Annotated in this window: 42 protein-coding genes and 1 pseudogene (1 of these 43 running past the window's edge); 27 read left to right on the top strand and 16 right to left on the bottom strand. The window is 50.3% G+C overall.

Features of this window, described 5'->3' with window-relative positions:
- From LC073_RS18180 to LC073_RS18150, 7 genes are all read left to right on the top strand, one after another.
- Positions 1–1,194: the 3' portion of a glutamate decarboxylase gene (locus LC073_RS18180; RefSeq protein ID WP_226648742.1), read on the top strand. The gene continues 180 nt to the left of window position 1, outside the view; only the last 1,194 of its 1,374 coding nucleotides appear in the window; the start codon falls outside the window, past its left edge; its stop codon occupies positions 1,192–1,194.
- A gap of 115 nt (positions 1,195–1,309) precedes the next feature.
- Positions 1,310–2,212: an SMP-30/gluconolactonase/LRE family protein gene (locus tag LC073_RS18175; RefSeq protein ID WP_226648741.1), complete on the top strand. Its 903-nt coding sequence runs from the start codon at positions 1,310–1,312 to the stop codon at positions 2,210–2,212.
- Positions 2,213–2,889: 677 nt separating this feature from the next.
- Positions 2,890–10,113 carry an FG-GAP-like repeat-containing protein gene (locus LC073_RS18170; RefSeq protein ID WP_226648740.1) on the top strand — a complete coding sequence of 2,408 codons (7,224 nt, stop codon included), beginning with the start codon at positions 2,890–2,892 and terminating at the stop codon, positions 10,111–10,113.
- A complete protein-coding gene (locus tag LC073_RS18165) occupies positions 10,110–10,400 on the top strand; it encodes a hypothetical protein (RefSeq protein WP_226648739.1) in 291 nt (96 codons plus the stop codon). Before LC073_RS18170 ends, LC073_RS18165 begins: the two co-directional genes overlap by 4 nt.
- A gap of 221 nt (positions 10,401–10,621) precedes the next feature.
- Positions 10,622–10,927 carry a hypothetical protein gene (locus LC073_RS18160; protein ID WP_226648738.1) on the top strand — a complete coding sequence of 102 codons (306 nt, stop codon included), beginning with the start codon at positions 10,622–10,624 and terminating at the stop codon, positions 10,925–10,927.
- Between the two features lie 855 nt (positions 10,928–11,782).
- The gene (locus tag LC073_RS18155; RefSeq protein ID WP_226648737.1) at positions 11,783–12,115 is read left to right on the top strand and encodes a hypothetical protein; all 333 of its coding nucleotides are present in this window, start codon (positions 11,783–11,785) and stop codon (positions 12,113–12,115) included.
- Positions 12,116–12,296: 181 nt separating this feature from the next.
- The gene (locus LC073_RS18150) at positions 12,297–12,629 is read left to right on the top strand and encodes a hypothetical protein (RefSeq protein WP_226648736.1); all 333 of its coding nucleotides are present in this window, start codon (positions 12,297–12,299) and stop codon (positions 12,627–12,629) included.
- Positions 12,630–12,934: 305 nt separating this feature from the next.
- Here the strand turns inward: LC073_RS18150 and LC073_RS18145 are convergent, their stop codons facing one another.
- On the bottom strand, positions 12,935–13,489 hold the full coding sequence (locus LC073_RS18145; protein WP_226648735.1) for a BON domain-containing protein: 555 nt from the start codon (positions 13,487–13,489) through the stop codon (positions 12,935–12,937).
- Positions 13,490–14,003: 514 nt separating this feature from the next.
- Positions 14,004–15,020 (bottom strand): AraC family transcriptional regulator, encoded by a 1,017-nt coding sequence (locus LC073_RS18140; protein WP_226648734.1) that lies wholly within the window; start codon positions 15,018–15,020, stop codon positions 14,004–14,006.
- A gap of 118 nt (positions 15,021–15,138) precedes the next feature.
- Between LC073_RS18140 and LC073_RS18135 the strand changes: the two genes are divergently transcribed.
- The 5 genes and pseudogenes from LC073_RS18135 to LC073_RS18115 all read left to right on the top strand — a co-directional run bounded on the left by LC073_RS18135 (position 15,139) and on the right by LC073_RS18115 (position 19,521).
- Positions 15,139–16,482 (top strand): flavin-containing monooxygenase, encoded by a 1,344-nt coding sequence (locus LC073_RS18135; protein ID WP_226648733.1) that lies wholly within the window; start codon positions 15,139–15,141, stop codon positions 16,480–16,482.
- A gap of 13 nt (positions 16,483–16,495) precedes the next feature.
- Positions 16,496–17,464: an NAD-dependent epimerase/dehydratase family protein gene (locus LC073_RS18130; protein ID WP_226648732.1), complete on the top strand. Its 969-nt coding sequence runs from the start codon at positions 16,496–16,498 to the stop codon at positions 17,462–17,464.
- Positions 17,465–17,647: a hypothetical protein gene (locus LC073_RS18125; RefSeq protein WP_226648731.1), complete on the top strand. Its 183-nt coding sequence runs from the start codon at positions 17,465–17,467 to the stop codon at positions 17,645–17,647.
- An 18-nt stretch (positions 17,648–17,665) separates the two neighbouring features.
- A pseudogene (locus tag LC073_RS18120) lies at positions 17,666–18,298 on the top strand (SDR family NAD(P)-dependent oxidoreductase); the annotation flags it as partial.
- Between the two features lie 755 nt (positions 18,299–19,053).
- Positions 19,054–19,521 carry a hypothetical protein gene (locus LC073_RS18115; RefSeq protein ID WP_226648729.1) on the top strand — a complete coding sequence of 156 codons (468 nt, stop codon included), beginning with the start codon at positions 19,054–19,056 and terminating at the stop codon, positions 19,519–19,521.
- A gap of 756 nt (positions 19,522–20,277) precedes the next feature.
- Here the strand turns inward: LC073_RS18115 and LC073_RS18110 are convergent.
- The 4 genes from LC073_RS18110 to LC073_RS18095 all read right to left on the bottom strand — a co-directional run bounded on the left by LC073_RS18110 (position 20,278) and on the right by LC073_RS18095 (position 26,609).
- Positions 20,278–21,663, bottom strand: a complete 1,386-nt coding sequence (locus LC073_RS18110) for an L-serine ammonia-lyase (protein ID WP_226648728.1) — start codon at positions 21,661–21,663, stop codon at positions 20,278–20,280.
- Between the two features lie 187 nt (positions 21,664–21,850).
- Entirely contained in the window at positions 21,851–22,828 is a 978-nt protein-coding gene (cmoB, locus tag LC073_RS18105; protein WP_226648727.1) for a tRNA 5-methoxyuridine(34)/uridine 5-oxyacetic acid(34) synthase CmoB, read from the bottom strand.
- A gap of 6 nt (positions 22,829–22,834) precedes the next feature.
- Positions 22,835–23,578: a carboxy-S-adenosyl-L-methionine synthase CmoA gene (gene cmoA, locus LC073_RS18100; RefSeq protein ID WP_226648726.1), complete on the bottom strand. Its 744-nt coding sequence runs from the start codon at positions 23,576–23,578 to the stop codon at positions 22,835–22,837.
- Positions 23,579–23,699: 121 nt separating this feature from the next.
- Positions 23,700–26,609 (bottom strand): insulinase family protein, encoded by a 2,910-nt coding sequence (locus LC073_RS18095; protein ID WP_226648725.1) that lies wholly within the window; start codon positions 26,607–26,609, stop codon positions 23,700–23,702.
- A 175-nt stretch (positions 26,610–26,784) separates the two neighbouring features.
- On the opposite strand from LC073_RS18095, the gene LC073_RS18090 reads away from it, so the two are divergent.
- From LC073_RS18090 to LC073_RS18080, 3 genes are read left to right on the top strand one after another with little or no spacing between them, the layout of a single operon-like run.
- Complete coding sequence (locus LC073_RS18090; protein WP_226648724.1) at positions 26,785–27,513, top strand: DUF599 domain-containing protein; 729 nt, start codon at positions 26,785–26,787, stop codon at positions 27,511–27,513.
- Entirely contained in the window at positions 27,503–27,832 is a 330-nt protein-coding gene (locus tag LC073_RS18085; RefSeq protein ID WP_226648723.1) for a nucleotide pyrophosphohydrolase, read from the top strand. Before LC073_RS18090 ends, LC073_RS18085 begins: the two co-directional genes overlap by 11 nt.
- Complete coding sequence (locus tag LC073_RS18080) at positions 27,829–28,626, top strand: methyltransferase (RefSeq protein WP_226648722.1); 798 nt, start codon at positions 27,829–27,831, stop codon at positions 28,624–28,626. The genes LC073_RS18085 and LC073_RS18080 overlap by 4 nt, the downstream gene beginning before the upstream one ends.
- 28 nt (positions 28,627–28,654) lie before the next feature.
- Here LC073_RS18080 and LC073_RS18075 read toward each other — a convergent pair whose 3' ends face one another.
- Positions 28,655–29,182, bottom strand: coding sequence for a molecular chaperone DnaJ (locus LC073_RS18075; protein WP_226648721.1), 528 nt, complete (start codon positions 29,180–29,182; stop codon positions 28,655–28,657).
- A 174-nt stretch (positions 29,183–29,356) separates the two neighbouring features.
- On the opposite strand from LC073_RS18075, the gene msrA reads away from it, so the two are divergent.
- Positions 29,357–29,980, top strand: a complete 624-nt coding sequence (msrA, locus tag LC073_RS18070; protein ID WP_226648720.1) for a peptide-methionine (S)-S-oxide reductase MsrA — start codon at positions 29,357–29,359, stop codon at positions 29,978–29,980.
- 73 nt (positions 29,981–30,053) lie between these two features.
- Here msrA and LC073_RS18065 read toward each other — a convergent pair whose 3' ends face one another.
- The 3 genes from LC073_RS18065 to LC073_RS18055 are packed head-to-tail and all read right to left on the bottom strand — an operon-like array spanning position 30,054 to position 33,329.
- Complete coding sequence (locus LC073_RS18065) at positions 30,054–30,884, bottom strand: sulfurtransferase (protein WP_226648719.1); 831 nt, start codon at positions 30,882–30,884, stop codon at positions 30,054–30,056.
- A 44-nt stretch (positions 30,885–30,928) separates the two neighbouring features.
- Positions 30,929–32,587 carry an alpha/beta fold hydrolase gene (locus tag LC073_RS18060; protein ID WP_226648718.1) on the bottom strand — a complete coding sequence of 553 codons (1,659 nt, stop codon included), beginning with the start codon at positions 32,585–32,587 and terminating at the stop codon, positions 30,929–30,931.
- Positions 32,588–32,639: 52 nt separating this feature from the next.
- Complete coding sequence (locus LC073_RS18055; protein WP_226648717.1) at positions 32,640–33,329, bottom strand: trimeric intracellular cation channel family protein; 690 nt, start codon at positions 33,327–33,329, stop codon at positions 32,640–32,642.
- Between the two features lie 277 nt (positions 33,330–33,606).
- Between LC073_RS18055 and LC073_RS18050 the strand changes: the two genes are divergently transcribed.
- Positions 33,607–34,488: a DMT family transporter gene (locus LC073_RS18050; protein WP_226648716.1), complete on the top strand. Its 882-nt coding sequence runs from the start codon at positions 33,607–33,609 to the stop codon at positions 34,486–34,488.
- A gap of 87 nt (positions 34,489–34,575) precedes the next feature.
- Here the strand turns inward: LC073_RS18050 and LC073_RS18045 are convergent, their stop codons facing one another.
- Entirely contained in the window at positions 34,576–35,760 is a 1,185-nt protein-coding gene (locus LC073_RS18045) for an acyl-CoA dehydrogenase (protein ID WP_226648715.1), read from the bottom strand.
- A 314-nt stretch (positions 35,761–36,074) separates the two neighbouring features.
- Between LC073_RS18045 and LC073_RS18040 the strand changes: the two genes are divergently transcribed.
- From LC073_RS18040 to LC073_RS18030, 3 genes are read left to right on the top strand one after another with little or no spacing between them, the layout of a single operon-like run.
- Positions 36,075–37,511 (top strand): efflux transporter outer membrane subunit, encoded by a 1,437-nt coding sequence (locus tag LC073_RS18040; RefSeq protein WP_226648714.1) that lies wholly within the window; start codon positions 36,075–36,077, stop codon positions 37,509–37,511.
- Positions 37,511–38,749 (top strand): efflux RND transporter periplasmic adaptor subunit, encoded by a 1,239-nt coding sequence (locus LC073_RS18035; protein ID WP_226648713.1) that lies wholly within the window; start codon positions 37,511–37,513, stop codon positions 38,747–38,749. The genes LC073_RS18040 and LC073_RS18035 overlap by 1 nt, the downstream gene beginning before the upstream one ends.
- The gene (locus LC073_RS18030) at positions 38,742–41,891 is read left to right on the top strand and encodes an efflux RND transporter permease subunit (protein ID WP_226648712.1); all 3,150 of its coding nucleotides are present in this window, start codon (positions 38,742–38,744) and stop codon (positions 41,889–41,891) included. Before LC073_RS18035 ends, LC073_RS18030 begins: the two co-directional genes overlap by 8 nt.
- On the opposite strand, the gene LC073_RS18025 is transcribed toward LC073_RS18030, so the two are convergent.
- The 3 genes from LC073_RS18025 to phhA all read right to left on the bottom strand — a co-directional run bounded on the left by LC073_RS18025 (position 41,888) and on the right by phhA (position 44,718).
- A complete protein-coding gene (locus tag LC073_RS18025; RefSeq protein WP_226648711.1) occupies positions 41,888–43,057 on the bottom strand; it encodes a cation:proton antiporter in 1,170 nt (389 codons plus the stop codon). The two genes, LC073_RS18030 and LC073_RS18025, sit on opposite strands and share 4 nt — an antisense overlap.
- Before the next feature lie 66 nt (positions 43,058–43,123).
- Positions 43,124–43,600 (bottom strand): Lrp/AsnC family transcriptional regulator, encoded by a 477-nt coding sequence (locus tag LC073_RS18020; RefSeq protein WP_226648710.1) that lies wholly within the window; start codon positions 43,598–43,600, stop codon positions 43,124–43,126.
- 311 nt (positions 43,601–43,911) lie between these two features.
- Entirely contained in the window at positions 43,912–44,718 is an 807-nt protein-coding gene (gene phhA / locus LC073_RS18015; RefSeq protein WP_226648709.1) for a phenylalanine 4-monooxygenase, read from the bottom strand.
- Positions 44,719–44,913: 195 nt separating this feature from the next.
- Between phhA and LC073_RS21845 the strand changes: the two genes are divergently transcribed.
- Positions 44,914–46,338, top strand: a complete 1,425-nt coding sequence (locus tag LC073_RS21845; RefSeq protein ID WP_226648708.1) for a TyrR/PhhR family helix-turn-helix DNA-binding protein — start codon at positions 44,914–44,916, stop codon at positions 46,336–46,338.
- 6 nt (positions 46,339–46,344) lie between these two features.
- Here LC073_RS21845 and LC073_RS18005 read toward each other — a convergent pair whose 3' ends face one another.
- Positions 46,345–46,662, bottom strand: a complete 318-nt coding sequence (locus LC073_RS18005) for a DUF962 domain-containing protein (RefSeq protein WP_226648707.1) — start codon at positions 46,660–46,662, stop codon at positions 46,345–46,347.
- 142 nt (positions 46,663–46,804) lie between these two features.
- Between LC073_RS18005 and LC073_RS18000 the strand changes: the two genes are divergently transcribed.
- Together LC073_RS18000 and LC073_RS17995 are read left to right on the top strand one after the other, a co-directional pair.
- Entirely contained in the window at positions 46,805–48,028 is a 1,224-nt protein-coding gene (locus LC073_RS18000; RefSeq protein WP_226648706.1) for a CaiB/BaiF CoA transferase family protein, read from the top strand.
- Positions 48,029–48,238: 210 nt separating this feature from the next.
- A complete protein-coding gene (locus LC073_RS17995) occupies positions 48,239–48,604 on the top strand; it encodes a VOC family protein (RefSeq protein WP_226648705.1) in 366 nt (121 codons plus the stop codon).
- A 310-nt stretch (positions 48,605–48,914) separates the two neighbouring features.
- Here LC073_RS17995 and LC073_RS17990 read toward each other — a convergent pair whose 3' ends face one another.
- Positions 48,915–49,739 carry a hypothetical protein gene (locus LC073_RS17990; protein WP_226648704.1) on the bottom strand — a complete coding sequence of 275 codons (825 nt, stop codon included), beginning with the start codon at positions 49,737–49,739 and terminating at the stop codon, positions 48,915–48,917.
- Positions 49,740–50,523: 784 nt separating this feature from the next.
- On the opposite strand from LC073_RS17990, the gene LC073_RS17985 reads away from it, so the two are divergent.
- The 4 genes from LC073_RS17985 (at position 50,524) to LC073_RS17970 (ending at position 57,476) form a co-directional block, all read left to right on the top strand.
- Positions 50,524–51,921 carry a tryptophanase gene (locus LC073_RS17985; protein WP_264190684.1) on the top strand — a complete coding sequence of 466 codons (1,398 nt, stop codon included), beginning with the start codon at positions 50,524–50,526 and terminating at the stop codon, positions 51,919–51,921.
- Between the two features lie 366 nt (positions 51,922–52,287).
- Entirely contained in the window at positions 52,288–52,962 is a 675-nt protein-coding gene (locus LC073_RS17980; protein WP_226648702.1) for a TetR/AcrR family transcriptional regulator, read from the top strand.
- A 24-nt stretch (positions 52,963–52,986) separates the two neighbouring features.
- Positions 52,987–54,348, top strand: coding sequence for an efflux RND transporter periplasmic adaptor subunit (locus tag LC073_RS17975; protein ID WP_226648701.1), 1,362 nt, complete (start codon positions 52,987–52,989; stop codon positions 54,346–54,348).
- A complete protein-coding gene (locus tag LC073_RS17970; protein ID WP_226648700.1) occupies positions 54,345–57,476 on the top strand; it encodes an efflux RND transporter permease subunit in 3,132 nt (1,043 codons plus the stop codon). The genes LC073_RS17975 and LC073_RS17970 overlap by 4 nt, the downstream gene beginning before the upstream one ends.
- Positions 57,477–57,671: the final 195 nt, after the last annotated feature.

The following is a 57,671-nucleotide window of genomic DNA, read 5'->3' as shown; positions in this document are numbered from 1 at the left end:
CCAGAAGCTTTCGATGTAGCCAAGAATCACTACTTGAAGAACTATATCGACCACGATATGTACCCACAGTTATTCGCCATGGAAGCGCGTATGGTGCGATGGCTGCATGAACTGTGGAATGGGCCCAAAGGTGTGGAGCCTTATGGTGCAGCCACCATTGGTTCTTCTGAGGCCTGTATGCTGGCGGGCTTAGCTCACAAATGGAATTGGCGCAAACAGAGGGAGAAAGCTGGTAAGAATACATCCAGACCAAACCTGGTTACCGGAGCCAATGTTCAAATCGTTTGGGAAAAGTTTATGCGCTACTTCGATGTGGAACCGCGTATAGCTCCCCTAAAGCCTGGGCACTATCGCTTTAACAGCGAACATCTGGATGAGTTGGTTGATGAAAATACCATCGCCGTGGTGGCGATTGCCGGGCAGACTTTTACCGGGGAAGATGATTCCTTTCGTGCAATTCATAACTGGCTGGATCGCCACCAGGAGAAAACCGGCCATGACATTCCCATGCATATTGATGGTGCTTCTGGGGGATTTGTAAATCCATTTTTATATCCAAACTATCACTGGGATTTTCGACTGCCACGGGTGAAATCCATTAATGCCTCGGGGCATAAATTTGGTTTGGTACCGCCGGGGTTGGGCTGGGTAATTTTCCGTGAGCGGTCAGTCTTCGATGAAGATTTAATGTTCTATGTCAATTATCTGGGCGGTGAAATGCCCACGGCCACATTAAATTTCAGTAGAAATGCGTCACCTGTTGCTTATCAATATTACAATTTTATTCGTCTGGGCTTTAAGGGATATAGAGATATTATGTCGCACACTCTGTCTAATGCTCAGACTTTACGCAGTAGGTTGGTGGATAGCGGTTACTTCGAGATTATGAACAAAACCCAGCGTATTCCTGTGGTCGCAATGACCTTGAATGATAAAATTACTAATTTTAATGAATACGATATATCTGACAAGGTACGTGAACGGGGTTGGGTGTTGTCGGCCTATTCAATGCCTCCCAATGCTCAATCGGTAAATTCCTTGCGTATCGTGGTGCGCCCACATTTAAACCTGAATGCTATCAATGGCCTGGCTGATGACATTATTCACGCGTGTGAATGGTTGGAGCAACATGGTGGAAATGCTACACCTCCAAAACTGCATGATCCCCATAAGGTGGCAACGAGTAAGTGTTAATTGCTGGAGGACTATCGACAATGATTAATCGATTGCTCTATTAATGCGAGTTAATCATTAGAGTAAAGCTCTTTAATTCGAGTTGCTACGTAGATTGAATTGTACGGTGAATTCTATGGAAAGGCGCATACTTTACAGTGATTTGCAGGAACCGGAAGGACCAGTCTGTTTACCTGACGGACAAGTATATATTGCCGAAATGTCGAATGCGCGCAATTGTGTGAGCCGTATTGATAAACATGGGCGATATCAACTGGTAGGGCATCCAGGTTGGCGTCCCAACGGCATGGCAATCGATGGTGATGGCAATCTGTGGATAGCCGGAGGAGGGGGTAAAAAATTGGTGCGTATGAAGCCCGATGGTAAGGTGCTTAATATTTATGAAGGGCCTAAGGATCGTCCCTATCTTTGGCCAAATGATTTAGCGTTTGGAAAAAATGGCTTGCTCTATATGACTGATTCTGGCATTGATCCAGATAAGTTTGTCGAGGGGCAGGTAGTTCGTGCTGACTTCAGGCAATGTCAATATGACGGAAGGGTATTTGAAATTGACCCCCGTAATGGCCACATCCTAAGGCTAATAGACGCCGGTTTGTCTTTCGCAAATGGAATCGCATTTGATGTCGATAAACGGCTATATGTAAGCGAAACTGTAACAGGAAATATTTATCGATATGATCTCACCTCTCAAGTACCCATTGAAGCCGAGCTTTTTGGCAATGTCATCTTGGGATCTCCTGATGGTTTTAGTGGGCCAGATGGAATGGCTTTTGGTGATGATGGCCGTCTTTACTGTGCCGTATTTGGCCAGGGTAATGTGAGCGTTCTCGATTGTGATGGCAAGATAGTCGAGCGCATAACTACCTGCGGGATGCGCCCAACTAATATCGCATTTTGTGAGGATGATAAGGGTGGGGCGGTGGTGACGGTTTTGGATGCTGGCTGCCTGGAATGGTTAAATCTCAAATGTCGTGGTAGGGACCTATATCGTCCTAAGGTGACAGTCTTACGTGGGTGATAAATCAGATATATCACTAGATACTGGTTCCCCTCAGCTAATATGACTAGCTTTAGTGTTTAAGTTTTCATTTAAGCATGATGGCTGGTGGCCCTCCTATCTCCGCTTTAGCTGAATAACCTTTTGTTTAGTTAATTCTCGTAAAATTTTCCTCAATAAACTCTCTTCCTTTAACTTTAATTGGGAGATTGTTTTCTGTTAGTTCTTGAGATTAGTTTTTATTGTTCCTTTGTTCGGTGTAGGTGGTTTAGGTTTTCGTAGTGAAGGTGATCTAAAGATAGTGGGTGATGGAGTGCTTAATTGAGTCACAAAAAATTTGAACTTTTCTTTCACATTTCAATACCTGATTTTTAGGATTATTTTCTTTTTATAAAATTTATATTGTTACTATTAACCCCTTTATTATATTTAAATAAAATAATTTACCTTTCTTTCTCGACTAGCTAGTCTAAATAAATTTATTTGCGAACTTTTGGTTTGTTTGAAAAACATACGACTATTATACTCCGCGTCTTTCTTGGGCGTGGTGTATTTCATGGGGAATACTGCGTTCTGAGATTGACTGCTCATGAAGATTGAACTGAAAAAAAATACTTCTGAAGCATTTTAATAAGGTATAAATTTCCATTTTCTTGCCTTAAAAGATTGACCCTGTTGATATCTTTATAGAGATAGTTATGCGCGTTTCTTATTTCTTCTTGTTGGTGCTTTGTGCCACTTTTTCTTCTGCAGTGGCTGCTACTTCGGGAATACAAAAAAATGGGTATACCATTTATCAAGGAGATATCAACGATGATGGGCGTGAAGATCTTTACTTCGAGTATAACCGCCCAATTATACTTATCCATGGAGACATAATTACTCCCCTGGTAATGCCGCAGCTTCCAAACTTTGTTTTGTACTTAAGAAAAGACAAGGAGAGTTATGAAGATCCTGTGGAAGAGACCCTAACCGAACTAGAAATTGCAAACCTTGAGCGATTAGAAGAAAACCTTTCGCTGTTGGGTGATTTTAATGGTGACGGTGCAACAGATTTACTCCTTCTTGCCTCCATGCCCCTGGTTATTCATGCTCAGGGAAATGGCTTGCCAGCGCTTGTTCAAACTCTCTCTACCGATAATAGTGATGACACAATTGCTTATGCTGCAGCAATCCTCGCCAGTGTGGGAGTCGACTCTGTGGTGGTGCAGGATAAGAATGATGATGGGAAGGACGATATCACTGCGGGGGATTTTGTTTTCCATGCAGATGAGTCCGGTGCTTTTGGTGAATATTCCACCCCTGCCAATATCCAATCGCCTAATATGGCGGGGGCCTCTGGTGGTCAATTCCGTGTTAATGAATCCGGCGCGGCAACCTACTCCTTCCCAATAGCCACTGCCGCAGGTACAGCGGGAGTTGTACCCGAGATTTCACTGAACTATAGCAGTAGTGGTGGCAATGGCCTGGTTGGTAAAGGCTGGGCTATTGGTGGTCTTTCTGGAATTTCCCGTTGTCGCCAGACATTGTCAATTGACGGTAATGTTGGTCCTATTAACTGGACCGAGTCAGATAGATTTTGCCTGGATGGGCAGCGCTTAATACAAGTGAGCGGCTCTCAATATGGCGCTGTGGGTGCGGTATACAAAACTGAGATGGATTCTTTTGCCACTGTCACTTCAATAGGTGGCAGTCTTGGCAAGCCGTCGTATTTTAAGGTGGAGCGTAAGGATGGATCAGTTAGTTACTACGGTAATAGTAGTGACTCCAAGCAACTTGCAGGTAGCAATGTACTCACTTGGGCCCAAAATCGTTTTGAGGATAGCGTCGGTAACCCTATCGAATTCTTGTATGAGGGCGATTCGGAGTCGGGACATCGTGTACGGTCTATCCGTTATGCTTATGGTTCGGGTTCCTATGAAGCGGAAGTGGCATTTTTCTATGAAGATCGCCCGGAGCACCTTCGGGGCTATACCGCAGGCTATGAACTCAAAACCACTAAGCGCTTGGAAAAAATTACCTCCAGATCCAATGGCAAAGTGATTCGCGAGTACAACCTGGGATATAACCCAGTCCTGCCCTTCATTCCCAGGGAAGAATATAATGATAGAACTTCCTTACTGACCTCATTGCAGGAGTGTGTAGGTTCTAGTTGTCTCCCTGCGATCAGTTTCGAATGGCTACAGGCGCCGTGGCACCAATATGGAAGTAAGTCTGAAGCTATTGATTTCTCTCCTACTAAGCACCGTTTTCTATCTGATTATAAATACGCAGATTTTAATGGCGATGGCAAGCAAGATATCGTCTGGATCGAAGGGTACGCGGATGATGGGAGCGATACGGATATTCGCGTTAAATATGCGATTTCCTATGGTTCAGTATTTATAAAGCAGGACTTCATTGGCGGCGTTTTTACCTCCGAATACTTTACCGGCGCCAATGTTGATTCAGGGTTCTCTATAAGGGTATTGGATTATAATGGTGACGGTCGCCATGATCTGGCGATATATAATCCTCGTTCTAATTATGGTTTCCCTGCTGGATATTGGCTGGTCTTCCTGAGTCGATACGACAGCGGCAATAAAAGCTGGAGGCTGAATTCCGTACCGATTAATACCGGCAGATCAAATAAAGATGCCATATTTGCCGATTTTAACGGCGATGGTCTGGCTGATTATATCTCCGTTAGTTATAGCAGCAGTTCTGGAGCGAAAGTAGGCGTTCGACTGTTGGAGCCTTCAGGAGAGGAAGATGCTTCATCTTATCGTTATTACAAGTTCAGTGATGAATACACCAGTTATCCTCTGAATATTTCTGGCGCTGCCAGCATGAAGGCTAGCGGCCGCGTACCAGATACCCTGGGGGACTTTAATGGCGATGGCGCCATGGATATCCTGGTGGCAACTTCTGCTGGATTTGAAGCCGCAGTATTTGATCAAGAGGCAAAGGAATTCCGCTCTATTGGTGTATTCTCGACGACAAATACTTCAAAAAGCCCCATTGCGATCGATATTAATGGCGACGGTCTCACGGATGTTGCCTACCCTGGAAACTCAGGGAGTTTTTATAGCAAGCTCAGCACTGGGACAGGCTTTACCGATCTGGGGCTCCTCGGTGGTAGTAAAGGGTCTTTTGTCGACTTGAATAATGATGGTTACCAGGATTTTGTCTGGCCGGTTTCTGCTCCCTACAATGATGTTGTAGTTCGCTTCTTTGATCAAAATACCGGTAATTTTATTGACTATGCTGATCGCAGAATTTTTGATCATCTCTTTCCTTGTTCGGGCAGCTCTACAGATTGTGGCGATATAACTGCTAATGATATGGTGTGGTTTGCGGACACGAATGGCGATGGAGAGGCCGATTATCACCGCTATGATGCCTCTAGCGGTAAAGTGTATACCCGCCTGGATAATAACCGCGATTCGCAATATAAGAATATTCCGCGCAATGTTATTAATAAGATCGATAATGGCCTTGGTAATGTTACCAATATCAGTTATCAGAACATGCGACGCGATGAGCTCTATTCCCGTCTGGATATGGAAACGGAAGGTAGTAGTAAAGCTTTCTATACCGCACTGAATGGCGATTGGGACCTGCCTGCGGATAGCCACACTTTAGGTAAAGATAAGCCGGTATTGGATATCCTTAGCCCTATGTACCTGGTTGCTAAGGTGGAGAGTTCTGCCCCCGCCGCCGCTGCATCACCGGGTTCTGTAGACCAATCCGCCTTTAGTTCTGTGTCCTACCACTACCATCAGATGAAACTCCAGGCTGCCGGCCGGGGTATGCTGGGTTTCCAGAAAATCAGCAACACTGATGATCAGACCGGGGTGGTAACAGAAACCACTTACCGCCAGGACTTCCCCTTTGTGGGCATGCCGTTAAAGACCGAAACTCGTACAGCCGAAGGGCAGCTACTCAGCCGGGCGACCAACAATTGGCGTTTACAGGGATGGAATGGTAGCGGGAAACCTCTGCCACCTTACCAACCCTATATTTACGAAGCGGTGGAAGAAACTTATGACTTAAAGGATGCGGGTAGTACACAGGGAGAATTGCTGCAAAGCGTTACCACCACAAACAGTTACGATGCCTATGGCAATGCGCTAAGTATTGATGTTGTCACAAAAGAGGGTGTCTCCGGCGAGGAGTTTGTCAAGAAAATTCAAAATACTTATGGCAGCACCGTTTGGGAAAAAGAAAAAGGCCGCCTCACTTCTACAAAAGTGACTAGTACCCGACCCGGTATGTCCAGCCATATCAGGGAATCAGCCTTTACTTATTATTCATCAGGCGTACATAAAGGTCTTTTGAAAAGCGAGGTTATTGAGCCCAATAGGCCAGAGTACAAACAGACCATCGACTACGAGTATGACGATTTTGGCAATGTTGTTAAGAAGACGGTAACGGCTCCCGGCGAAACCGCGCGCAGTGCAAGAACGGTGTATGACCTTTCCGGCCGCTATGTGTTTGAAAGCTACAATGCCCTCGACCACCTAACCGAAAGGGTAGTTTCCCGCAATCACTTTGGCGCTCCGTTGGAAGTTAAAGGGATGAATGGGCTGGAAACCGTGTTTGCCTACGATAAGTTTGGCCGTGAAACCGTCAGCCAGAGCAATACCGGTGCAGATAAACTGACAGATTATGAGCGTTGTGTAATCGGCTGCCCGGCCGGTGCACAATATATGGTGACTACTCACAGCAGTACCGGTAGCTGGAGTAGGGAATACTTCGACGTACTTGGGCGTTCTATAAGAACTGAAACCAAGGGCTTCAACAGTAAAATCTATACCGATAAAGAATACGATAACCTGGGCCGGGTGAAGTTTGCCAGTGAGCCTTATTTCTCTGGTGATACCCGCCTATGGTCTGAAATGGAGTACGACCTGCTCGGTCGCCCGAGCCGAGTGACTGCGCCAGATGACTCTGTGTCCAGCATGACTTATAGCGGCTTTAAGACCATCACCACCAATGATAAGGGCCAGCAAAAAACGGAGATTAAAAATGTTGCTGGCGAGTTGGTTGAAGTTATCGATGCTATCGATGGTCGACTGACTTATGAATACGACAGCCAGGGCAATTTGCATAAAGCCAAATCCTGGGGCAAGGCGAATACTGCCGGTGCACATATCGATGAGGGCGACGGCCTCAGCTATCCCATTGTGGTCACGATCGAATACGACGACTTGGGCCGAAAAGTCCGTATGGACGACCCGGATAAGGGAGAGTGGCACTACGAATATACTGGCTTCGGCGAACTGAAAAAGCAAACCAGCGCGAATGGTCATACCGTAGAGTTAACCTATGATCTATTGGGTCGACAGTCCACTCGCATTGAAAAGCTCAAGGGTTCCTCTAAACCCTCTAGCGATGTCTCCTGGTTGTATGACAGTGCCACCAATGGATTAGGGCAGGTAGAGATGGTCATGGACAGCGTCTCTGGCTATCAGGCTGTGTATCAGTACGACCAGGTTGGCCGAAACCATATCCAGGCGGTAGATGTTGATGGGGCCGGTGCGCAACCCTCCTACGTCACCACCACGGTATTTGATGGGCATGGCCGTGTTGAATACAGCTACGACGCGCTGGATAGCATGCTCGATGGGGGTAAATCAGGGACTCAGAATTTCTACAATGCCTATGGATATCTCTACAAGGTGGTAGACCTGGCCACTGGAGACCTGATTCAGGAAGTGAAAGCCCAGACCGCTCGTGGACAGCTGAAAGAACAACTGTTAGGTAACGGCGCAACCACCAGCTACAGCTACGAGGCTGATACCGGTCGTCTGACAAACCAGACCTCTACGGTATTGGGAACCTTTGGTATTCAAAACATCAGCTACCAGTGGGATACCCTCGGTAACCTCACCAGCCGTCACAACCAAAGTGGAAGCAAGGATCTGCGTGAGAGCTTCTGCTATGACAAACTCAACCGTCTGATCAAAACCCATGTGGGTAGTAGCAACTTCAGCTGTAGTGGCCTCAGCGCCTCCGAACAGGACATCCGCTATAACGCTATCGGCAATATCATTTATAAAGCCGGCGTGGGAGAGTATGTCTACGGCGAAAATGGCGCTGGCCCCCATGCGGTAACAACCGCTGGAAGCGTTAGTTATAACTATGACCTCAACGGCAATATGACTTCGGATGGTTTCGACGGTGGCCGTACCATCAGCTACACCACCTTCGATAAAGCCTCCGTAATCAAGAAGGGAAATAACACCACTGAGTTCCTCTATGATCCCAGCCATAGCCGCTACTACCGCAAGGACACCAATAGTAGTAACGGGGAAGTGACAGAAACCTGGTATATCGGCGGTATCGAGCGTATCCAGAAGTCCAGCAAGCCCAATGAGATCGAGTGGAAGCGTCACCTGGTGGGCACAGCAGTCTATACCGTAAAAACCGACAAGGAATTCAAGGTACTCTCGATCGATAAGCTGTTCCTCTACAAGGACCACCTGGGTTCCATGGACCTGATTACCGATAAAGCCGGTAAGGTGGTGCAGGAAATGTCCTTCGATGCCTGGGGGCAGCGCCGCAACAGCGCCAACTGGAATGCGTTATCCCTGACTGCACTTTCAAATTTCGATCACAGCCGTACCACCCGTGGTTACACCGGCCATGAAATGCTGGATGAGGTGGGGCTGATTCATATGAATGGCCGTATCTATGAACCGCGTCTGGGGCGCTTTATGCAGGCGGACCCATTTATCCAGGCGGCTGCCGATACGCAGATGTACAACCGCTATAGCTATGTGCGGAATAATCCGCTGAATGCTAGTGATCCTAGTGGCTACTTCAGTCTTCGTAAGTTACTTAGTCCGATGCAAATGGTTTTCAAAGCCATTGGACCTCAGTGGAGTGGCATTTTGAATGCAGTAGCCTCTATGGCTTGTGGTCCCTATGCGCCTCTTTGTGCTGCAGCAGGTGCATATGATATGACAATGGCCTTTGGAGGCTCTTATAGCGATGCTTTTAAAAGTGCTGTTATAGCTGGTGTGTCTAGTTTTGCTTTCCAAAAAATCGGGGATTTTTTCTCGAATTGTTCATCCTGTGCCGCAACATCAGGAAGTGGAGCTTTCGGTACCGATTTAACCTATCAAGCGTTTGCTGCCAAAGTTGCTGCTAATGCAATTACGGGAGGGGTTATGTCAGTTCTACAAGGTGGTAAGTTTGGTCATGGTTTTGTTTCAGCTGGAGTATCTACTGCTGCTGGCCCACTAGTAGGGAATATTGGTAGTGGTGCAGGGCAATTTGTTGTTGGTACAGTAGTCGGAGGCACAGTCACCAGATTAACAGGAGGTAAGTTTGCAAATGGAGCGGTGACTGCGGCGTTTGTGTTTGCTGTGAGTTCGATGGGTGGCGGTGGCGATGAGATTGTTACCACAGGAGATGGCAGTGGTAAGAGTAATGGGGTTGTCGCGAAACCCGTATTTTTTGATGAGAACGGAGATCCTCTCAGCCTACACTTGTCATTAGATGAAGCTTTACAAGCTGGAGAAACGGCAGCACAAAATGCCCGGTTAGCTGCCGGAACAGATCACGAATATGGAGTCGCTACAATTCTTGGGCATGTGAATGGTGATGGTGTTCAAACCTTTTACAACAGCGCTCCGGTTACGAGTTATACCAATCAAAGTATTACGTGGAATACAACGGGCTTGAAAGGCTTGGTTGCTTTAAACCACTACCATCCAAATAATCTTGGCTTTTCAGGTAGGGATAAGCAAACTTATCGTCTCTATCGAGGAAATAGAGAACATTTTAGAGGTGTGTTTATGTTCGATGATAAAGGCAATCATATGTATGGCCCTCGATCTCCTGGTTTCTTTGGAAGTAGGGCTCATAGTTGTGGTGATTCGTCAGCCACAAGCTGGAGTTGCCCGGTAATGGGAGAGGGCTGGAAAAGATGAAGTTTTTAATTACTGCTATGTGTTTTTTATTTACAGGTTGTGCTGTGAATGAATCTAGCTCTTGTGCCTTTGATTTGAAATCGAATGGTTGGAGTCGAGTAGTAAAGGGAGTTAATCCAAAAATCCAACCGGTCTTGGATTCTCCCAACTGGTATGTAAATTCTGCTGGTGATTATTTGATTTGTTTCGAGGTGACTTCAGATGGAGAGTGCAATGGTATATATGAGCAGTTTATCAAACAGCAAAACGGTGATTTTGTTAATGAAGAAATTGTTTGTATGGAATAGTTAGCTTTATGGCTGCAAGTCAAGGAATAAATGGGGTCAGAGTAACGTATTGGCGCTATATGGTTCTTTGTGAGAAGGATGGGGCTGGGAGTAAGTGGCCGGTACGGATTTGGCTTTCGAGAATATCTTTTTGGCTAAGTGCGGCTGGGTTAGAAGCAAGGTAAGATCTGTCTTATTTGCTTTGAATGATTTATTGTTTTTATGGTTTTTCAGAGGTTGATATGAAAAAAGCATTCATTTTTTTGATCGTTTCTTTTCTTTCTGCGGGGACGTTTGCTGCTACCACAAATATTGGATTGGTGGAAAGGATTTATCCTAGTGGAACTTCGGTAAAGTTCCGTTTGAAAAATGATCCTTGCAATGTAAATTCTAAAGGTGAGTATTACGAATTTGAGCTTGATACGGATGTTAAAAAAGCTTGGTTTACCATATTGCTGGCTGCGGCGAATTCTGGAAAGGAAGTTTCGGTGCGAGTTGAGGCTTGCGAAGGGGGAGTTAAGACAGTTGTTTACATTTTTATGGATTAATAATGGAACCTAAGATTGTCGAATTTTTAGCAGTTTCTGTTCTTTTCTATCTGTGAAGATCAAGCTAAGGTTTCTTTTTTTGGGGTAATTGCCAATGCATCTAAGCTGGTTTTACCCTGGCGCTTTCGTTCTAGCTGAAAGCGCAGAGTATTTGGGAGTAAGGCATAATACTATTTTGCTGCTGAGGTTGCAGGGTTGATCGCATTTGGAGGTGATATTTTCTCGCTGATGCGGTCGGGTTGATATTCCTTAATTACTCTCGTTTTTGTGGTCGCTTTGTTGAAAGTTTTTTTGTGGGTTGATATGAAAAAGATATTGATTTTTTTGATCTTTTCCTTGCTTGCGTGCAAGTCCTTTGCGGAGCTGAATGTCGGTTCAGTGGGAAGGATTTTCCCCTATAGGCAATCTGTTAGTTTTCGTTTGGAAGATGATCCGTGTATAAATATTTCAAACAATGGCTATTATACGTTTTATCTTGACTCGGAGGTAAAAAAAGCTTGGTTTTCAATGTTACTTGCCGCATCAACTACGGGAAAAAAAGTTTCAGTAAAGGTTCCGAGCTGTGAAGAAAAGATCATAACTGTCAGTTATATTTATCAAGATTTCTGATTTTTTAGATTCTTACAATTTATCGGTTCTATAGGAAAATTAAGATATTGGCGCTATTTTCAGGCCAAGAATGAAGATGTTGCAAAGTGCCCCTTAAATGAACTCTTATTTATATGGGTGAGTAGCTTTTGTGGTGAGTCGGGCGTCTATAAAAATGCTTACTATCTGTACTCTCCTTTTCACGATATGTTGATTTAGATGTAATAATTAGTATTGGCTTCTATTGGTTCCTTTAGGGTATTTAAAATGAGTAAGTTAAAAAGGCGTTTGTTTTTCTGGGTGCTTTTGTTGAGTGGTTCTGTGTCGGCGTCTGAAGGTCCTTTTACTTCTGATGGTGCCCCTTGGGTACGGTTATCATCCAGTGGAAGTATGACAATTTATCGTATGCCTGATCCGGTTAATTGTTATCAGAATAAAATCAATGTGAGCAATTCGGAAGATCCAGATATGATGGAGATGGCATTTTCTTTAGTGACTGCTGCACAAATGTCTGGGAAGAAGATTAATGTTTGGATAGATCGCTATGACTCAACAATACCGCAACGTTGTAATCTGGTCTTCATCGAAATTGATCAGTGATCCTGCTATAGCTGATAGGTTTGTAACAATGTAAATTTAGACATTATATGAAAAGTGCCAATAAAAATGTCCCAAGAAAAGGTGCTATTTTTTAGGGTCGATCCATCCTTGTTTTCGCAGTCATTAAATACAAAGTTATCTGCTTCACTCTCTGCGGATATTCTTCTATCAAGAGGTGTAAATGAAAAGGTTAAATGAACTTTTGGTTTCTGGGTTGTTTTTTTTAAGCATATCTGTGTCGGCATCAGAAGGGCCTTTTGCTTCTGATGGCGCCCCCTGGGTTCGGGTGTCATCCAGTGGGGGGGGTTCGATTTATAGTATGCCTGATTCGGCTAACTGCTATGGCAACAAAATCGGTTTGGACGCGTCAGTAGATTCGGATGTCAAGAAAATGGTTATGTCTTTAGTGACTGCTGCACAATTATCTGAAAAGAGGATTAATGTGTGGGTGGATCGTTATGATTCCACTACGCCACAACGCTGTAAACTCGCAATTATAGAAATTGAACAATAAGCTCTATATCTCCAATGGATCGATATTAGGAATTTTATTTGAGCTTTGGCGGGCACTATACTAGGTGTCGGATTGGAAGGTTTAAGGATACTGTTGGTGCAATAATATGCCCTTCATGGTAGCGCTCCCTGCAGTCGCTAGGAGATGCTCGGAGTTTGAGAGTTTATATCCGGGTAGAAAAGGGGCTAGGTTAAAGAGTTTTGACGAGTGCTACCTTTGGTGTCATCAATAATAGTTCAGGTAACCAGCAATCGGGTAAATAGTGGTTCAGGAAAAAGGGGCCATAATAGCCCCATATGAATCTACTACTTAACAACGGTCAGATTATTCACAACTTTCTTTACATCTTCAGTATTTTCCGCAATCGCTTGAGCGAGATCTTTCTGGGCGCTGGATTTTACTGACCCTTTCAAGGTGATAGTTCCACCTTGGGCTGAGACGTCAATTTTGGTTCCGGGGATCTCCTGATCAAGCAATAGCCGGGTTTTAACGACGGTTGCTATCTTGGCGTCTGTATACTCACTAGAGATGGTGTCACTAATACTCTTTTTGTTGGTAACGGTGAGTTCGTTTTTGACGTTCTTGACACCTTTTATCCCTGAAACCAATTCCCCAGCCAGGCGCTTGTCAATTTCGCTATCTACCTCACCCGATAGGGTCACAATGCCATTGTTAACTTTGGTGTCAATAGTAAAGCTGTTTAAATTTTTGTTTAGTAGGAGCACAGTCTCTGCTTTTCCATCCAGCCATATATCATTCATAGCCGAGTTCTTCTGGCTGGGTTTTTCCTCGGCTATTGCTACCGATGAAACGAGCATGGCTATTGCCATGGAGCTTAGGGTTTTTTTGATAAGGCTCATAGTTCTTCCTTGGTTTTGGGTTGCTTAATTTGCTTATATTATGAATTTTTTAGAGATTCCTGATTCTTGGATTTTTTTTGGCTGAGTTATAAATAATCCAAGGTAATCAGTGTGCTGGTTAGAATAAATAACCTTTCTTAAGGTGGTGGTTGCATGGAGTCCGGGTTAAATATTTACCTGTTTTTAGAGTTGAAATCTAGTGTGATGAAATGTGCTCGCATACGCCAAGTAATCGATATCAAAATTTTAACCTGTGAGCCATATAGTGGGAGATTGTAGTTTTGTCAAATGTCCGGCGTAACGCTCATTGAGTCATGCTCGATTTTTTGCTATTAGAATATTTTTTGATTTAAGATCTATTGGTTCAACCATATACCGGTGTCCATTTTTAATTTTATTAAAGATTCGGGCTCTCCAAATAAAAATTATGAGATTGCTATGCAATTAATGATTGTATGAAATTTTGAGTTGATTAATAAAAAGAAGTTAACTGAACAATATTAACGAATCGTTGTTAGCTTAGGTGGCTATTTAAAGTTTTTTTCCGGCGCCTATCAAATAAGCTTGGAGAGATACCCTCCCAGCGTTTAAATGCCTTACCAAATGCACTTTCATCAGAGTATCCTAGCGCAATGGCGATATCAGCATTGGACTTTTCGCCTTGAGTCAACCACTGCCTTGCATAGTAACTACGCACTTCTTCTTGGATTGTGCGAAAATTGGTGTGTTCATCTTGCAATTTGCGTCCTAAATGCCTAGTACTAAGGCAGAGATGCTTGGCAACTTGCTCTCGTGTTAAGTGGGGGGTTTGTTGAAGTAACAGCGTGACTTTCCTGTGAAAGCCTTTTTTCTCGAGCCCTTGCAAAAGGGCATCAGCTTTCGGTTTTAAACAGCTTACAACGTCTTTATCTGCCGCAATCAGAGGAATTGCCAAGTCTTTAACAGGGAATTGGATTGCCGAAACTTTAGTATTGAACTGCACCGGTATTGCCAGGAGTTTCTGATACTGCTGTTGGATAGCAAGGCTGGGAGCAGGGTATGAGAGAAGCAATTTGCAGCCCTGAAACTTCCCACCAGTTAAAGTCTGGGTTTGAGCGATACAGGCAGCAAGTATCGTTTCTACGCGAGTTTGTGCAAAGTTGAGAAAGTTTGGATGATAGCAGAGGCTTACGGAAAATGTATCGCGGTGCACCTCAAAGTAACCGCCTTCTCCCAGCAGCGGGTGGTAGCTAATCAACTGATCTATTGTTGCCTGGAGATCTTTCTGGGTCATTAGCAAGTGGCCGACCAGTCCAATGTGGTTGGCTTGCATGGCGAGCCCTAGTTTTATTCCCAACAGCGGTTCGGGATAGCTGTCGATGATCGCCTTCCAAAGTTGTTCTTGTTGGTAAATTGGGACGCGTTCTTGCCGACTTATTTGAGACAGCACTTTGCTTGCGCTCTTTGGAATGGGCAGGCCCAAGCTGGCCAAGGCTTCCAGTAAAGCCTTTGAGTAGCTGAGATTCACACTTCTGGAGTCGGTAAAATCCATTAAGGATGTCCCAAATTAACCAGTTTCTGCCCGATAATGACAATCTGCGTTTGATTTGTCACGGTATATTGCTTCTGTCTTAGCTTCGAATTGAATGGCTATGGAAAAAGGGAGTGCCATGAAACCTTACGCGGTTATAGGTGCTGGCCCTATGGGCCTTTGTACAGTAAGAAATCTACTTAAGATTGGTATCCCCTGTATCGGTTTTGAAGTACATAGCGATGTGGGCGGGCTATGGGATATCGATAGCCTAACTAGCACCATGTATGAATCGGCACATCTCATCTCCTCTAAAAGGATGACCGAGTTTACCGACTTCCCGATGGATGAGAGTGTCGCTGAATATCCAAGTCATCGAGACATGGGTGAGTATTTTCGGTCCTATGCAAGAGAATTTGGTCTTTACGGCCACTATGAGTTCGAAACGGAAGTTGTGCAATGTGTGCGTAGCGGAGATGGCTGGCTAGTAACTACCCGCCGGAATTGGCAGGAAAAAACACGGGAGTTTAGTGGCTTACTAATTGCCAGTGGTACATTACATTATCCTAATCAACCGGAATTACCAGGCCAATTTACAGGGGAATTAATACATTCCGCTCAGTACCGGTCCCCGGAGATCTTTGCCGGAAAAAGAGTCCTTTTGATTGGTTGTGGCAATAGCGGAGCAGATATTGCCGTGGATGCGGTACACCGGGCGAGAAGTGTCGATATCAGTCTGCGCCGTGGATATCACTTCCTGCCCAAGTATATTTCTGGTCGACCTATTGATCAGCTGGGTGGCAAAATCAAGTTACCTCTATCCTTCAAGCGACGCCTAACTAAGACTCTGATTCGGCTCTCATTAGGGAGTCCATCTCAATACGGGTTGCCTGAGCCCGAATATCGACTTTTTGAATCCCATCCAGTAGTAAATTCTTTATTGTTGCACCACATTGGCCATGGGGATATTAACCCAAGGCCAGCGATTCAATCGGTCGATGGGCATAAAGTGCATTTTTCAGATGGGGAATGTGAAGAGTATGACCTGATCGTGCAGGCCACTGGATATAAGCTGCACTATCCATTCGTAGATAAAGCAGAGTTAAATTGGAACGGCTATGCGCCGAGCCTGTACCTGAACATATTCCCCCCGAAATCAGACAACCTTTTTATGATGGGCATGATCGAGGCGGCTGGTTTGGGGTGGGAGGGGCGCAATATGCAAGCGGAGCTTGTAGCCCTTTATATTCACCAGTTAATGGCTGGAGCGCCATCTGCCAATCGTTTCAGGAAGGTTATTCAGCAGAAATCGGCAAAACGTATAGACGGCGGCATGCGATATCTTGACCTCGAGCGCATGGCGTATTACGTACACAAAGACTCTTATGTAAAGGTTATTCAAAAGCATAAAGCCGACCTACTAAAAGACCTGTCACCTCGAGCCTTGACCTATCAGGCTGACGGAATACAAGCAACTTCTTGAAAGGGTCTTTAGAATGAAACTGCGGGTTTTGATTACAGGTGCGGCTGGTTATATCGGAAACCAACTTGGTGAGTATTTGAGCAAGACCTTATCCGTAACTGGGATCGATATTCACACGAAAACCGCAAGCTTTCCAATCCTTGTTAAGGATATCTGTGATAAGGACCTTGGGAAAATAATGCAGGCGGAATCTATTACTCATGTGATTCACTTAGCATCGGTAATGGTCGCAGGGCGCGATCATACTGCTGAGTATCGTGTCGATGTAAGGGGTACAAGAAATGTACTCGAAGCCTGTCTCTACGCAGGAGTTGAGCATATTACTGTGGCAAGCAGTGGCGCCGCCTATGGTTATTATCCCGATAACCCACCAAAACTCGAAGAGCACCATCCTCTGCGCGGTAATCCTGAATTTGGTTATTCCAATAACAAGCGCAAAATTGAGGAGCTGTTGGCTGAATATCGCGAACGGTACCCTTATCTTAAGCAGCTGGTATTTCGCGTTTCCTCTATATTGGGCGAAAAAACTAATAACAAAATCAGCGCACTGTTTAAACGAAAAGTACTTTTGGACCCGGGTGGTCATAATTCACCTTTTGTCTTTATCTGGGACCAGGATGTGATTCGTGCGTTAGCCCTTGGCGTGAGCACTGGGGCTTACGGCAGATTCAATTTAGCCGGTGATGGCAGTCTTACCCCAAAGGAAATAGCACAGATTCTGTCCAAGCCACTGATAAGGCCACCAGTCTGGATGCTAAAAGGGGTACTTCGGTTAGGTTATAGTCTCCATCTAACGGATACCCACCCAGATCATGTGGCCTTTTTGCAATACAGGCCGGTTCTGGATAACCGCTTATTGAAAGAAGAATTGGGATTTATTCCAGAGAAGTCATCCAAGGAAGTCTTTTATTTGTTTGCAGAAAAAGCACTCGGAATAAGACCGCCCTCCAGCAAACTACCACTGTCAGTGGGGGAGAGCTAGATGGCTACTATTAAAGCAGATAAATCACAGAAAACCTTTGTGATAACCGGTGCTGCCGGAGGCCTGGGCTGGGCGATTACCGAATGTCTATCAAGAAAATACACTGCGAAATTTCTTCTGGTGGATGTTTCCACTGAAAAACTCCGTCAAAGAGAGATACAACTCAGAGGGCGCGGTATTTGAGCCAGAACATATACCGTTGATCTAGCCAATAGCTTGGCATTGGCGGAATTGGTTCAAACCTTACGGAATGAGTATCCAAGAGTTGATCTGCTAATAAACAACGCTGGTATTACCCACCGAAGCCTCTCAACACAAACGTCTAGCTGGGTAATCCACAAGGTGATGGCGGTCAATTACCATGCACCGGTAGAACTTACTCAGGGCTTGCTTGCAGAGCTGAAAGCGGCCTCTGGCTGTGTGGTAAATATCAGTTCAATGGCTGGGTGGATGCCGGTTTTGGGACGTGCGGGCTATTGCGCAGCCAAAAGTGCGCTGCACCAGTATTTTGAGGTGTTTCGTGAAGAGGTGAGGAACGAGGGGGTTAGCGTATTAATGGTTTACCCGAGCTTCCTGGCCACAACAATTGAGCAAAATGCTTTAGCCGGCGACGGCGGGAGAGCTAAACACCAAAGGAGTACAGTGGGAGTAGTGCGTAGCCCTGAGTGGATGGCCAATGAAATTGTAGTGGCTTGGGAGCAGGGTAGGGAGCGCTGGTTTCCGAAAGATTTAAGTCTAATTGGATCTTTTTTATACAGGCTGGCTCCGGCGATCTTTCTTAAGCAGCTTAGAAAGAGTTTTCAGGTTGAGTTGGCCTTATCGCCAGAGGCCTAAATTATTGGGTGCTCCAATCAGCAGAATTCTTAATTTGGGGCTCCGAAAGGCTAGCGAGTCTTGCAGCTGCATCAAAAACCTTTAAGGAATTGAGGGAAGGTAAGTTTGGATACATGTACAACCCTTTCTTAGAGGTGAGATAAATTAATCTCTAAATAATGATATCTCATTTGTCAAGAATGCTTGCAGACCGTACTATCGTTGGACCTAATGATGAACTATGTGAAGTCTATTGAATGAAAATCCTTCTTTGTTGTGGTCAAGTGTCTTTGACTTGTAGCTGCAAAATAACCCTAGGTTTAGTGCGCTGATTGAGGATTTCGCAAATTATATAAAGGGTGACCTGGAATTTAATGGATTTGGTGAAATAGAATACCTTAATGCCAAGTGTTAATTTGGTCGCGATGTAGCATTTGATAGGCCTACAGTTGAGATTTTAGTTATTGATTATCCAAGGGATAGAGCTGGAACTTGTAGTTATATACATTTGATTGATACAGATTTACAGGCTGGCAACACGAGTGGTCAAAAATATACATTCAATGAACTTACTTCTAAGCGTCACCTAAGAGATTACCAAGAACGCTGGACAAGTGACTGTTTTTTAATCTACTACCAATACTCCCTAAAAGATAATGCCTCGCTATTCTGGATTTTTGGCTAGATGGGCACAGTAGGTTTTCCCATACCGAAAGACTCAAATTGAAAGGCATTATTGAGGTTTATGAAAATAGTGATGCATTCAGGCGAGTTATATGATGACTAAGCCTCATTGGTTTTCTGGTGATGATCCCGGTCAGGCATCAAATATCCATCTTGTTGTCACAATAAAAAAGGGTGAAACTGTTATTTACGACGTTGTTTACTGGCGTCATGCGAGACATTTGGATGTTTACAATTGGGTAGATTTAGATGTGAATCTCAATCCAATAGTTGGATATATCCCTTTGACGGACCTCGTAGGTTGGTGTACAGGATCGGATGATTATCCACATTTGGCCGATAGTGGCAATCGTACTTTTTTGAGCTGGACGTATGGAGAATCAAGCGATCCAGATCAGCGTTATATCGTTTCTCTTGCCTCACAATATGATGTTCAGCAATGTATTGAGGGTGATTGGATTTTTCCTACGAAAAAAGAAGCTAACTACGGCTTCGATAAATACATACCATTAGATCAGTTTTTTGCCAACGTCGCTCGCTATTTCCCTTTTTCTGGGTGAATAGTTTAATTATTTAAATGGTGTGAAAATTGAGACTGTATTTAGAATGTTATAAGTTAAAGCTAAAAAATTATTTCTTGGAAAATTTGAGAGCAAAAATTTCGCACGCATGTGCCTAAATCTTGCTGGATTAATGAGTGAAATTTAAGCTTGGGTTGACAGGGCTCCATTCAAAAAGGTGAAGATGTCAGCTCAAGTTCGACCTTCTTCTGACATTCTGGTGATATCTTTATTTACCTGGGCCCCTTTGTTGGTGCTTAAATTCTGTTACTTGCATATAAGATTTGGTCGGTCATTATCTGCGATGACATCATCATGATCACTACCTATTCTTTTTTTGACTTTCCTAAGTGTAAGTGCGTTAGCTTGAAAACTGGTGGTAGAATAAGGCATTGATATTTATTCATTTATTTATTTCTCTTCCAATTGGATACATAATGCTTTTGGCTGTTGCCCACAATTTAGAATTCAACTGTTCAAGCGGCCGAAATATAATTTCTGTAGTCGATAAAGGTGGCGGTTCTAAAATAATTAACAGTCATCTGCGGGAGTGAGAGAGGAAGTGCGTATATTAATTACTTGCTACCCCTTTCTTATGAGGAGCAGTAAGTGCAATGTTGATTAGGTATGGATTGCTTGGATTTGTTCAGATGAGAGCATTAAAAAGTTCGATGCAAACAAAATTCATCAATAAAAGTAGGTTACAAGGATAGGAAAGCCAGCCGGGGCCATATCTAGCCCCAGCAATAAAACCCATCAGCAGTTAACGGCGTTCACCGCCAGTCCACCCAGAGAGGTTTCTTTATATTTACTCTGCATATCGATACCAGTCTGGCGCATGGTTTCGATCACGCTATCCAACGGTACGATATGGGCGCCGTCACCGCGTAGGGCCAGGCGTGCGCCGTTGATGGCTTTTACTGCGCCCATGGTATTGCGCTCGATACAGGGGACTTGCACCAGACCACCTATAGGATCGCAGGTGAGGCCCAGGTTGTGTTCCATTCCGATCTCGGCGGCATTCTCGATTTGCTGGTTGCTGCCGCCTTCCACGGCGGCCAGGCCCGCGGAGGCCATGGAGCAGGCAACGCCGATCTCGCCCTGGCAGCCCACTTCGGCGGCGGAGATAGAGGCATTTTTCTTAAACAGCATGCCGATGGCGCCGGCGGTGAGCAGGAATTTTACTACCTGATCTTTGAGTTCGCCGTGTACTTCTGGGTCGTGTACAAACTCCACGTAATAGGCGATAACCGCGGGAATAACACCGGCGGCACCGTTGGTGGGGGCGGTAACAATGCGGCCGCGCGCGGCATTCTCTTCGTTAACGGCGAGGGCGAACAGGCTCACCCAGTCGAGGATGGCGAGGCCGCGATTGCGCTCCTCAGCGGTTTGTTTACTCAACTCGCGGTAGAGCTCGGCGGCACGGCGACGTACTTTCAGGCCGCCGGGCAGAATACCTTTTTGCTGGCAGCCCCGCTTGATGGAGGCTTCCATGACTTTCCAGATATTCCACAGCCGGTCTTTGACTTCCTGCTCGCTGCGAAATGCTTTTTCGTTTTCCATCGCCAGTTCGGCGATGGTCCAGCCGTGCCGGTCGCAAATCTTCATCAGCTGTTCGGCGCTGCTGAAATCATAGGGGAGCAGGGTGGCAATCTCCTCCTTGTGGGCGAAGTCTTCCTCTGAGAGAACAAAGCCACCGCCGATGGAAAAATAACTGCGCTCGAACAGCAGTTCCTCCCCGCAATAGGCCTGGCAGGTCATACCGTTGGAGTGTTGGGGAAGAAATTCTTCCATATGGAAGAGTAGGTCCCGATCGCGAACAAACTCTATTTTATGGTCACCATTGAGGGTCAGCGCTTGTTCGCTGTGGATGACGTCCATTTTCTCGTCGATGCTATCGACGTCGATGGTATCGGGGGAGTGGCCCAGCAGTCCCATCAATACTGCCATATCGGTGCCGTGGCCGACACCGGTCAGGGCCAGGGAGCCATAAAGGTGTATTTGTACGCGGTCGGTTTTTGCGAGCTGCTCGCGGTCGCGCAGGTCCTGAACAAACTGGCGTGCGGCGACCATTGGGCCCACTGTATGGGAGCTTGAGGGGCCGACACCAATCTTGAACAGTTCAAATACGCTAATACTCATATAAATTCTCTGCGCTGGACCGCACACAGTTGCGGCCCTCCCTTAAGGATATAGTTGCACCATTTAGGGGCGCACTTTGCCCTACAAGGCGCAACAATCAAGATGGCAGCTGCTATTCCGTACAAAATTCTATTTGTTGCGGGTTTTGCGGAATTTATGAGTTCCCTATCACCGGCTGTGATACAAGCTACGGCGCTTCCGCGACCAAAACAGCGCGTTTGGGCGCGGGGTGACCTTCTACGGTTTTGTCCGGCGATTGCGGATCGAGAAAGTCGGCCAGGGATTCAAAATGCATCCAGTCGGTTCGCCGCTGCTCCTCCAGGGTGGTGGTATTCAAGTCTACTGTCCTGGGGTTGCAAAAACCGCATTTGCGCAGCCAACTTTCCAATGTGGCACAGCTGGGGAAGAACCACACATTACGCATTTTGGCGTAGCGATCTTCCGGCACCAGGCAATCCCCGAGCCCACCATCAATCACCAGGGTCTCCAGCACTAGCTGGCCTCCGGGGCGCAGGGTCTCACGCAGCTCGCGCAGGTGATCCATTGGCGAGCGGCGGTGGTAGAGTACGCCCATGGAGAAGGTGGTATCGAAGGCGCGCAGATTTGCGGGCAGGGCCTCGATGCCGAGTGGCAGCAGGTCTGCTGGCTGGTCCTCGCCGAGATATTTTTTCAAGGCGTAAAACTGCGCGACGAATTTAGCTGAGGGGTCGATGCCGATCACCCGCCTGGCGCCGGCACCAAGGGAGCGCCAGCAGTGATAACCGTTGCCGCAACCCACATCCAGCACCAGCCTGTTTTCCATAGGTGCCAGGTGTGGCAGCACCCGGTCCCATTTCCAGTCGGAGCGCCATTCGGTATCGATAGGCAGGCCGAAAACCTCCCAGGGGCCTTTGCGCCAGGGGTGCAGTTTTCTCAGTTCCTGTTCCAGTAGTTGCAATTGCTCCGGCGAGGCATCACTGGCTTTGCCGATGCGCACACTATTGCCGAGCTCGATACTGGAAGGGTCGATATCCGGTAAGGCTTCTACAGCCGCGCGCCAGTCGGGCAGGTCGCCCCAGCGATGCGGGCTGAGATTCTCAGCTATTTGTTGAGGCAGCTGGGCCAGCCAGCCACGCAGTTCCGGGATATGTTGCAGGCCTTGGTAGAGTTGGGTGTAGTCAATCACGGGTACTTACTTATCGGGGCTGCCTTTGATGGCAATCAGGGAAGCAAAGTTAAAACACTGGAACCAGACATCCACGCTGGTGAAGCCGACTGTCTTCAGGCGCGTGCGGTGGGTGTCCAGAGTCTCAGGAATCAATACGTTTTCTAAAGCCGAACGCTTTTGTGCAATTTCAAGCGCGCTGTAGCCATTGGCGGCCTTGAAAGAGTGATGTAACTCAATCATCAGTTCATTGTGGGCTTTATCGGCGAAATCCACCTTCTCGGAAATAATCAGGATGCCACCGGGGCGTAGCCCCAGGTGGATTTTGCGCAAGATTTCCTCGCGCTCCTCGACGGGAATAAATTGCAGGGTGAAGTTCAGCACCACAACAGAGGCGTTTTCGATCGCCACGTTTTGCAGGTTGTCGCAGATGAGTTGCACGGGCACTTCGCCGCTGTCCGCTTCGAGTACGGTGCGTGCCTGGGCTACCATCGCTTCGGAATTATCTATGGCAATGATTTCGCAGTCTGCCGCAGGAATGCGGTGGCGCATGGCCAGGGTTGCGGCACACAGTGAGCTGCCCAGGTCATAGCAACGGCTGCCGGCCTGGGCATAGCGTTCTGCGAGGGTACCGATCATGGCCACGATGGTGGTGTAGCCGGGCACGGAGCGCTTGATCATGTCCGGGAAGACTTGCACCACCTGCCGATCAAATTCAAAACCGGCCACCTGGCCCAGTGGGCTTGCGTAGATATTATCTTGTTTGCTCATCAGGACATCGCTTAGGGATCACGGCAACGATCCGAGAGAAATCATTACCGCCGAGTACATATTGTCTGCAAATGGGAAAAACCGGCGCCCCGGCAGATACCGCTGCCGGGGCAAGGCTCGATTAGAGTTTTTCTTCTTGCAGGTTGAGCTTGGCTGCCGCTTCACTGCCCTGAGGACCGGTGACAATAGCGGTGCTGGCCTTGGACGGCTCCAGGTAGGTTGCACCAACGCGCTGCAGGTCTTGCAGGGTAACTTCGGTTACCCGCTTGCGGAACTGCTGGCGTACTTCGTGGGTGCGCCCATAGAGGCCGGAGTGGAAATTCTTTTTGGCCTCACCGGCGGGGGAGCCGGGTTTATCCAGGCCGCCAATCACACCAAGGATCGCTTCCTCCACTTGCTCTTCTTTGTGCTTACCTTCGGCCAGCCACTGTAGAGAGGCATCGAAGTCCTCCAGGGTTTCGCCCATGCGCGGGTCTCGGTAGGAGTAGAAGCGGAATACCCCGATATTGCTGTCGTGTCCGGCACCGCCGCCGTAAGCGCCGCCCTGTTCGCGGATAGTGCGATGCAGGAAGCCGTTACGCAGGAAACCGCTCAGCACGGAGAGCGACGCGGCGTCTGGGTGCGACATGGGTACGGTGGCGTAGGCCTTGGAGCAGAAATTTACCTGGCTATTGGCGACCCAGAGTTCCTGTATCTGTTTGCGCTCAAAGGGCGCGTCCGGGTTGGCCGCAGTCGTGCTGGGTGTAGAAGCGAGGGGTGCCAGCGCCTGGCTGAAATCTGCCAGTTTTTCCTCTTCGCCGATCAATAGGAACTGGCGTGGGGCGGCGAGAATTTTGTCGTGGATCGCCTGGAAATGTGCGGATAGCTTTTGCAGGCCATCTTTCTCGTCGAGCCCTTTTACTAGGGTTCTCAGGTTGCGTAGGCCGAGCAGGCCGCCGCTGGCGTGGCTTTCCCATGCTGCTCGATTGTAGCCGGCACTCGCTGCCGCCATGGCGAGGGCGTGACCGTTGCCGACAACGCCCTGTTCACGGCGCGCCAAGGTTTGAAGCAACAGCTCTTTGATGCGGGCGTGCTCATCGAAACGCACCTGTGCCATGGTAGCCTGCATCAGCTCAGTGAGCTCGCCCTGGTTCCGAGAGAGTGCCTTGCCGGAAAGAATAAAGTGGCCAGACAGATGATCCAGGTTGTCGATGGCGGTGCGGCTGCTGGTAAAACCATGCAGGGCACCGGCTACGCGGGTCTGCCACTGCTGAACTTCCAGGTAGTCTTTATCGGCGAGGCCAACCTCACTCAGCACCTGGCAGTAGTACGGCAGTAGAGCTTTTTCCTCCTCGCTGAATTCCGGCAGGGCGCAAACCATCTGCTGGTAAACCAGACCGTTGGTGCCGGCGCTGTAGCGGGTAAGCTTTTGTTCTCCGATCTCAGTGGTTTCGCCTTCGACATCGGGCATTTCCGCGGGAATATCCTCTACACCTACTTTGGGCAGGATGGAGGCATCATCCTCGCGGTTTTGGCGATCCGCCAGGGCCTTGGCGGTTTCAATAATCTGCGCTTTTTCCTGCTCGTTGAGGCGCGCCTTGATCTGCGCTAACTGCTCCTTTTCTGCCTGCTCTTTGCGCTCGGCCAGTTTGTCATCCGGGCTCATTACCAGGCGCACGCGGTGCTGGTTTTCCAGCAGCAGCTCACGCGCTTTATTGGCGATAAACATCGGGTCCTTGATCTGTTCGCGCAATTTTTCCAGGGTGGCGTCGATATTCAACAGGCCAACCGCATCGCCGCGGTGGGTGGCGCCGGTGAGTGCGGTGAGGATCAGCTGCAGCCCGTAGGGGTAGCCGTCGCCACCAATCTCGCGCTGTTGAAGTTCTAACTGATGCAGGCTGGCGGCCACCTGCTCGTAGGGAATGCCTTTCTCGGCGACTTCTTCCAGTACGGCGAGCACTTGTTTTTCCAGCTCGTCGGCGCGCTCGCGCTCGCTGCCTTCAATGCCGCAGACAAACACCAACTCCCGCTGGGAATCGTCCAGTCCCACCAGAGGGGAGGGGGAGGTGCCGAGATCGGTGGTCTCTAATAACTTCATCAGCGGGGAGGCGCTGTTATCCAGCAGCACACCGGCGAGCAGGTGTGCCGTGAGGGCTTCTTCGAGATCGGTAACGTCACCCAACAACCAGCTCAAAACAATATGGGTTTTTCCTTCCAGAGGCTCGCCGGTAAGCGGGTAGTGCTCTTCCACCTTGAGTGGAGCGTAGTAGCGATCTTCGCGGCCCACCTCGATTGTCTTGTCCAGCTTCTCAAATTTGTGCAGCGCTTTTTCTTCAAAAGCAGCCTGGTGTTCTGCGGCGGGAATATCGCCGAAGGTCATAAAGATTGCGTTGCTGGGGTGGTAGTGACTGCGGTAGAAATCCACTAACTCTTGGTAGCTGAGTTTGGGAATATCTGTGGGTTCGCCACCGGAGTTGAAGTGGTAAGTCGTGGTGGGGAACAGGTATTTGCTCAGGGTGTGCCAAAGCTGCGAGCTGACCGAGCTCATGGCGCCTTTCATCTCATTGAACACTACGCCTTTGTATACCAGCTCACTGCTGGTATTTTCGGTTTCGGCAAATTCCAGGCGGTGTCCTTCCTGGGCAAAATCCAGCGGGTCCAATGTGGCGAAAAATACCGCATCCAGGTAAACATCGAGAAGGTTATTGAAATCCTTGCGGTTCTGGCTGGCGAAGGGGTAGGCGGTCCAGTCCGAACTGGTGAAGGCATTCATAAAGGTGTTGAGTGAACGCCGAATCATCATAAAGAAAGGGTCGCGCACCGGGTATTTGTCACTGCCACACAGTGCGGTGTGCTCGAGGATATGGGCCACACCAGTGGAATCGTGGGGCACAGTGCGCAGTGCCACCAGGAAAACATTTTCCGCATTGTCTGCGGCAATGTGCAGGTGTTGGGCACCGGTGGTGGTGTGGCGGTATTCCTCGACACGTACGCCGAGGGAATCGATTTCTGCGCTGGTAACCAGTTCAAATGCAGGATGTGAGTTGTTCAAAAGACAGCTCCCTGGAGTTATAGGAAATTTTCTGGCCGGCCTCTGCCGCCGGCGAAAGGGCGCTATTCTACCGCTTGCACACACCGGAAAGACAGTGTTGACAAGGATGTCAGCAAGGCGAAGACTTCACCTACTGAAGCCCCGGCATAAATGTAGACGAACAGGGAGATAGAGGTTGTCCTGGTTGGATATTGCCAGCGTCACTGGCTTTTTTATCACATGGGTGGGTTACACCATATTCGCGCGTAAGAAAGCCAAAGAGACTTGGTGTCTCACATCTTCATTACAGTGGTACCGAGTGGAGTGGATGCTGCGCATGCTCGATAGAGATATGCGTATGGCGGATACCGCGATCCTCAGTAACCTGGAGCGGGTGATTGGTTTTTTTGCTTCCACCAGCATCCTGATTTTGGCGGGCTTGGTAACGGCGCTAACCGCGAACAAAGCGGCTATTGAAGTACTCACCAGTTTGCCATTCGCCGAGCCCACCTCGGTTGAGCAGTTTGAAATCAAGGTGATGCTGCTTATCCTGATTTTTATTTTCGCCTTTTTCAATTTTACCTGGTCTTTGCGCCAGTACTCCTTTGCCAATGTGCTGATTGGGGCTGCGCCTCCGCCGGAAGCGGGTGAGTTGTCCGAGGCCGAGCGCCGCCGCTTTGCTATCAGTATCGCTAAAGTGATCGATCACGCCGGGCATAGTTACAACTACGGCCTGCGTTCCTATTACTTTTCCATGTCGGTACTGGGTTGGTTTATCCATCCGCTGCTGTTTATCGCCGGTTACCTTTTTGTGGTTTGTGTTTTGTACCGGCGGGAGTTTATGTCCCGCGCACTCAATTCGATTTTGGCGGCACGGGAAGGTGGCCTAGAGCGCCAGCAGAGGAAGAAGTTTAGTGAAAAATAGTGAAATTCTGGTGGCCTTTGACAAAGTGGCCAAACTGCAGGGCTGGCAGCAGTTGCATACCGCAAAGAACCTGGCAATGGCGCTCTCGGTAGAAGTGGCCGAGCTTAATCGGCATTTTCAATGGCGTGAAGACGGTGAAATCCACTCGCTGATGCAGAGTGAACATGCTGAAGAGGTTGCTGCAGAGCTGGCGGATGTCCAGATGTATCTGTGTAAGTTGGCGGAAGTGCAGGGGGTAGATATGGAAGTGGCGCTGCGAAATAAAATCGCGGAAAACGAGCGCCGCGCTACCGAAGTTGAGGATGGTGGTGCCCCATGAGTGATGCGCGTTACAACGATAGAAATTTTGACGACCTGGCACATCGATTTCGCGATCGAATTTACGGTGGACTCAAGGGTGATATCCGCCTGGCGGTGTTGAATCGTGATCTGGCTGCGATCGTCAGCCGGGAATCGCGCACTTTGAAAATTGTGGATGCCGGTGGTGGCCAGGGGCACTTTGCTATGGACTTGGCGGCGGCGGGGCACCGGGTATATCTGGCAGATATTTCGGCGCAAATGCTGGAGCATGCCGCAGTAGAGGTGGAGGCAAGACATTTGCAAAAGCGGGTAACCCTTTTGCATAAACCCCTACAGGCGCTGGCACAGATGAAAGCACTGCAGGGAGCGGACTTGGTAATCTGTCACGCGGTGCTTGAGTGGCTGGAGGAGCCGCGCCTGGCCTTGCAGCAGCTGCACCGTTTGCTTAAACCAGGTGGCTACCTGTCTCTTACGTTTTACAATCGGCGTGCACTGGAGTTTCGCTTGTTGCAGCGCGGCAGCTTTCGTCAGTTGGAACGTAACATCGATGAAGATTACTGGGGTGGGCACCCCGGTAGCCTGACACCGCAAAACCCACTGCTACTGGAGTGGGTGAGTGGTTGGCTGCAAGAGGCGGGTTTTGAAGTGACCTGTCATAGCGGTATCCGTTGCTTCCATGATTTTATGACCCCCTCTATACGCGACAAACTGCCCGCCGCGGCAATCGTACAAAAAGAACTCGAGTATTCTCAAACTGACCCCTATCGTCAGATGGCACGTTATATTCACCTCCTCTGTCGAGTGCCTGAATAACATACTGCTTTGATCAAAGGTGATGCGCTTAGAGCGTGCGAAGCAGCAGCTCCTTGGCGGCATTCACCCGTGAGGCCAGGTAGTCGTTGCCACCGCGATCAGGGTGCAATTTTTGGATGAGCTTGCGGTGGGCACCGATAATTTCGTCCCGCCCGGCGTTGGCGCCGACGCCCAAAATCCGCCGTGCTTCATGCTCGCTTAGTGGGGGTTCCTGGTCGGCCTGGGTTGTCTTATGCTCCTGCCGGGTTTCCTGTTCCTGCTGTTGATTTGGATTTTGCCGGTTGCGCGCGTAACGCTCAAACAGGGGGGCCAGCCAGGGCATCAGGCGAGTGAGTTGATTGAGCAGGCGCCCCAGTACCGGCAGAATCAGTAAAACTGTGGCGCCGACCCAATGTAGCCGTCCACTGATAGCCAACAGCACGACAACCGCCGCCGCTCCCATTAGGGTGATAAAGAAAATTTGCTTGCGTTTATCGCCCTTTGAGCTGGATTTGATTTTCTGCCAGGCATACCAGACGCCGATCACGATAAGTAGTAGAAGAATTAAACGTGCCAATGGCGGCTCCTTGGATTCTGCACTTGCTAAGTTTGTGCCCAGGGCTTAAATATCTTTCCGATCCCATGGATTGTCAGGTTACCATGGCTCGCCTCAAGCCCTTCCAAACTCTGGGCGGTTTGGTGGCTTGTAGCTATCCTGTTTGAAGAAAATTTCAGCACTTGAGATAACAGTATGCAATACGACAAATTCCAGATTCCGGACGCGGATCAGATTTTGCCCGGCCGACCACAGCCGATGGAAATCACCGGTGTTCATTATGTCAATGGCAATCCAATTCAGGAGCCATTTCCTGAGGACATGGAGGTCGCATTTTTTGGCATGGGCTGCTTCTGGGGTGCGGAGCGACTTTTTTGGGAAATTGATGGAGTCTATGCCACTGCGGTGGGCTACACCGATGGCGCCACAGAAAACCCAAATTACGATGAGGTGTGCAGTGGCCGCACAGGACATGCCGAAGTAGTTAAGGTGGTATTTGACCCGAAGAAGGTCAGTTATGCAGAGTTACTGAAAACTTTTTGGGATATGCATGACCCCACCCAGGGTATGCGCCAGGGTAATGATATTGGCTCCCAGTACCGCTCCTGTATTTTCTGTACTCATGAAGGACAGAAGAGAGAAGCTGAAGCTAGCAGGGAGGCTATACAAGCAGCTCTCAATGAGAAGCAGCGCGGTGAGGTGACTACCGAAATTAGCATGGCCCAGCCATTTTATTACGCCGAGGAATACCACCAGCAGTATATGGCGAAAAATAAAGAAGCCATTTGCCCGATACTGCGTAATCCCATGCACGATTAAGCCGCTCGGCTGACCCGCGGGGGCGGTAATCACTGCTCCCTCAATACTCCCTGTCTAAATTTTTCCTGGTCTTTTATTCGCTTTGTCGTTGATGTGCGCACCAATCGCTCCAGCTCCCAGGGTAGAGCAGGGAGTCCCGGCGCCCGGCCAGTTGTTGAGCAAAGTAGTTTACACAAGCTGTTACTCCCGAGCCGCAGTAATTCAGAATGGGTCGCCCATCTGAGTGGGAATCCCATATGGCTTGGAGCTCTGCAGGCGACTTCACTTTGCCTATATCGTCAGTCATTTCTGGCCAGGGTTGGTTAATAGCGCTGGGGATATGGCCAGCGATGGGATCTATGGGTTCGTGTTTGCCGGCAAAGCGATCTTTATCTCGCGCGTCTACCAGTTGCCAAGGCGCTTCGTCCAGAGAGGCTTTAATTGCCTCGTAGTGCACCAGCAGATTGTTCTTTGGTTCTGCACTGAAATTACCTTCCCCAGCGGTTTCTGGCTCACTGCTCTCTAAGGCCTGGCCGGCATCGAGCCATGCCCTCAGGCCTCCATTGAGAACCTGGATATTTGTATGGCCGAAAAAGAAAAACAAGAACCAGGCACGCGCAGCAAAGCCCAGGCGATTATCGTCGTAGACAACCACCCGTGTATCAGTGTTGATGCCCAACTTGCGGGCGAATTGCTGGAACTGGGCGCTGCTGGGCATGGGATGGCGTCCGCCAAACTGATCTTTGGGGGCGGACAGATCCCGATGCAGGCTGGCGTAATAGGCTCCGGGGATATGCCCGGCCGCATAGGCTTGGGCTCCGCTTTCCTTGTCGGTGAGGTCATAGCGGCAGTCAAGGATTACCACCTTCTCGCCGGCAATCTGTTTTTTGAGTTCTTCCACCTCAATGAGGGATGTGCTGTACATGCTGTCCACGTTGATTCCTGCTGTCATCCAATGATATGAGCGATTCAGGGCCCGCTCTCCGTAGCTGGGACGCCGGTGGAAGGGGGTTCTGCTTCACCGTCCTGGCTCTGCTCCTCCTGTTCCTTCCGCTCCTCCTGCTCTTCCTGAATCTGGTCGGCTAGCTCCTGTTTACGACAGTTTTTGGTGGGTTCTGTCTGGTCGTTTTCCGGGTTGTCGAGAAAGCGCGCCGCCGCTTTTTCTGCGCAGCTGCTGGCAGAAATAATATCGTGAGCCAATTGAGGAAATAGCAGCCATTGATGATTGGGTAGTGCTTTGCGTGCCATGTCCACATCTTCTGCGGATAAAACCGGATCGAGCCCACCGTGTAACACCATAACCGGCGCGGGAGTGGCGATGGGCTGGGATTCCAGCAGTGGCGCGGCGGGGATTGCCCAGATACGGCATTGCAGCTGCAAAAGATTGAGGTCTGAACGTACAGCACCGCCGAGTATACCCGTGCCCTCAGCGCTTTCGCGGGCTTGGTCGAAATCGACAAAGGGCGCTTCCTCATAGCAGAAATGGCTGACACCGGCGGCGTCGCCAAAGTAGGGGTCCAGTACGATCTCCATAAAGTGTCCAATGGCTTTTTGCGCGGGCTCCAGGCCCTCATCGCCACTGTTTTCCAGTCCTTCAATTAGCTTTGGCAATTCACTGTAGAAATTCTCGTTATACAGAGCCTGGAACAACACCCTTAGCAGGCGTTGACCTGTGAGCACAAACGGGTAGGGCTGATTCGAATAGCGGTGCTTGGCAGAAACAGTGCGCGGTTTCTCATCGAGGGTTTGCACCAGGTTCTCCAGGCGCCGGCGCAGATCCGGGTAGCGGCTGTTGCATTTTGTATCTTCAATACAATGCTTGAGGCCGCGCTCGTAAGCCGCCAGTGAATCCTGTGCAAGCTGTTGGGTATAGGTGATATTCGGGAAGACGGCGCTGTTGAGCACCAGGGCGCGGGTTGAATCGGGGAAATCCCGCGCATAGGTGAGGGCGTAGCGGGAAGAGTAGGATACGCCGTAGAGGTCGAGCTTATCGATTTTCAACAGCTTGCGCAGTTCATCCACATCCCGAGCAATCACTGAGCTGTTGTACTGCGCCATATCCGCGCCCTTGCTTAGACGGCTGTAGCAGCGTTCCATACTGAAAGCGAAAACACGCGCTTCCTCTTCCGGGGAGAGGTTGCGTTGGAAAGCCGTCTGCGCGTCCTCGATAAACTCGTTGCAGGTGAGGCGCGGTCGCGCCATGCCGGTGCCGCGCGGATCGATCACAATCAAATCGCGTCCATCCTCAATGGTCATCGCGGCGTAGTTCAACCACAACCAGTCGCTGGCGTTTTCAGGTTCCAGACCCATGCTGGCGCCAGGGCCACCGGCCCCAAGGTGTAGCAGCGGTACCTTGTTTGTTGCGGGATGATTGGCACGAAAGCGAATCACCGGGAAGCGGATTTTTCGCCTGGTGGGATGGGCGTAATCCTCCGGCACTTCCATCATATAGCACTGGGTGGCGGGCCAACTGTCGTCGGTTTTAAACCAGCAAGACCTAGGGTATAGGTGGGTATAGCTCCTGGGCTTTTTCACTTCGGGGGCTGCCCCCTGCTCAGTCCGATCACAGGCGCTCACCAGCAGGCCGATGAATATGATGCAAGCGGTCAGTGGGCGGAAATTTCGCACTAAGTGTCTTCCTGTGGGCAGAAAAAGTTCTGGGTTCTGTGGGTTATGCCGCTCAATGGTTGCCGAATCGCGCAATGGGGGCGGAGAGGTTCCACCTCAGAGCCGCCAGGCGGATTGTCAAGGTAACCAGCACGGCTAAAGCAACCACCAAATCCCCCGGCAATTTGCCACTGGCATCGAGGGCAACCAGTACGGCGGCGCCAGTGAGTGCCGCGGTTGCATAGATTTCCCGGCGCAGAAGCAGTGGGATATCGCCGGAGAGTACATCGCGAATTACCCCCCCGAAAGTGCCGGTCATCATTCCCATTACGATGGCAATAGTGGCGGAGTAACCCAGCTCTAATCCCTTCTGAGTGCCGATCACCACAAATACCGCGAGGCCGATGGCGTCCGCTATCATCAGTAGGCGCATGGGCACTTGTAAATAGCGTATCAGGTAAAAACTGACTACACCGGTGGTGACAGCGATCCACAAATAGTAGGTGTCTTGCAGCCAAAATACGGGAATATTGAGGATGATGTCCCGAATGGTGCCCCCTCCCGTGGAGGTGACACAGGCGAGTACTACTGCGCCGAATAAATCCATTTGCTTGTGGCCTGCAGCGAGTACACCACTAAAGGCAAAGACTGCAATACCGATCAAATCGAACCAATGCAGCAGCTCATCCATATCATCGTTACATCCAGAGATTGGCGGGCAGGGGAGAATAGCACTTCTATTTGCGCAAAGGGAGTCGGCCACTTAACCGCCATAAAAAAGTGTGAGGCCGTACAATCGGTGGACTAATTATGACGACGGGTGATAGGAGCAAACCTCTTTGGCGCTTTGAGAAAAAAGCGCTACCCAGATGTTTTCAGGCTAGAGCAATTTAAGAATACCTGAACAGTGTCGTTTAAAAGGGTTATTTGGGCCTTTAAGAATTCTTCGGGCTTGCCAACGGTATTGATTGGGCGCTGTTAACTTAAAGGGATCGATGGTGGTAAGGGAGAAGGGAACCGAGGAGGAAAAAAAACTCACCATGCCAATTCATAGCATTCTGAAAGCACTGGTTTGTGTATTTATTATTGGCATGGCCTATCCGATCGTTAAGTTGGCACTCAATGATATTCCTCCTTTGATGCTCACGGCTATGAGATATGCCTTGGCGTCCGTTCCGTTTGTGTGGTTTTTCCCTTTTCCGAAAACCTCGGTATTTAATGTTGTCCTGATCGGCGTATTTCTGCAGTTTCTCACTACAGGGCTGGTTTACTTGGCTTTGCGCGCCGATGTACAAGCGGGAATTGCCTCACTGTTGGTGCAGTCACAAGTGATTTTTACCCTAATACTCAGTTTCTGTTTTTTTGCGGAAAAAATAAGTTGGCAACAGTTTGTGGGCCTGTTGATAGCGGCCGCTGGCTTTACATTGTTTTTCCTTGATGCAGGTCGGGGAGGGGCTACAACTCAAAAAGGATTTTTACTCTTGATGGGCTCGGGGATGGCTTGGGCCACAGCTAATATGGCCTTGAAAAGGTTGCGGGGGGTTAACTTGTTCCACCTGTTGGTCTGGGCATCACTGGTCCCGCCAATTCCTCTATTCGTATTGTCCTATCACTTGGAAACCCGAAGGCCCATTCAGGATTTACTGGAGGCTTCGCCACAAGCCTGGGTCGCGATCCTATATCAGAGCTTATTCCTTACTCTGCTCGCTTATGTTTTGTGGGGAGATTTGATTAGACGTTACTCGGCCGCTTATGTCGCTCCCTTTGGGCTGCTGATCCCGGTATTTGGATTGATGGGTTCCCGGGTGCTGCTTGGAGAGTCTATGGATGCGATGGAGTGGGGGGCATCTCTATTGGTTTTTATTGGGATTGCTTCCTGCGTGATCAATGTGAAGATGATAGAGACACAAGCCAAGCATTAGCCGTTCGCTAAAAGGGAGAGAGGTTTACTCAGAGGGGGCAGGGCGCTTACCCGCGGGCAGATGCCGCGAGTAGCGCCCAATGAGGCGTTAAACGAACGCCTGTAGACCGGTCTGGGCACGGCCAAGGATCAGGGCGTGCACGTCATGGGTGCCCTCATAGGTGTTCACCGCTTCCAGGTTCATCACGTGGCGGATCACGTGGAACTCGTCGGAGATACCGTTACCGCCATGCATATCGCGGGAAACGCGGGCGATATCCAGAGCCTTACCGCAGTTGTTGCGTTTCACCAGGGAGATCATGGTGGGGTCGAACTGCTTGTTCTCATCCATGATGCGACCAACGCGCAGAGAGGCCTGCAGACCCAAGGTGATTTCGGTTTGCATGTCGGCCAGCTTCTTCTGGAACAGCTGGGTTTGGGCCAGTGGGCGATTGAACTGCTTGCGGTCCAGGCCGTACTGGCGCGCCGCGTGCCAGCAGAACTCACCGGCACCCATGGCGCCCCAGGAAATGCCGTAGCGGGCGCGGTTCAAGCAGCCGAAGGGGCCGCGCAGTCCGCCGATTTCCGGGAATTTGTTCTCTTCGGGAACGAAGACATTGTCCATCACAATCTCACCAGTGATGGAGGCGCGCAGGGAGAACTTGCCCTCGATCTTCGGTGCGGTCAGACCTTCCATACCCTTCTCGAGGACGAAGCCGCGAATGATGTCGTCATCGTCTTTGGCCCAAACCACGAAGACATCGGCGATGGGGCTGTTGGTGATCCACATCTTGGCGCCGCTGATGCGGTAGCCGCCGTCCACTTTCTTGGCGCGGGTCTTCATGCCGCCGGGATCGGAGCCTGCATCCGGCTCGGTCAGGCCGAAACAGCCAACCCACTCACCACTGGCCAGCTTGGGCAGGTATTTTTGCTTCTGCTCTTCGCTGCCGTAGGCGTAGATGGGGTGCATCACTAGGCTGGATTGCACACTCATGGCGGAGCGGTAGCCAGAGTCTACGCGCTCGACTTCACGGGCGACCAGACCGTAGGAGACGTAGTTGAGGCCGGCACAGCCATAGCCTTCGATGGTGGAACCCAGCAGGCCCAGTTCACCCATTTCGCTCATGATTTCACGGTCGAAGATCTCGTGGCGGTTGGCCTCCAAGACCCTCGGCATCAGCTTGTTCTGGCAGTATTCGCGCGCGGCATCGCGCACCATACGCTCTTCGTCGGTCAACTGCTGGTCCAGCAGCAGGATATCGTCCCAGTGGGCGAGTGGCTGATGTTTACTCATGGCTAGTCTCTTCTACTTCTTCCGTTATTAATCGGCACCAAAGTTTGTCGCCAGTCCGGCAAAAAACTGACGGATTCTGACAGGGGCATTGGCAATTGCCCCGCGGCAAATCCCGGTGACCATTCAGTTTATTGTGGCGCATCATACCTAAGTAGCCGCGCCGGGGCACTCCTATCGACAGCAAAATTTAGGCTGGCTTGGGTATGGCTGTGTAAACAAGGGTAAAACGCCTTGCGGGCTATTTTGGTCGGAAGATAATGGACGCAATAATTCTCTGTTTTTCCTGTTTTTAAATACTTTTCCGGTGATTTTCCTTGGGCTTTTACCGTGTTTTGGCAATTTGTGTTCCACTGTTGGCCAGTTGCTCCTCTCAGCCGCTCGAGACTATTGCGCCGCAGGATATTTTGTCCCTGCCGCAGACATTTAGTGCCTCGGGTGCTGTGGCAGCCGATGTCCGCTGGTGGCATGGGTTTGAAGATCCCCAACTCGACCAGCTGGTTGAGCTGGCCCTGCAGGACAATCCGGATCTGCACGCCAGTTACTGGCGTTTGCGCCAGGCTTCAGCAGTAGCCCGTGGGGCCCGCTCGGGTCTATGGCCTAGTCTGACTGCTCAAATCGAAAATACCGAGCAGCGTTACTCCTCTGGAGAATTTACCGACCCTTCCAACGAGGGCAATAGTTGGAGCACCCGAATTGCCGCCAGTTATGAACTGGATCTCTGGGGGCGCGTGCGCGCCGGAGCCAGTGCGGCCGAAGCGGGATTCCAGGCCCAGCAACAAAATCTTCAAATTGCCTCCCTGAGCCTTGCCGCAGAGGTGTCCTCAACCTGGTTGCAGTTGCGTGAACAGTGGGGTCAGTGCGATTTGCTTCAAGAGCAGCTGGAAACCAACCGCAAATCTCTGCAGGTACTGGAATCGCGCTTTGCTCGCGGTGTTAGCGTTGCTGCCGATGTATTGCAGCAACGCCAGCTGGTACAGCGATCTGAACAGGAGTTGGAGCAAGCCGGTGCAGACATTGAGATACTCGAGGTGCAACTGGCCACCTTGCTGGGTATCAACCCAAGCCAGCTGGATGGATATATTCACAAAGTTGCCAGTCTACCTATTCTGCCTGCCCTGCCTGATACCGGCATTCCCTCGCAACTATTGCTGCGGCGCCCGGATGTTCGGGAAGCTCAGCGCAAGTTGGTGCAGGACTACCATTTGGCCAATCAAGCCTGGGCGGACCGTTTGCCGGTACTGAGTCTCTCCGCAGTGGCCAGTAACGGTACCAGTCTGATTAGTGACATTACCGAGAATTGGCTGCTCGCTATCGCCGCTTCCCTGGAAGGGGTGATTTTCGATGGCGGTGCTCTCAGTTCGGCACGGCAACAGCAGGATGCGGCCTTACAGGAGCGCTGGGCGGTATATCGCGAAACGGTGAATCAAGCGCTGTCAGAAGTTGAGCAGGCTTTGATCCGTGAGCGCGCCTTGAGGCAGGAACTCGAACACCTGCGTGAACGGGAGCGTTTATCCGATCTGATTGTCCAGCGGCGCAACCGGGCCTATATCCGCGGCGCCGTCGATTTTCTCAACCTGCTGACGGCCACTACCGAGCAGCAGAGCCTGGCTCGCGAGGTGTTGTCAGCCGAGCGTCAGCTGCTGCAAAACCGAGTCACTTTATATCGCGCGCTTTCCGGGGGGGTGCCCCAGGAAGATCTGCCTGCACCGGAGCCCGCAGACCTGGAGCTGTACCTGGAGGGAAATAGTTGATGTCGAAGAAGTTCAATCCGCGCTTGCTTATACCCGTAGTCCTGTTGGCTTTGGCGGCTGTGATCACCGCCTGGATGATGCGGGAGAAACCCACAGTCTCCCGTGGAGAGCGCAAGGTGCCACCGCCGGCCGTGGATGTGGCCGTGGCAGAACAGGGAAATTTCCCCATTACCCTAAGTGCCCTAGGGAAAGTGACTGCGCGCGAATTGGCGGAGGTAGAGCCCCTGGTCGATGGGCAGGTGGAGTGGCTCGATTACGACCTGGGGCCCGGTGCAGTTCTGCCCAAGGGCAAGGTGTTGTTGCGTATTGATTCCGAACCCTACCAATTGGCTCTGAAATCTGCCCAGAGCGCCCTGGCCGGGCGCCGTGCGGAATTGCAGCAGGAGTTGGGCCAACAGCAGGTGGCCCAGGAAGAATACGAACTGCTCGGCACCGCCCTCGGCGATGCCGATCGCGCACTGGTGTTGCGTGAACCCCAGAAGGCTGCGGCCGAGGCCGCGGTACAGGCGGCAGAAGCCGAGGTGGCTTTGGCACAGCGCAATCTGCGCCTCACAGAAGTGCGAGCCCCCTTTGACGCTCTCGTAGTGGAGCGTAATGTGGATGTGGGGGATCGCGTATCCCCCGGCGTCAATCTCTACAGTTTGGCCAGCGCCAGCCGTTTCCAGATAGCTGTTGAGGTTCCCGCCAGTCAGTTACACCGGTTAAACAGCGGTGATGTGGAAGTGCGTATTTTTGGCAGCCAGTGGCCCGCCGGCAGTTACCGCCAGGGAGAGTTTGTGCGGGTGATACCGGTATTGGAGGAGCAGGGGCGCCTGGCGCGAGTGTTGGTTGAACTGGATGACCCTCTTTCTGTTTTGGATCCCTCTCAACCACAGCTTCTACTGAACGATCTGGCACGGGTGGAAATCGTCTCCCAGGGTAAGGAGGCGTTGGTGCGGATTCCGCTCACCGCCTTGCAGGATGACAGCCAGGTCTGGGTGGTGCGTGACAACCGCACCAGTATCCAGCCGGTTGAAGTCGCTTATACCAGCGGCGACTTCGCTGTGCTCGACAGGGGCCTTAGCGGTGGGGAAACCTTGGTAACGACTCGCCTGATCACCGTCACTGAAGGCATGCCAGTAAGGATTGCCGGAGATCCCCGCCCAGGTAAAGGCCTGCCCGCCGATGCCGCTGCCTCAGCGAATGACGGTGCAGTGCCTGGGCTTAGGCGCCAGGAAGCTGGGGGTGCCAATGACTGAGCTGAAAAGAACTGACGCGGATATAGATACCCGCCGTGGCGCCATCGCCTGGATGGCGCGCAACCATGTAACCGCCAATCTGTTAATGCTCGTCCTGATTGTGGGCGGACTCATTTTTTCCCTGGTGGTGAAGAAAGAGGTCTTTCCAGAATTCAGCTTGGATATGGTGACCGTTTCCATCTCCTATCCCGGTGCCAGCCCGGAAGAGGTGGAGCGCGGCGTGTTGGTGGCCGCGGAGCAGGCGGTACAGGGCATTGTGGGCATCAAGGAGATGCGCGGTGTGGCTAATGAAGGTAGCGCCTCCCTGATTTTAGAGTTGGAGGGCGATGCGGATGCCAATCTGGTCTTTCAGAATATTCAGCAAGCCATCGATTCAGTAACTACCTTCCCCAGTGATATCGAACGTCCGCAAGTGAGCTTGGCCGAGCGCAAGCGCGATGTTCTGGACCTTGTTCTGCACGGCAATCTCGATGATCGCAGCTTGCGCGCTCTGGCTATGCAGGTATACGACAAGCTGGAGGCGCACAGCGGTATCACCCAGTTGGAGGCGGAGGGAATTCGCGATCTGGAAGTGGCGGTGGAGATACGCCGCGATGATTTGCGGCGCTATGGCCTCACCCTGTCGGAAGTCGCTCAGGTGGTAAAAAATGCGGCGGTGGATATTCCTTCCGGCAGTGTTAAATCCAATGCCGGTGAAATCCTGGTACGGGTAACCGAGCGCCGTGATTGGGCGCGAGAGTTCGGCAATGTGGTCGTAACCCGCGGCAGTGGTGGTGGTCCGGTTTATCTGCGCGATATTGCTAACATCAGTGATGCCCTTGAAGACGAAGCGCGCAATATGGTGTTTAACGGAGAGCCCGCCGTCAGCATCAAGATTTACCGCGTGGGTGAGCAGACGCCCATGAGTGTCAGTGAGGCGGCGCGGGAGGTCATTGATGAGGTCAGAACCAGCCTGCCACCGGGGGTGACGCTGACCATTCGCGATGACGACTCGGAAATTTTCAAAGAGCGCCTCACCCTGCTACTGAAAAACGGTTTTATTGGTCTGATTCTGGTATTTGTAGTGCTTGGCGCCTTCCTGGAATTGCGCTTGGCATTTTGGGTCACCCTGGGCATCCCCACCAGTTTTCTCGGTTCGCTGCTGTTCCTGCCTGGGCTGGATATATCCATCAGTATGGTGAGTATGTTCGCCTTTATCATCGCCCTGGGCATAGTGGTGGATGATGCGATTATCGCCGGGGAAAATATTCACGAATGGCGCCAGAAGGGTTACAGCAACCTGGAGGCTGCTATTGCCGGTGCGCGCCAGGTGGCGGTGCCGCTCACTTTTGCCATCCTCACCAATATCGTTGCCTTTATTCCCCTGATGGAATTGCCCGGCTTTATGGGCAAGATTTTCGGCGTTGTTCCTTTTGTAGTGGGTTCCGTATTTATTATTTCCTGGGTCGAGGCACTGTTTATTTTACCGGCGCACCTGGCTCATTCCCGCCGGGGTTATAAAAGCCGGTGGGCCCGCCGTTTTGCCGCCCGGCAAAAATTGTTGGCGCGCGGCCTGGACCGCTTTGTACAACGACGCTTCCGGCCCTTTTTGGATTTTTGTGTGGCGCATCGCTACAGCACGATTGCCGTCGCCATTGCCATTTTGTTGGTGGTGGGGGGCTATGCAGCCAGTGGGCGTATGGGCTTTACCCTGATGCCGCGAGTGGAGCGGGATTCAGGCCGTTTTGCGGTGACTTTCCCCACTGGTACCCCTCAACAGCAGTTGGAAAAAGCCAGGGCGCAGATTATTGATGCAGCCGATAGGGTGCTCGAACAATACGACCGGAATCGGGTTTTCCTCGGTAGCCGTGGAATGATTGGGGATGATGCGATTCAGGTGGATGCCTATTTTGTTGCAGCGGATCAGCGCAGCTTTTCCACCGGCGAGTTTGTGCGTGAGTGGCGAAGGGAGGTTGGACCTATAGCCGGTTCTCTCAGTGCAATTACGGCATCCGATCGCGGTGGGCCCGGCGCCGGTTCCTCCTTGACGGTGGAGCTGCGTCATACCGATACGGACACACTGGAACAGGCCGCGGTACGCCTGGCCAGTGAGTTGGAGAAATTCCCCAATGTGAGCGATATCGACGCGGGTATTTCGCTCGGCAAAACCCAGCTCGATTTAACCCTGACGGAAACTGCCAAAAGTTTAGGTGTTTCCGCAGAGGAAATCGGCCGTCAACTAAGGGCCTCCCTTTATGGTGCCGAAGCTTTGCGCCAGCAGCGCGGGCGTGACCAGGTGAAGGTGATGGTGCGCCTGCCGGAGAGTGAGCGAGTGACGATGGACGATGTACAAAATATGATGATCCGCGCCGGCAACGGCCAGTGGCTGCCGCTCCTTGACCTTGTCGAGATCGACCAGGGGCGCGCTTATGCCAAGATCAATCGCCGCGAGGGGCGCCGGGTGACCACGGTTACCGCCAATGTGGAGCCCAGCGATCAGGCCGCCCTGGTCATTAACGAGTTGAATCTCAGCGTGATCCCTCAACTGAAAGCAGAATTTCCCGGCCTCGGCATTTCCTATGAGGGGCGCCAGGCGGATGAGCGGGAGGGGTTAGCCTCACTGGGCATGACTTTTATGCTGGCTATGGCAGTACTCTATCTACTGCTGGCGATTCCGCTTAAAAGTTATATGCAACCACTCATAGTGATGATTGCCATTCCCTTTGGTGTGATTGGCGCATTGCTCGGCCACCTGGGTATGGGGTATGGCCTCAGCATGGTGAGCCTGTTGGGTATTGTGGCGCTTGCTGGGGTGGTTATTAACGATACCCTGGTAATGATCGAATACAGCAACCGCTTGCGCAGTGAAGGGATCGACCTGGAGAGCGCCATCAAGGGTGCAGCGGTACGCCGCTTCCGTCCGATTGTGCTGACCACAGTAACCACATTCTGTGGCCTGATGCCGATGATCTTTGAAACCTCGGTGCAGGCACGCTTTATGATCCCGATGGCAATTTCCCTCGGCTACGGCATTCTTGCGGCCACGGCAATCTCGCTATTGCTGGTGCCCTGCCTGTACCTGACATTTGGAAAAGATATTCCGCAGTTGTTGGAACGGGCTAAAGCTGTATTGAAATCCCTCGGTCGAACTGCGCAGGTTTAATCCCTGCGCAGTTCGTCCTTGGTGGCGATGGGGTTGGGAAAATTCATCACCACGATATAAGAGGACACCAGGAATGTCAGGATTGCGGTGGCCTGTATTAAGTGCGAAGCCTCGCTGCTTATCAGGTTCTGGCTGAAGGCGAGTAGGGCGATTAGCAGGGAGAATTCACTGATTTGTCCCAGACGGAAGCCGATATCCCAGGCTAATATCTTGAGCTCGCTTTGGCTGCCGAGCAGGTAGCGGAATACCACCGGCTTGGCAAACAGCACTATTGCAGCGGTTACCAGGGCTGGGACCAGGATTTCCGGCAGCATCGACAATTTGAACTGGGCACCGAGGCTAAAGAAAAACAGGATCAAAAAGAAGTCCCGCAGGGGTTTCAGGTTGAGGGCTATGTACTGCGATATACGGCTGGCGGCGAGCGTGATACCGGCGATAAAAGCGCCGATTTCCCGCGACAGTCCCAGCGTCTCGGCCAGCTCCGCCATGCCCATACACCATCCCAGCGCCATCAGAAATACATACTCGTGGAAGCGGTCGAAGCGGCTGAACAACGGCAGCAGCAGGTATTTCACCATCAGCCAGGCAAAAGCCAACAACAAGGGTAGGGCTCCGAAAGAGATTGCTACCTGTCCCAGATGCATATCTCCACTACTGTCACTGAGTAGAATCATCAGACAGACGATGGCGACAAAATCCTGAAACAGCAACAGGCCTACCATCAACTCACCCAGCTTTTTGTGGTGTAGCACCGTGGTGGGCAGCAGCTTGATGCCGATAATGGTACTGGAGAACATCAGGGCCATGCCAATAATCCAACTCTCCATGGTGGTAAAGCCAAACAGCTGACCAATGGAAAATCCGATACCCAGGAAAACGGCACAACTGATAATGCCGACAAAAGTAGCCTTGCGCAGCACCGAGACCAGTGCCTGGGGTTGCATATCCAGCCCTAACAGAAACAGCAGGAAAATAATGCCCACGTTGGACATGTCCGAGAGTAGGCGCAGGTTGTCGATGACCGCAAGCCCGGATGGTCCCAGCAATACACCCAGGGCGATATAGGCTACCAGTAGAGGTTGACGACCGAAGAGCGCCAGAGTGGCGACTATTGCGGCGCCACTAAAAATAAGAAAGAAAGATTGGAAGAGAGAGCTGTCCGCCACAGGTCATCCTTGAGAGTGTGCGAGATCTCATCATTATCCACAGATGGACGGACAGCTAAACCCTTATCACTCCTGGTTTCCTGAGGGGATGGGCAGCTCAGTGGTGCTTTTGATCTGCTCCAGGGCGAAATTCGAAATGATATCGCTAATGCCCACGTGCCTAATTAATTCCTTGTAGAAACGGTCATAGGCAGAAATATCGCTTACCACCACTCGTAACAAGTAGTCGTAGTCCCCAGCCATGCGGTAGCAGTCAACCACTTCAGGCAGCTGCGCCACATGTTTGGAGAAGGCTTCGGCCCATTCTGGAGTGTGCTGATCGGTTTTTACCTGGGCGAAAACCGAAACTGGCAGGCCCAGAATTTCCGCATTGAGCAGGGCGACTTTACGGCGGATGATGCCGCTTTTTTCCAGCTTCTGCACCCGGCGCCAGCAGGGGGTTTTAGTGAGTCCCACACGCTCCGCCAGCTCCTCAATAGAAAGGCTGACGTCCGATTGCAGAATAGCGAGCAGGTGTCTATCAATCGCGTCAAGTGAGGACATAGTGCTACAGCGCTCCCCGTAACCTAGGGCTGTGTGTCCCTGCGTTGAAGTTCAAGCCCTCACTGGCATTGCCCCGGCGGTGGTTTGATGTTCTGGGTGGCTGGAAGGCTGGCAGGTAGTTTGCCTCTTCCTTTTCCACCTGACGTAACGATAGGCTCAGGGGAATTGCGCCGGTAGTGGAATTTTCCCCAAGTGCAACATCGAAGAGAGCAGTTTGTGCAAATGGGTGGGGTCGGGCGGGTGCTCGGTTGGGATTAAAAAGTGGGCAGGTGAGAGAGCCGAGTGCTGAGGCAGCACCCGGCAGTTACGGTTTAGGCGGCGTTCTTCGGTGGGAAGCGGGGCTCGAAAAGGCCCAGTTCGATAGCCTCACGTACCTTGGCCATCAGGTCTATTTCGGTGAGCTCCTGCAGCTGCTGCAAATCGCTCAACACATAGTAAATAGGCTGCACAATATCGATTCGATAGGGCGTACGCAGTGCGTCGATAGCGCTGAAGTCGTAGCGCTCAGGTTCATGACTGAGTGCATAGAGGGTTTCCTTCGGGGAGGAAAGAATACCGCCGCCGTAAATACGCAGGCCGTCCTCGGTATTGAGCAGGCCAAACTCCACGGTGAACCAATAGAGTCTCGCCAAATAAGCGCGTTCTTTAGGAGAAGCTTTCAGGCCTAACTGGCCGTATTTCTCGGTAAAATTGGCGAAGGCCGGGTTGGTCAGCATGGCGCAGTGACCAAAAAATTCGTGAAAAATATCTGGCTCCTGCAGGTAATCGAACTCCTCCGGGGTGCGAATAAAGGTGGCAACCGGGAATTTGCGATCGGCAAGTAGGCCAAAAAAGGTTTCAAAGCCGATTAATGCCGGCACTCGCGCCACTTCCCAACCAGTTTCCCGGCGCAGTACCGAGGAAATTTCCTCAAGTTGGGGAATGCGATCGCGGGGTAGGTCTAGCAGCTCGAGGCCGTGCATATACTCATCACAGGCACGGCCGGGCAACACGTCCAGCTGGCGCTCAATCAAGCGTTGCCAGGTTTGGTGTTCCAGCTCTGTGTACTCGATAAAGCCCTCGGCATTGGGCTCGCGGGCGACGTACTGGGTGCTCTTCTTGGCTGCTTCTTTTTTCATGGTTTTGTCTCCTGCGGCCCGCCAATCCCCGGATATGTTGGAGGCTTTCGACTCTGCCGCTGAATCCTTGTTGTTATGTGTCATCCTTATTTTTAGCCAGGGGCCTGCCATTAGGGGAGTCTTTACGGGGAAGTATTGCGTCCCTCGCTACAAAGCTCTTACACTTTCTGTAAAGAAAACTTTACAGGTGTGCCGGTGAGAGTTGAGATAACCTGCGCCAATCGTGTCGGCATTTTGCATGAGATTATGCAAATATTCGGCGAATATCGAATTAACGTAACCTCTGGGGAGCTGGGGGGTGACAGTGGGGACAAAGTCTACCTGTTAGCGCCTAGTTTGCTCACTGCCCAGTACCAGGCTATTGAGAAGTCACTCTATCGTGTGCCCGGTGTCCAGAGGGTCAGGCGTATCTCCCTGTTACCTTTGGAGCGGCGATACTTTGAATTGGAAACCCTGTTACAGCATGTTACCGACCCGGTACTCAGCGTGGATCGCGCCGGCCGGGTTATTGCCGCTAATGTCGCCGCAGCTCGCGCCTTTGGGGTCAATCTGGACCGGGTACCGGGATTGCAGCTACAGCGCTTCCTGCCCCTGATGCAAGTGGCTGAGTTGCTGAGAGATTTTGCAGTGCCGCGATTTGGGCTTCCGGTTGTGGTGCGGGGGCAAAATTTCCGTGTGGACTGGTCACCCATAGCCCTGGATAACACCGGTGATGTGGACTCTTTGGCCGGTGCCGTGCTGCGAATGCAGCCATCAGAGAAAAGTGAGTTTGCCGCGGGTCTCCCGCGCCCTGTGGCACTATGGGATTTTGATTTACGCCGCGAAAGTTGCCTGCAATTGCAGGATCTTTCCGAATTGGATTCTCCATTGCTTATTTATGGTGAAGCGGGAACGGGCAAAACGACCTTTGCCTGTGCGGTACATTACCTGTCTCCCGCAGCCGCCCGTGCGGACTGCCACCGCTTTATGCCCCAAGACGGCAGGATGGAATTCCCCAGGCATTTGCGCTCAACCGGAACCCTGATTCTTGAAGATCTGCACCAGTTGGACGATGAAGCCCAGTTAACTCTCGCCCGCCGCTTGCGCAGTCTGCCCCCTTCAATTCGCTTGGTAGCCACCTGTATTGACCCCCAGTCAATGGTGCCGGCCCTGGCCCAGCGCTTTAGTGTGCTCTCCTTGATGTTGCCGCCTTTACGCAATATGCGTCCGGCGCTGCCACGTTTTGCTGAAACACTCTTGCGACAGGAGTTTCACGGTAAGGAGGTTCCTACTTTGGAAGCGGGGGTGCTCGACCTGATTCGAAGGCACGACTGGCCGCAAAACTTTAATGGTTTGCGAGACTACCTAACCGCTGCCGCAGGCAATTGCAAACGCCGAGGAGCCAGCACTATCGCGATTGAGGATCTTCCGGATTTATCCGTGCGGACGAGTTTACCCTGGCGAGAATGGGGCAGGGGGCTGAGCTACAAGGAGATGATGGAGCAGCTGGAGCGATCATTGCTCAGTGAATTGCTGGTGGGAAGATCCTCCACCAGGGAGCTGGCCAAGGCGCTGGGTATTTCCCATACTGCAGTGGCCAACAAGCTGCGCAAATACGGCTTGTCGGCACATAAAAAATAGGCTGATTCAGCGCTCAATACGGCCCAGTAGCATATCCTTAAACATCACAAAGTCCCCGATAAAGCTATAAAAGGGGTACTTAAAAGTGGCCGGACGATTGTTCTCAAAAAAGAAATGCCCGATCCAGGCAAAACCATAACCAGCGAGAGGCGTAGCGGCAAACCATAACATATTGCCTGTGCTGATCGCGGCGATCACAGTCGCAAACACCAGGCTGGTACCAATAAAGTGCAGTCGTCGACAGGTGAGGTTGCTGTGTTCTTGCAGATAGAAAGGATAAAAGTCACGGAATGATTCAAATTTTTGGGCTTCTATAGCGGCCATGCTATGCCTCCTTATTTTTATTGCTACCGCAGTTTAAGGCCAATTCGCTGGTCTTCCAAGCTGGGCGTGTCCAGGCAATATCTGTTAGTCTGCCGCAAAAATTTATCGGGGATACACCCCGTACTAGCGAAACGAGGAAGTTATGGCAGGACCGCTCGCGCATCTTAAGGTACTCGATCTCAGTCGTATTCTCGCAGGCCCCTGGGCCGGACAGGTTTTCGCCGATTTTGGCGCCGAAGTGATTAAAGTGGAGCGCCCTGAGCGGGGCGATGACACCCGCCACTGGGGCCCTCCTTACCTCAAAGACGCCGAGGGTAATGACACCGCCGATGCCGCCTATTACCTGAGTGCCAACCGCGGCAAGAAATCGGTCACCATAGATATCACCACCGAGGCCGGCCAGGACCTGATCAAACAGATGGCTGCCCGCTGCGATATTCTTCTGGAAAACTATAAGGTAGGAGGCCTGAAAAAATACGGCCTGGATTATGACTCTATCAAGGCCATTAATCCCGGAGTGATTTATTGCTCTATTACCGGCTTCGGTCAAACCGGCCCTTATAAAAACCGCGCCGGCTACGATGCCATGATTCAGGGTATGGGTGGATTGATGAGTATCACTGGTGTGCCTGAGGGTCAGCGAGGTGCCGGCCCACAAAAAGTGGGGGTGGCGGTTGCCGACCTGATGACGGGTATGTATGCAGTTTCCTCAGTGCTCGCCGCCGTAGTGTATCGCCAGCAGACGGGAGTGGGACAGCATATTGATCTGGCTCTACTGGATACACAGGTCGCCTGGCTTGCCAATCAGGCCCAGAACTACCTTACTTCCGGCAAAAGTCCCAAGCGCCAGGGCACAGGCCATCCCAATATCGTGCCTTACCAGGCTGTGCCCTCACAAGACGGCTATTTTATGTTGGCCGTCGGTAACGATGACCAGTTCAAGCGTTTTTGTAAGATTGCGGGTATCGAACAGCTTGCAGAAAATCCTGCTTATGCCAGTAACTCCTCAAGGGTAATGGCCCGCGAGGATCTGATACCTCAAATTGAATACGCCACCCGTCAGCAGACCTCCGCCTGGTGGCTTGATAAACTCAGCGAAGCCCATGTCCCCTGTGGACCAATCAATACCCTCGAGGAGGTTTTTGCCGATCCGCAGGTGCAGGCGCGAGGCATGGTAGTGGAGCAGGATCACCCGCAAGCCGGCAAAGTAAAAACCGTGCGCAACCCGGTACTCTTTTCTGAATCCGCCCTCGACTACCATCAGGCCCCACCAGTATTGGGCGAGCACACTGATGAGGTCCTGCGCGAGTTACTGGGAAAAGATGAGGAGCAAATTAACCAGCTGCGCCGCAGCGGCGTTGTGTAGTCCTATCACGGGCCCGGCAGAATATTTTGCCGGGCTTAAATCAAAACATTGAGCCAGATGTTACAGGGGGAAGGCAAAGAGCCTCCATTCTTTAGGTAAGCTTTGAATGCATTACAGTGGGCTCGTAACCGGCTTCATGCCTTCTTTCGGCCCAAAGAGCAGGATGTTCTCCGTCTATAGCTTATAAAGCCAATAACACAGGGAAGCGTTATGCAACTGGATCACTTCAATATCACCGCACCTCAAGATCAACTACTGCGCGTACGGGATTTCTATATAAAAGTCCTTGGTCTCACCGAAGGTGAGCGGCCAAATTTTAAGAACAATGGTTTTTGGCTCTACGGCAACGGCAAACCAATCGTTCACCTGATCGAAGGCGAGGTTTCTGAAAAGCAACCTTCAAAGCCCTACCTGGATCATGTGGCTTTCCATACGGATGATCTTCAGCCGATAAAAGAACGATTGGATTCAATGGACATTGCCAGTGAGCAGATGGATGTACCTGGCCGTAACCTCAGGCAGCTGGTGTTTTTTGATCCGGTGGGGATTAAGGTTGAGGTGAATGCGTTGGTTTAGATGGCTGAAAGCTCCTTAACGGTTAATAGAGCTGATGTAATAACTCACTCTGATAGCTGTCTGAAATACTTAATCTGATCCTGGGTGAGCTTTTGGGTGGCAGTGGTCACCCCATAAATGCGACAGATTTCTTATGATTGTTTTCTGTTTGGCTTGAGCTGTTGGCAATCAGATAGATTTGACTGGTTTTCTATTTCCCAAGTTTTTTTGGCTAAAAAATGTCAATGCGAAAGTGACCTTACCGAAATACTGTAAGCTAAATCCAGCAAGGTCACTTTCCCCACTTTCGAGTCTTAGGGCTTAGCTAAAACTATTGATGGTTACGATAAGCTTCTTCGAGCAGATGCTGCAGGGGAACTTCTGCGGAGGGCAATTCATTGCCATGCTCATCTCTTGCTAGAACATGAATGAAGTGTTCATCCCCATCAGGGCCGGAAGTTGTAGATATATTGAGTTTGTATGGCTCAGTAAATTTGGCTTTATTGCCGAACACGGAAATAGGAACATACAATTTTTCTTCCCCGTTTCCAAACCATAATGAATCAATAACAACTGCATTTTCATCGTTAGAGTTAGGGTGTTTAGCGAGTTTATTGCTAAGTGATAATCTGAGTTTGCTTCCATCGACGGTTAGCATTTTGACATCAGTTATCTTGCTTGGCGTTACATCCACTAGGCGCCCCCAGGCATCAAATAATGGCTGCCCCAGGTTTCCTGGTTGCCCTGTGCCAATAAAGCTGTCGGCTTCGGATACAAAGCCACCAAAGTGAATTCTTTGATCATTTGAATTTTCAAAATCTGATTCGTCAACTATGATGTTGAGCTGGCGATATACCCAGGCGTTGCCAACTGTTGCCTGATGTAAGCCATCATGGAGGTTGAAGTTCTTTGCAGTTAGCTTGGGTGCGTTGGGGAAGTTCACTTCTAACGAGGTTATAATCGCGGGAGCCGAGGAGTGAGCTTGATCAACAGTTAAGGTCGCATAGCTGGCCCCATTTAAGTCGAGGCCTGGGTACTGTACGGCAGCGTTAGCTGAATCGAGTTCTAGAGTTTCGTACTTGAAGGTTTTTGCTTGTGCTTCAAAAGCCAGAAAGGCTGCTGAAATGGCTGCTGCTAAGGCAAATTTTGGAAACATATATATCTACTGCTTAAGTTCGTCTTGTTAAACCAAGTATTGTTGTGGGGCAAAATGGTGAATTCACTTGCCTGCCTACTTGGCATCTCTAAAATCACACGTAAGAAAAAGTATCATAAAATAGTGAGACTTTAATATTTATGTGCGAAGTAGGTTGTAAAAAATCCTCAGTTTCTCAAGTGATGGATTACTTGAGATGAGATCATTGAATTAAGTTTTCCCTCCATGGTTTAAATTTTCCAATAATTAAAGGGAAGCTTACAGTACGATTTTGGCCAAGTAAATATCACTTGTTTTAATGGTCTGCATTAAATTTGGTACAATAATTCCAGTTATCTTGAGCTTCTGCTCTTTTTGAGTTTAATAATGATTAAATAGGTCTGAGGAAAACGGTTCATTATTTTTTGGGAGTTGAAGCGTGTATGGATATTTAAGTGCGTGGGTTAACTGTTACAGTAAGTAGGTTAATGCTTCAACACGGCAAGCAGCTAAGTTTTTTCGTTTCTTACTGTTGTTTCACTAGCTGTCTTTCGCGTATCTGGCATAGATGACATTAAAAATTATCTATACCGATGCCTTTCGGTAGGCCTTATTGGTAGGCCATGCTAAAAGCATCTTGTTACCCACCTTGCCCCTGAGAGGCAGGGTAACTGGTGTAATTGTCACCTCTTCAATTCGCCTATTCCCCCCTTCATCTGTACTATATCCGCGTTAAAAACAGCATGCAGTGTGACTGAATTCAAAAATTCAGTTCCCGCTGTCAGGATTGATAAGGAAAATAATGATGAAGCGTATTCCTGAGCCATTCCGCATCAAGATGGTTGAGCCGATCAAAATGACCACTCTGGCCGACAGAGAAAAGGCTCTAGCGGAAGCTGGCTTGAACCCTTTCTTGCTGCGTAGTGATGATGTCTATATCGATTTGTTGACGGATTCTGGCACTGGGGCGATGAGCGATAACCAGTGGGCCGGTTTGATGTTGGGGGACGAGTCTTACGCAGGTAGCCGCAATTATTACAATTTGTGTCAAGCAGTCGAGCACTTTTTTGAATACAAATTAACCGTTCCTGCCCACCAGGGTCGCGGTGCTGAACAGATCCTGTTTCCCGCCCTGATTGAGCGTATGCGCCAGGTACGTGGCGGTACCACGCCGGTCTTTATCTCCAACTATCACTTCGATACCACCGCGGGCCATATTGAGTTGAATGGCGGCAAGGCGGTTAATGTGTTGGACAAGCGAGCTTTTGATACCTTAACGGCTTATGACTGGAAAGGTAATTTTGATTTAGAGCGACTGGTCGAGACCATTGAGGAGCACGGCGCGAATAATATTTGTGCAATTATCACTACGATAACTTGTAACAGTTCTGGGGGGCAGCCGGTTTCCATGGCGAATATGCGCGCTGTGTATGAGATCGCCACGAAATACGATATCCCGGTGGTGATTGACTCGGCGCGTTACTGTGAGAATGCCTACTTTATCAAGCAGCGCGAAGAGGGATATCAGGATAAGTCGATCCTGGAGATTATTCGCGAGATGTATCAGTACGGCGATATGCTGACCATGTCTGCCAAGAAAGATCCCATGGTGAACATTGGTGGCCTCTGTTGTATACGCGATCACGAAGAGCTTTTCCAGGCGGTACGAACCCGCTGTGTGCCTATGGAGGGCTTTGTGACGTATGGGGGCATGGCGGGGCGAGATATGGAGGCATTGGCGCGTGGCCTTTATGAGGCAGCCGATGAGAACTTCCTGCATTACCGTATCAGCCAGGTGGCTTACTTGGGTGAGCGTTTGCGCGAGGGTGGGGTGCCTATCCAGTATCCGACAGGTGGCCATGCGGTGTTTGTTGATGCAGCTAAGATTCTGCCGCATATCCCACCGGAGCAATTCCCTGCACAAGTTTTAACTAATGCACTGTACTTGGAGGCGGGTATCCGTGCGGTAGAGATTGGTTCCTTACTATTGGGGCGTGATCCTGAATCCGGTGAGCAGAAGAAGGCCGATCTGGAATTAATGCGCTTGACGATTCCACGGCGTGTCTATACCAATGATCATATGGATTATATTGCCGATGCGATCATAGAGTTGCAGAACCGAGCGCATGAATTGAAGGGGCTTAGTTTTGAATATGAGCCACCAGTGTTGCGACACTTTACGGCCAGATTTAAATCCCTTTAGTGAGTGAGAAGCTCAACAGGCATTGACCAAGTAATTTCTGCTGAGTTACTTCTTTCGATAAAGGCCCCTAGCGGGCCTTTTTTTGTTTCTCGCCCTAAGTCCAGATTTGCCACTGCGCGGTGATTTCACCTTATCACAACAGTTAGCCATAAAAGTTCTCCCGCCACCCATGTGGTGTTGAGCAAGGTATCCCCAGTTTTCAGTCGATTTTAAGAGAGCTTCCTGTTTTGACTGATTAGTCGTTAACTGGGTTTTTATTGTTTACTCTCGGGCGTGCCATTCAGTTTTGACCAAATAGTCCCTTTTCTAGCTTGTTTTCCACTAACCTCTATTATTTAATTAATCGCGTGATTAATTAAGTGGGGCATGAAGTTGACGAAAACCACACCAACCCGTGGGCGCGGGCGGCCAAGGAATCTGGAGCGCGAGAAACAGGTACGTGGGGCCCTGATGCAATCCGCCCACAGGCTGCTTCGAGAGAAGCCGTTTCGCGATATCTCTATTCGAGAAATTGCTCAGGGTGCTGGAGTAAATTCCGCCATGATCAGCTATCACTTTGACGGTAAAGAGGGGCTGATTATCGAGGTTATCCGCGGCCAGTTTATGCAGTTCGGCCCGGCATTCCTCAATATGAGTTTGGAAGTAAAAGAGCCCACCTTAGAGACCCTGAAGGAGGCGATGGCCCGTATTATTCGCCTTTATATCCGCGAACCTTGGATACCCCGTTTGATTGTGGGGGAGGTGGCCTCCAAACCCGGACGAATGCGCGAATTGTTTACCGATAGACTGGCTTCTGCACTGGGCCCAAAGCTGCGCGAACTTTTGCATGTGCTTCAATGTGTCGGTCATCTGCGCCCAGATCTAGATGTCAACCTGATGCCTATTTCATTTATCAGTCTGATCGCTTTTCCGTTTATTGCTGGGGACCCCTTTAAAGAAATTTTCGCTTTTATGTTGGATGAGGAAAACAGCGAAAAGTGGATTGATCACACAGTAAAGCTGCTGCTCCATGGAGTGGCCAATAACTCTGCAGCCGAGTAATAGTCGAACATTTGGAGATTGGTGGTGGTGAATAAGGTCCAGCTAAAGAAACTGATGAATCGCCGCCTGGCGCTTCCCACTCTGGTAGCCGTGGGGGTTTTTATATCCATGGCATTGGTCATGAGCAAATCCCCCCCCATACATGATGTGCAGGATACATTGATTACCCCGGTACATGCGGTGCTGGTTCAAGAGCAACCGTTGCGTGCGCGAGCCGTTGCTTATGGTGAAGTGAAACCCAGCACTTTTCTTGAAGCCAATGCCGAGGTGAGTGGTCGAGTTGTCTACACAGCGCCGGAACTGGAACGCGGCAATATGATCCCTGCCGGCACTTTGGTTCTGAAAATTGATGACACCAGCTACCAGTTGGCTTTGGCCAAGGCTGAGAGCGATTTGGCAGCCAATCGGGCAAATCTGCAGGAGCTCAAAGTGGAGGAGGCCAATAGCCAGCGTTCTCTAGAAATTGCCGAACGCACACTGAAGCTGGGTGAGAAGGAGCTGGAGCGAAAACAAAAACTGGTGGCTAAGGGCACGGTTTCCCGCTCTAGTGTGGATGTTGAAGAGCAAAATGTGTTGCGCCTGCGCCAGGAGGTGCAAAACCAAACCAGCCAGCTCTCCCTGTTCCCAACACGCCGTAAAGTAATCGAGGCCCAGATTGCGCGCTCTGAAGCTCAAGTGCGCGATAGTAAATACAACCTGGAACGTACCCAGGTAGTTTTACCTTTCGATGCGCGCATTGGTGAAGTCTATGTAGAGGAGAACCAATACGTGGCTGGCAATGCGCGCTTGTTCGATGCCAGTGGCCTGGACCAGGTAGAAATTGCAGCGGAACTTCCCATGGTTCATGTAGCGCCACTATTGCGCAATCTCAGGCCAAGCAATGATCGTGTACCGACACCAGAAGATCTGCCCAAAATGCTATTGGGCTTGGAGGCTCGAATCACTCTGGTCGGAGGCCCTGGAAATAATGAGTGGAAGGGCAGGGTAGTGCGTTTGGGCGGCACCCTGGATAGCACAAGCCGTACGCTTTCCGTTGTTGTTGCTGTAGATGATCCGTATGGCGAAGCCCTCGCCGGCAATAAACCGCCGCTATTTCGCGGTATGTATACCCGCGTGGAGTTATTCGCCCCCGCCGTGTCGGCGCTGGCCATTCCTCGCCGCGCCTTGCACGAGGGTAGAGTGTATCTGGTGGAAAATGGTCAGTTGCGCCTGCGTCCGGTGCAGGTGGATTACCACCAGGGTGATACCACGGTAATTCGTGAGGGTTTAAATCCCGGTGAGCAAGTTATTGTTACCGATGTTATCCCGGCTATTGACGGCATGGCGGTATCAGTATCTGGAGGCCAGCAGACAGTATTCGTGAATACTGGAGGTACGCAGCAGTGATTCGTTTTTTTGCCGCCCACCCCACTGCAGCCAATCTATTAATGGTCGCACTGATGCTGAGTGGGCTGTTTGTCCTGCCCAGTATGAAGCGTGAAACTATGCCGGAGATTGATAAATTCGAAGTGCAGGTCTCCGTTCCTTACGCCGGTGCCGCAGCTGCAGAGGTGGAAGACAGCATCTGTCTTCCCCTGGAAGAGGTTACCGATGGCATCAGTTTTATTGATGAGCGCTTGTGTGAGGCAAAGGATAATCTCGGGTTAATGACCCTTAAGATGCAGGAAACTGGAAATATGGACCAGTTTGTTGCCGATGTGGAATCCGCGGTAGATAGCATTGATTCTCTGCCTGCTGAGAGCGAGCGCCCAATCGTCAAAGAGATGGGGCGGACTCAGGGTGTTGTCAGTATTGCTATCAGTGCTGATATGCCATTGCCGCAACTGAACCAGTTGGCGGAGCACTACCGTCGCGAATTACTGCGTGATCCTGCCATTCCCATAGTGCGCATTTCAGGTTTCTCTGATCATCAGTTGCAGATTGAAATTTCCGATTACAACCTGCGTCAATATGGGCTCAGCGTGATGGAGCTGGCCAATATTATCGATCAACAGGCCATTGATATGCCTGCCGGTAAGGTGTCCACTCCAGATCGGGAATACCAGCTGCGTTTTACCGAAGAGCGCCGCACCGTAGAAGAACTGGAAAATCTTGTCGTTATTAAAGGCGAGGACGGTGCCGAAGTCCGCCTCGGCGATATTGCGAAAATTTATGATGGCTTCGAGTTGGCGGAAGATAAAATCATTTTCGATGGTCATCGCGCAGCGCTTCTCAATGTTGAAAAGAACAGTGTGGATGACAGTCTGCGTATACTGGAAGCTGTACGTGCTTTTGTTGATCGTGAAAATGTGAAGCTGCCCGAGGGTATAAAACTAACCCTTACCCAGGATAGCGCCTCTATCGTTGCCGACCGGCTACAAATGATCATCTCTAATGCCTGGCAGGGCCTGATCCTGGTAGCTCTGGCACTGTACCTATTCTTTAGTGGCCGCTATGTCTTCTGGGTGGTGATGGGGCTTCCGGTATCCTTTCTCGGCTCCTTCGCTTTGATCACTGCCATGGGTGTATCCATCAACATGATCAGCTTGGTGGGTTTACTCATTGCTATCGGCATCCTGATGGATGATGCCATTGTGCTTTCGGAAAGTATTGCTAGTGAGCACCGTGAGGGAGGTACCCCTTTAGAGGCGGTGATAAATGGTACCAAGCGCGTTGCCCGTGGAGTCATTTCTTCCTTTGCAACCACTGTGATGGTATTTGGTGGCCTGATCTTTATTAAGGGTGATATGGGGCAAGTGCTTAAAGTACTGCCGATTGTCCTGATTTCAGTGTTAACCGTTAGCTTGGTAGAAGCCTTTTTAATTTTGCCTGCACACCTGCGCCATGCGCTTGAGCATAAAAGCCGTACGCCCGCCTGGAAGCAGGCTTTTGCTGAGCGCTTTGAAGGCTGGCGTGAAAGTGTGGGGCGCGCGGCCGATTGGGCTGTTAAATATCGCTACGCCTTTGTTGGTGGTGTGCTTGCTCTTTTCTTCTTGACTGTAAGTTTGTTGCCAGCGGGAATTGTGAAGTTTCAGGGATTCCCAACCTTAGAGGGCGATCTACTACAAGCTCGCATTCTAATGCCTCAGGGTACTTCCCTACAGGATATGGAAAAACTGGTTGATAAACAGTTGGATGCACTTGAGCGGGTTGCTGCAGTACTTTCCGAAGAGGAAAGTGCCCCTCTCGTCAATCACACCAGTGTTACTTTCGGGGTAAATGGTGATGCTTTTGAAACTGGCCCCCATGTGGCAACGATCAATGTTGACTTGTTGGCTGCGGAAGGACGCAATACCAGTATGGATGAGTTGCGTCACGCTTGGCGCGAGGCAGCTGGCGAAACCCCTGGAGCGATCGCCATTCTTTACAAAGAGCCCGTCCTCGGTCCCGCAGGCCGTGCTATCCACTTGCGTCTTTCTGGGCTTGAGCTGGATCAGCTGAAAGCGGTTTCTATTCGTTTGCAAAATTGGCTGCGGGGATATGATGGCGTAGTGAATGTGGTAGATGATCTACGTCCAGGAAAGCCACAATTAACCATAAAAATGCGTGAAGGTGCCTACGCTTCCGGCCTGGATGCCAGCAATGTCGCCAACCAGTTGCGCGCCGCTTATCAAGGAATGGAAATTGATGAGATCCAATACCGAAGGGAAACCTATGAGATTCAAGTGCGTATGGATGCGGATTCCCGCGGAGCCCTGAGTCGCTTCGATGAACTGGTAATTATCCACCCTGTGACCAAGCAGCGTGTTCCATTAATTGCCATTGCCGATATTGAAATGAACCGCGACTACGCGCGGATTCAGCGGATTGATGGTGAGCGCGTAGTCAGTGTGTTCGCCGATGTTTTCACCGAGAAAGCCAACGCAGGACAGGTACTTGGTGATACTCAGGAAAAATTTCTTGCTGAGTTAATGGAAGAATTCCCTGAGCTGCGTGTGGATATGGAAGGGGAGATAAAGAATAGTAAGGTCACCGGTAAATCTATCGGCCGCGCTCTGTTAATCGGTGCTATTGGTATCTACCTGTTATTGTCCTTGCAATTCCGCAGCTATGTAGAGCCCTTGATTGTGTTGGTTGCTATTCCCCTAGCGCTGATCGGCGTTATCTGGGGGCACCTGATTATGGGGCAGAATATGTCCATGCCTAGCATGATGGGCTTTGTCTCCCTAGCAGGTATTGTGGTAAATGACTCCATCTTGCTGGTGGAGTTTGTGAAGCAACGTGTGCGCGAAGGCATGGATGTACATAGTGCCGCAAGCCAAGCCAGCCGCGATCGTTTCCGCGCAATCCTACTGACTTCGCTTACAACTGTCGCTGGACTTTTGCCTCTACTGTTTGAAACAAGTCTGCAAGCTCAGGTGTTGGTGCCTCTGGTGACCAGTATTGTGTTCGGTATCAGTAGCTCAACCGTGTTGATCCTTTTGGTACTGCCGGCGCTTTATGGAATTTTGGAGGATTTTGGTTTTACGGAGCCTCAGGAGGATGGTGAGGAAATGGAGGAATTAACCCAACAGGTGGCGGTCATTGCTGGGTAGTTACTACCGGGGTTGAAGAAAACCATAGACTTCCACTACAAGCGGCATACTTGCTGACAAACCGAGTAGTACTGTTCTAGTGGACCATGCGGTTAATTAGGTGACACATTTTTGGCTCGCTGCACTGAAGCCAGTATCGTGTCGGCGCTCTTTGTCCATTTAAATGGTTTGGCAAGATCGCGGTTATGAACACGA

This window comes from Microbulbifer variabilis (genome assembly GCF_020524905.1).
GTDB lineage: Bacteria > Pseudomonadota > Gammaproteobacteria > Pseudomonadales > Cellvibrionaceae > Microbulbifer > Microbulbifer variabilis_A.
The sequence above is the reverse complement of the archived record's forward strand: the minus strand, read 5'-3'. Positions and strand labels throughout refer to the sequence as shown.

Coding starts and splice junctions, on each gene's coding strand:
- LC073_RS18175 (WP_226648741.1), top strand. CDS start 1,310: ATGGAAAGGCGCATACTTTACAGTGATTTGCAGGAACCGGAAGGACCA.
- LC073_RS18170 (WP_226648740.1), top strand. CDS start 2,890: ATGCGCGTTTCTTATTTCTTCTTGTTGGTGCTTTGTGCCACTTTTTCT.
- LC073_RS18165 (WP_226648739.1), top strand. CDS start 10,110: ATGAAGTTTTTAATTACTGCTATGTGTTTTTTATTTACAGGTTGTGCT.
- LC073_RS18160 (WP_226648738.1), top strand. CDS start 10,622: ATGAAAAAAGCATTCATTTTTTTGATCGTTTCTTTTCTTTCTGCGGGG.
- LC073_RS18155 (WP_226648737.1), top strand. CDS start 11,783: ATGAGTAAGTTAAAAAGGCGTTTGTTTTTCTGGGTGCTTTTGTTGAGT.
- LC073_RS18150 (WP_226648736.1), top strand. CDS start 12,297: ATGAAAAGGTTAAATGAACTTTTGGTTTCTGGGTTGTTTTTTTTAAGC.
- LC073_RS18145 (WP_226648735.1), bottom strand. CDS start 13,489: ATGAGCCTTATCAAAAAAACCCTAAGCTCCATGGCAATAGCCATGCTC.
- LC073_RS18140 (WP_226648734.1), bottom strand. CDS start 15,020: ATGGATTTTACCGACTCCAGAAGTGTGAATCTCAGCTACTCAAAGGCT.
- LC073_RS18135 (WP_226648733.1), top strand. CDS start 15,139: ATGAAACCTTACGCGGTTATAGGTGCTGGCCCTATGGGCCTTTGTACA.
- LC073_RS18130 (WP_226648732.1), top strand. CDS start 16,496: ATGAAACTGCGGGTTTTGATTACAGGTGCGGCTGGTTATATCGGAAAC.
- LC073_RS18125 (WP_226648731.1), top strand. CDS start 17,465: ATGGCTACTATTAAAGCAGATAAATCACAGAAAACCTTTGTGATAACC.
- LC073_RS18115 (WP_226648729.1), top strand. CDS start 19,054: ATGATGACTAAGCCTCATTGGTTTTCTGGTGATGATCCCGGTCAGGCA.
- LC073_RS18110 (WP_226648728.1), bottom strand. CDS start 21,663: ATGAGTATTAGCGTATTTGAACTGTTCAAGATTGGTGTCGGCCCCTCA.
- cmoA (WP_226648726.1), bottom strand. CDS start 23,578: ATGAGCAAACAAGATAATATCTACGCAAGCCCACTGGGCCAGGTGGCC.
- LC073_RS18080 (WP_226648722.1), top strand. CDS start 27,829: ATGAGTGATGCGCGTTACAACGATAGAAATTTTGACGACCTGGCACAT.
- msrA (WP_226648720.1), top strand. CDS start 29,357: ATGCAATACGACAAATTCCAGATTCCGGACGCGGATCAGATTTTGCCC.
- LC073_RS18065 (WP_226648719.1), bottom strand. CDS start 30,884: ATGTACAGCACATCCCTCATTGAGGTGGAAGAACTCAAAAAACAGATT.
- LC073_RS18050 (WP_226648716.1), top strand. CDS start 33,607: ATGCCAATTCATAGCATTCTGAAAGCACTGGTTTGTGTATTTATTATT.
- LC073_RS18045 (WP_226648715.1), bottom strand. CDS start 35,760: ATGAGTAAACATCAGCCACTCGCCCACTGGGACGATATCCTGCTGCTG.
- LC073_RS18035 (WP_226648713.1), top strand. CDS start 37,511: ATGTCGAAGAAGTTCAATCCGCGCTTGCTTATACCCGTAGTCCTGTTG.
- LC073_RS18030 (WP_226648712.1), top strand. CDS start 38,742: ATGACTGAGCTGAAAAGAACTGACGCGGATATAGATACCCGCCGTGGC.
- LC073_RS18020 (WP_226648710.1), bottom strand. CDS start 43,600: ATGTCCTCACTTGACGCGATTGATAGACACCTGCTCGCTATTCTGCAA.
- phhA (WP_226648709.1), bottom strand. CDS start 44,718: ATGAAAAAAGAAGCAGCCAAGAAGAGCACCCAGTACGTCGCCCGCGAG.
- LC073_RS18005 (WP_226648707.1), bottom strand. CDS start 46,662: ATGGCCGCTATAGAAGCCCAAAAATTTGAATCATTCCGTGACTTTTAT.
- LC073_RS18000 (WP_226648706.1), top strand. CDS start 46,805: ATGGCAGGACCGCTCGCGCATCTTAAGGTACTCGATCTCAGTCGTATT.
- LC073_RS17995 (WP_226648705.1), top strand. CDS start 48,239: ATGCAACTGGATCACTTCAATATCACCGCACCTCAAGATCAACTACTG.
- LC073_RS17990 (WP_226648704.1), bottom strand. CDS start 49,739: ATGTTTCCAAAATTTGCCTTAGCAGCAGCCATTTCAGCAGCCTTTCTG.
- LC073_RS17985 (WP_264190684.1), top strand. CDS start 50,524: ATGAAGCGTATTCCTGAGCCATTCCGCATCAAGATGGTTGAGCCGATC.
- LC073_RS17980 (WP_226648702.1), top strand. CDS start 52,288: ATGAAGTTGACGAAAACCACACCAACCCGTGGGCGCGGGCGGCCAAGG.